We start from the raw sequence: 57,671 nt of genomic DNA on the forward strand, positions 1-57,671 counted from the left end.
ATCTGAATAGATATTCCATCAAACCGAGCGAACCTCACAACGAGCGAACCGCGCATTCTTAGCAATGAGATGATGAGAGGAAAATTATCTGAATAGATATTCCATCAAACCGAGCGAACCTCACAACGAGCGAACCGCGCATTCTTAGCAATGAGATGATGAGTCACACCAACTCCTTAAAAAACATACAAGCAGTGGTAGAAAAATCTACCACTGCTTTTTTTATCCTATTCTTCCAAAACTAATTACGTATAAAAAAGAAAAGTCGGTTATGTTTCTTAGTTATACGTTTAAAGTAATATCATTTTCAACATTGAATGTTATTTTTGCACCCAATGCTTGAAAAACCTTATGTAAAGTAAATAAACCTATATTTAACGTAGAACTTTCAATTCTCGAAATTTGCGCTTTTTTAACCCCTACTAGTTCACCTAATTGACTTTGGGTTAAGTTCTTCTCTTTTCTTAATTGTCTAATTGACATCGCTAATTTGTCAATGCTAATACTAGCGTCAAAATCCTCTCTTTCGCGAGTACCTACTTCACCGATAAAACGATCAATCATTTGTTCGTTAGATATAAGTTGTATTGGTTGTTTCTTGTCAAGTTTTTCCATAATTAATAAATCTTATTTAATACATGTTGTGTCTAATAATAATTAAAGGCTCATTTTTAAATATAGGCTGATATTACTTTTTTGTGTAATATTCTATATATTGCTTTCTTATCCGTTTAGCTTTCTCTAATTCTTAAGAAGGTGTCTTTTGCGTTTTTTTTATAAAGCCATTGGTCGCTATGATAAGAGAACCTGTAAAAGGACACCAAAAGGCAAGTAAACGATATTTAGTGTTATTGTAAAGAGTTCGAAACTCCCAAATTTCATCATCTAATTTTTTAAACAGACTACTATCCAAAAAATTAGCATTTAATACCTTTTGGATATTGTAAATAATTTTAGCACTGGCTTTACGGTCAATGCTCTCCAAAAAGGTCTATATCTCCGCGAGATACAAAATTTGTTTTTTACTCATAATTAAAGCCTATACTATTAGTGATACAAAAACACTAAAAGTATCCTAATATGTAAACTTCTACTATTTATTTTTATAGTTTTCTTTGAAAAATAATTACGTATAAAAAAGAAAAGTCTACCCCCAAAGTCATTCAAATTACAACTAAAATAAACGGTTACAAGTCAAGTTAATTGGTTTTGGAATAAAATGTGGTGTAGTACTAGTATTCCTATATATTAACGCACAAGCTTCTAAAAATATTTTGCCCGTTTGGCAAGGTGGTGGTATTGGAAACAACCATAACGTTGTTAATAGCGTAGGACACCTAACCTAAGCGGGCTTATTCCTAATTATTAACAATATGAGTATCAAACCCCACACCCAAGTACGATCAACTGATCAGTACAATGCAACGCTTCTACAAGAGCTCGTTGAACTCCACACCAACTTTACCTCTTATGCACAAAGCATTAATGAACTGTTTTACTACTATGTACAACATTGTACCGATAAAGGAGAAGATCTCTTTTTAGATGCATCAGATGTACACCGCATCCTACAAGTAGTCAACCTGTTGCAACAATTAAAAGAGCCTGTGCAGTAAAGTGATTAACTGATGGAATGCAAAAAAGCAGTAACGAATGCTTCGCTACTGCTTTTGTTTTTAGATACAAAATTAAATTCCTATTTGTTTTTATCTCATTTTCAGCAAGAGCATAGCCTTACTTATTGGTAGTACGAAAAAATCATATCTTCATTCTTCGTTAACACTCGATTGGAGTTTAGTACAAACTCCTCTCCTCTAAATTCAACCACATGCTCACTCTTCCTATACAGTAATTCACTGTTTATATCTTCAATGAAAAAATAGGGTAAAATAGCGTCGATGGTTACTGTGATCTTTTTGTTTTTTATTTTTTTTGTTTCAACAAACGACCGTTTAAAATAATAATCCCGAGTAGCTGGATTTGATTGAGCTGGAAAAGCTTTTATTGTAAAAGATGTAAAGGGAATATTGCCAGAAATAGGAAAAATCAACTTGTTTACTCCTAATTTTAATGTAATACAATTATCTCCATCACTAGTGTCATCATTGTTATACATTAATCGATCAGAACAAAGTAGAACATCATATAAAGGTAGCTTGTCTTTAGATCTAGGATAATTATCAAAGAAATCATAATCATCTATTCGCAAGTCGATCGTAGTATATGTACGACCTTTCGTTGTGTCATCCTCATATTGAACATTGAAATGTTCGGTTATCTCATCGAGCACCTGATCAGGTAGTTGACTCTTTAACTTGAGCACTGACGGACTTAAATTTTCAAATTTCCCTCATGAAACGATTCGACCGAGTACAATGGGCATGTGCGTATTGATGACCTCATCATTATTTGTATAATAAAACTCTTTCGTTTTTTCATTTAAAACGATAAATCCCTCATGGTCGTTTTCAAAAACTTTCACCTCACTATCATGTTGTGCTTGGATTAGTAAGGATGTAAAACAAAACAATATCACTAATAATCTATTCATAATTTTATGTTTAATAACCGAGACTTTTTAAGGAACGAATTACAACTCTCTTTACTTAAAAACTCTTTCATCCCTACCTATTTAGTTACAAAAGCGTTAGTATCCTACTTTACTACATAGGGGGGACTACTATTTCCTCCCATTATCACTACTTTGATTTACCTACTAAGTTACACAAAAAAAAACAGGGTAGCTATCCTTGCTGTCCCCTAACAATTACGTATAAAAAAGAAATGCGCACCCCAAAAGTCATTCAAATTACAACTAAAACAAGCCGTTACAAGTCAAGCTAGTTAGTTTTGGAATAAAATGTGGTGTAGTACTAGTATTCCTAAATTACAACAATCTATTGCTAAAAAGACTTTGCTCATATAATATGATGGCAGTATTGGAAACAACTGTAAATGCTGTTGTAAGCGTTAGGACATCTAAGTTGTATGAGCTTTATCCTTCCTAAATTACAACAATATGAGTATCAAACCCCACACCCGAGTACGATCAACTGATCAGTACAATGCGACGCTTTTACAAGAGCTCGTTGACCTCCACACCAACTTTACCTCTTATGCACAAAGCAGTAACCCAGATTAAGCATTAGCCAAATACTCCAAAGTATTTCTACTTCATATCTCTTTCATTAGCGCTAGAACCATACTATAGTATGCTTTTATTACTAATTCAGACCTATTTTGTATAATTACTTTTCGTTTATATATCTATCGCTTAATCTGGGATTAATGAACTGTTTTACTACTATGTGCAACACTGTACAGAAAAAGGAGAAGATCACTTTTTGGACACATCGGATGTACACCGCATCCTGCAAGTAATCAATCTGTTGCAACAATTGAAAGAACCTGTGCAATAAAGAGACTTACCTAATGAAATCAAAAAAGCAGTAACGAATGTTTCGCTACTGCTTTTGTTTTGTATGTATATTCCCTCTAATGAGAAAGATGCTCTACATCTTCGGGTTTGTGTTTGTATTTGAAAATAATGGCAAACAAAATGGTCACGACCAAAGAGAACAAGGCGAAAATAATCCACGAATGTCTCCATCCTTCTACCTGTAGTAATAGGTCTTCTTGGCTGTACACGTAGTGATTGACTACTGCTTGTGCTAAGAACATTCCGATAGTTGCACCAAAGCCGTTGGTCATCATCATGAATACGCCTTGAGCAGAAGAGCGAATATCTTCACTGGTTTCATTGTCTACATATAAAGAGCCTGATACGTTGAAGAAGTCGAAAGCAATTCCGTACACAATCATCGACAAGATAAACATCCAAACGCCATTACCTGGATCTCCTAAACCGAATAATCCGAAACGCAATACCCAAGCAATCATGGACATCATCATCACCACCTTAATTCCAAAGCGCTTCAAGAAGAACGGAATCAACAAAATACACAGGGTTTCTGAAATTTGTGAAAGGGAGATTAATGCATTGGCATTACTCGCGCCCCATGTGTGTGCATATTCTGGAATTTCCTTAAACGTCGTGATAAAGGGATTGGCATATCCGTTTGTAATTTGAAGGGAAACTCCCAATAACATAGAGAAAATAAAGAAAATTGCCATTTTCTTTTGCTTAAATAGCGCAAAGGCCTTTAGTCCAAAGGCATCGGCTAAGCTGCGTTTTTCCCCCGATTTATTCACAGGACAATTTGGCAAAGTGAAGCTGTATAAAAATAGGATCACCCCTAAAAATCCAGAAACGTAAAATTGGTGGTAATCTTGTTGAAAACTAACAAAATCAGGGCTACTACTGAAGTTAAAACCTAGGCTATCTCCCGTATAACCGAAGAAGTTTACAAACAGCATCGCAATGATAAAACCAATAGTTCCAAAAGTACGAATAGGCGGAAAGGCTTTAATCACATCGAGTTGATGTTGCTTTAATACCGTATAGGCCGTAGAATTGGATAGGGCTATCGTTGGCATGAAGAAGGCCACACTAATGGTATACAGTGTAAAGATGGTGGTAAAGTCGACATTACTTCCTGAAATATACCCGTAATATCCCGTAGCAAACATAAAAATGGCCGCTAATAAGTGGTTGATTCCCAATAAACGTTGAACGGGAATCCATCGATCTGCCACAATACCCATAATCGCTGGCATAAATATCGATACAATTCCTTGCATGGCATAAAACGAGCCAATCTTAGGTCCTAAACCAATAGAGCCTAAATAGTTTCCCATTGACGTTAGATACGCTCCCCAAACAGCAAATTCGAGGAAGTTCATACCCGTTAGTTTCAATTTTACATTCATAATTATATCTTGTAAGTGCTAGAAATAAGTCAATAGATACTGGGATCTAAGAGCAAATTTCCTTAGATCATATTAAATTCTTTCTTTTACTAATTGAAGGATTAAATCAAACTGTTCTTCTCGAGACAAGTTAGAATTGTCAATCTCGATGGCATCTGCAGCTTTAACTAAAGGGGAATCTTTTCTGGCGGTATCGATTTGATCGCGTTCAACCACATTGCGGAACACATCTTCATATACCACCTCGCTATTCTTTTCTTTTAATTCTTTGAAACGTCTTTCTGCGCGAATCTCAGGAGAGGCAGTCATAAATATTTTCAATTCCGCATCGGGAAAAACAACGGTTCCAATATCTCTACCGTCCATGACCACACCTTTCGCTTTACCGAGATTTTGCTGTTGCTCTACTAATTTTTTTCGCACTTCTGATACGGCTGCAATTTGGCTTACAAATTGAGAAACCTCCAAAGTGCGGATAAGTTCTTCTACATTTTCTTGGTTGAGATAGATATCGGCATACCCTTTGGCTACATTATATTCAAAATGCAGATCAAAGCTGTCCAACAGCTCTACTAGCCTTGCTTGATCAAAGTTTTTGACAGAGATTAGTCCTTTGCGCATGGCGAAAAGCGTCACGGCGCGGTACATGGCACCTGTGTCAATATAGATATAACCTAATGCCTTGGCTAGTGCTTTGGCTAATGTGCTTTTTCCTGTAGAGGAAAAACCGTCTATCGCTATAGTTATCTTTTTCAAATTTGAAAAATTTACAATTAATTCAGATCAAAACGAACACCAAACATACTCGTGTTTGCTGCTGTGGTTTGGCGTGCATAAGAATAGTCGAATTTAAGGCGTTTCAGTTGTAAACCCACGCCCGCAGTTATACCTGCGAAATGTCGATTGTCGACAATGCGCAGTTCCTCTCCTTTTCGGAAGTTATAGCCCAAACGGACTTGAAACTTCTTTTGCGGAAACAGTTCTACTCCAACAATGAAATGCCGTAGGGCATTGTTAAAGAAACTGACCTTTTCTTCTTTGAATTCTTCGTCCATAGACGTAGTCCCTCTATTAGGGTTTGAAAAGGACAAATCCCATTGTTGTAAATTATCTATTGTAATGTGCCAACGCAAAGGTACGTTTTCTAATTCTTTCGAAACAGAAATTGCGACATCTAATGGTAATTTTTCTCTATAATCGGCATAGGTCTTGATCTGAGCCCCCATATTTCGGATGGTGAAGGCAAAATCCCACTTTCCAATTTCATCTTTATACAGCACTCCTAAGTCAATCGCTGCTCCTATAGATTGATAGGATTCCATCGAAGAAAAGACAAATTTTACGTTTGCTCCTACATACCAATCAGATTGTTCAATTTGATAGGAAGACCCCGCAACTACTGCTACTTCATTACCGTGAAAACTTCCAGTATAGCTACCAAATTCATCATAGCCTTCCATATCGCCATAGTTGATAAAATTAACGCCTACGAATAGATTGCGCTTGGATCGAAAGGTTTTTGCATACCCCAAGGAACCGTAATTCGCTACACCATACACCCGACTAAAACTCGCATCAACCTGATTATTCATTGCTTCATTAACAACGGCTGGATTCCAAAATACTTGGCTGACTTTATCAGAGGAAGCAAAGTTCTTTCCACCCAAAGCCGCCTGCACAGGCGAAGAAGGTATATTCAAAAACTGATAGGTATAGTCAGCCCCCACTTGGCTATAGGTCTTATGCGATAGCAAGCAGAGTATGGTTATCCCCATCCACAATAATGAATTCCTCATGAGCAATTTATATTACGTCGCTAATATATTACATTTTCAAAAACAATTGTAAAAAAGGATACACGGGCTACTGACTTCCGCTTGTCTTTTTTTATGTTTTTTTTTGTGTTTGAGCAGGATGTATTGCTTTTACCCCATAAAAAAAAGCAGTAGTATGGTTTATTTTACTACTGCTTTTTCCTTTATTTTCGGTGAACAATTGTTCGTCTTATGCTTTTTCTACCATAAAATCTTTTGCCTTTTTTACTTTTTCATCTAGTAGGGCAATTTTCAACACTTCATCCATGCGATCAACAAAATGGAACGTCAATCCTTTGATATAGTCTTCTTTAATTTCTTCGATATCTTTTCTATTTTCTTTACACAAGATAATTTCTTTGATATTGGCGCGTTTTGCCGCAAGGATCTTCTCTTTGATTCCCCCTACAGGTAGGACTTTTCCTCTCAAGGTGATTTCACCTGTCATCGCTAAGTTTTTCTTGACTTTGCGTTGGGTAAAAGAAGATACCATAGAGGTTAACATGGTAATCCCCGCACTTGGTCCATCTTTAGGCGTAGCTCCTTCTGGTACGTGAATATGGATTTTATAGTGATCGAATACATCAGAGGGAATTCCCCATTCATCCGCATGTGCTTTGATATACTCTAACGCAATCGTAGCAGACTCTTTCATTACGGTACCTAAGTTACCCGTAATACTCAATCCACCTTTGCCTTTAGAGACAATGGATTCGATATACAAAATATCTCCCCCAACACTTGTCCAAGCTAATCCTGTTACCACACCTGCTACGTCATTATTTTCGTATTTATCAGCCTCAAATCGAGGGGTACCTAATATTTTACGTAGTTCTTCTTCGGTCACTTTTGGATTAAATTCTTCTTCCAACACAATACTTTTGGCAATACCTCTGGCTACATGTGCTAGTTGTTTATTCAATCCACGAACTCCAGATTCGCGCGTATAATGCGTGACAATGAACTCCATTTGCTTTTTGCCAATCACCAAGTCTTTGGTTGTCAGTCCGTGTTCTTCTAATTGTTTAGGCAATAAATGTTGTCTACCTATTTCGACTTTTTCTTCGATGGTATACCCTGTCATCTCGATGATTTCCATACGGTCTCTCAAGGCAGGTTGAATCGTCGACAAGCTATTTGAGGTAGCAATAAACATCACTTTAGACAAATCGTATCCCATCTCAAGGAAATTGTCATAGAAATCGTTGTTTTGTTCTGGATCAAGCACTTCTAGTAAAGCAGAAGACGGATCTCCATTGTTACTCACAGACAATTTATCAATCTCATCGAGTAAGAATACGGGGTTTGATGTTCCAGCTTTTTTCAAACTTTGAATGATACGTCCTGGCATAGCGCCAATGTATGTTTTTCTATGTCCTCTAATTTCTGCCTCATCGCGCAATCCCCCTAAAGAGATGCGTACATATTCTCTACCTAATGCTTTGGCAATAGACTTTCCAATGGATGTTTTCCCTACACCTGGAGGTCCATATAAACACAAGATTGGAGCTTTAAGATCATCGCGCAGTTTTAAAACCGCCATATGTTCAATTACTCTTTTCTTGACATCTTCAATGCCATAGTGATCCTTATCTAGGATCTTTTGAGAGCGTTTAAGATCAAATTTATCTTCCGAATACTTTTTCCAAGGTAGCTCTAATAAAAGCTCTAAATAATTGCGTTGAATACCAAATTCTGCTACTTGTGGATTCATGCGTTGCCATTTCATCAATTCTTTGTCGAAACGCTCACTTACTTCTTTAGACCACTTTTTCTCCTTGGCTTTTTTGCGCATGTCTTCAAACTCCTCTTCATTTGAAAATCCTCCCAATTCTTCTTGAATGGTTTTCATCTGTTGGTGTAAGAAATACTCCTTTTGTTGCTGATCTAAATCGATACGCACTTTGGATTGAATCGTGTTTTTCAGCTGTAACTTTTGAAGCTCTACATTCATTAAACGCAAGGTTTCATACGCACGAGCTTTTAAATCATTGATGCGTAACAATTGTTGTTTGTCTTCTACCGTTAAATTGAGGTTAGACGAAACAAAATTGATCAAAAATGAATTACTCTCTATATTCTTCACAGCAAAAGAAGCCTCTGAAGGGATATTTGGATTTTCTCTGATAATTTCGACTGCGAGTTCTTTGATTGAATCTACAACAGCTAAGAATTCTTGATCATCCGCTTCGGGACGTATTTCATCACATTCTTTTACTGTGGCAGTTAGGTATGGTTTTTCAGCAACCAATGCTGCAATCTCAAAACGCTTTTTCCCTTGTAGGATTACGGTAATATTTCCATCTGGTAGTTTCAATACCTTAATGATACGGGCTACAGTTCCTTGGTGGTGAATATCTTGTATTCCTGGGTCTTCCGTATCTTCGTTAATTTGAGCAACAACTCCTATACTTTTGCCTTTTTTATTGGCTGCTTCAATCAATTTGATTGACTTATCCCTTCCTGCTGTAATTGGAATAACAACACCTGGAAATAAAACCATATTGCGCAAAGGCAAAATCGCCAATTCTACGGGTAGTTCCTCATTATTCATTTCTTCTTCATCTTCTTGACTTAACAAAGGAATGAACTCAGAATCACCATCTAAGAAATCATCAAGCATCAAATTATCTAATGTTATTATTTTTTGGTTTGCCATATTATAAATATCACGTCATTTTGTCAGTAGCTTATATTCTATCATCGAGAACAAAAAACATAAGTTCTTAATAATCAACAAATAAAGCCACTTATTAGTTTCATACTACAGTAGTAGTTCAATCTTTATGCCATAAAAAAACCTTGCATAAAGCAAGGTCTTATGTCAGTTATTTATCGCTATTGTCTTACAATTCAATTGGTCCACTTCCATCCCCTGGTCCAGGTCCAGGTGTTACAACTTCTTTCAAAAGCAAATCAGCGCTAAAATCTCCGAACTCTAACGTAAGAACACGTCCTTCTTTCGATCTTAACTTAAATATAAATTTCCCTTTGTATGTCGCGCGTTCTGATAGTGGTAATTGGGTAATTCCTTCTATTTTTAACGCACTTCCTTCTAAGCTTTTATCTTCAACGTTTGAAAAGTATTTCACTCCATTTTCAGAGGTATACTCTACCGCTACTTGATCGTACTTATACGTTCCAGCAACTGCTTCTTTAGGAAAGCTAATTTTAATCGCTCTTTTGCGCATAGGTTGACTTTCTGCTGCAATAACAACTTTGCCGTCAACGATATCTCCTTTTTCATTAGAAACGACCATTAAATCATTGATATCCGTATCATTCAAACTCGCATATACAAATCCGTGTTTGCCACTTACCCCTATTCTTTTATACGGAATATTTTTAAACTCACCTGATAATTTAAATGTTCTCAATCCACTTTCATTTAATGGCGAAGGAACCATCGAACTATTGAAAGATCCACTTACTAGCATGGCTTCCTTGTCAATCTTTGAAATTTTGATCATCCCATTATTTCTTCTAGGATCATTCATATCTAAGGAACTAAAGGCATCAAAACTAAGTTCGCCTGTTCGCATTGTATACTCAATAAGATTTAAGTTGGTTGGAAAATTCCCCTCTTGAAACTTCAATAAGGAGAAGCTAAATTGTTGATCACCTCCATCCATTTCTTGCATTTCCAAACGAAATTCTCCATTAGCATCCAAAGTCGCTAAAAACTTTTCCGTTTCAATACGCGTAGTATCAGGTAAAGTTAGTGAAAAATAGGTAGGCCCTTTATACGAAGGATCGCTAGAAAATTCGTTATCATCTGAACTGTTGCAAGATGATACCAAGCCTCCTCCAATTGTCAACAAACTTACACCAATTAATATTGAATAAAATTTCTTCATGATTTTACATTCTAATTACAATTCCAAATATATATATTTTAATAGATTTTAAAACTTTTTTAACAAAAAAAAATTAACAATAATCCTTCTTTCTACTTCTTCTTCTCTTTTACACGTAATAATAGAAAAAATCCAACGATAAAAAATAAAATAAGAAACAAAATCGCATTTTGCATCTTACCTGTGAGGTCACTAATTAATCCATAGACAAACATACCTACGACAATTCCAATTTTTTCAGTTACGTCATAAAAGCTAAAGAACGAGGTTGTATCTGTTGTTTCGGGTAATAATTTAGCATAAGTTGATCGAGAAAGCGATTGTATTCCCCCCATGACTAATCCCACAAAAGCAGCTGCAACATAAAACTCATTGGGCGTAACAATGGTATACGCATAGATACAGATAAAAACCCAAAGCACATTTAATACACATAGGGTATAGATATTGCCAATGCGCTTAGACAAGCTTGAGGTAGCAAAGGCCCCTACGATGGCAATTAACTGGATCAACATAATACTTAAGATTAATCCCATACTGCGTTGTTGATCATCTGCCCAAGCAATTTCTTTTTCTCCGAAAAAGGCAGCGATAATCATCACCGTTTGCACCGCCATACTATAGACAAAAAAAGCAACCAAATAGCGTTTCAATACGGTTTGTTCTCGCAGCATGACGAGTACTTTCTTCAATTCTTTAAATCCTTTAAAAAATATACTGCCTGTCAGTTTGTTGTTATTTTTAAAATCTGGCAGTCGACGAAAGGTAACTTGGCTAAAAGCAAGCCACCAGATTCCAACCAATATAAAGGAAGCACGCATAGCTTGAGTCGCATCTTCAAAGCCCAACTGTTCGGCATTCATCACCAATCCAAGGTTGAGGATTAAGAGCAATACACTACCTACATAGCCTAAAGCATAGCCTTTGGCACTAATGCGATCTTGTTGTTCTTCGAATGCAATATCGGGTAGATATGAATTATAGAAGACCAGGCTACCCCAAAAGCCAATTAATCCCATCATGTAGATGAACAAGCTCCATCCGAAATAATCTAAACTAAAAAAGTACAACAGCATGCAAGAAACAGATCCAATGCCGCAGAAAAGTTTCATAAAAAACTTTTTTGTTCCTAAATAATCGGCAATACCCGATAGCAAAGGAGAAATAAAGGCAATAATCAAGAAACCGATAGCTGTAACGTAGCTGATAATACTCTCGCTATTCATTTCTATTCCAAAAAAAGAATAGCGATCAATTTCTTTTGCACGAAATAGCATTCCGTAATACAAAGGAAAGATAGAAGAGGATATAACTAAGGCATAGACCGAATTAGCCCAATCATAAAAAGCCCATGCATTTAATAGTTTGGGATTCCCTTTTTCAAAATTTTTCATGCTCTACTTTAAATAATCCACTAAAATAGAAAAAAGCAATCGGTGTCGATTGCTTTTTTCTGTTTATTTTAAAAGGTTACCCCAAATTTTGCTGCTTCCGCTTTTGCCGCTGGAATTAGTCTTTTCAAATCTTCAATACGCTGTTGATTTGAAGGGTGGGTACTAGTAAAAGAAGATCCTCCTCCACCTCCGCTATTGGCAGCCATACGGCTCCAAAAAGCAACAGCCTCTTCGGGATTATAACCCGCTATAGCCATTAAGGTAAGTCCGATTTTATCCGCTTCACTTTCATTACTTCTACTAAAAGGCAGCATCACACCATACTGACTTCCCAAACCAAACGCCATACCCAAGGCTTGTTTGGTTGATTCTTTACTACCTGAAGTGGCAACATCCAATCCCATGGCAGCTGCTTGTTGTAACATGGCAGCACTCACGCGTTGTTGACCGTGATTGGCTAAAGCGTGCGAGACTTCATGTCCCATTACGGTGGCAATTCCCGCATCTGTTTGACAAATCGGTAAAATTCCAGTAAAAAACACTATTTTACCCCCTGGCATACACCAAGCGTTAACTTCTTTATCGTCAACCAAATTATACTCCCAACGGTAATCATCCAAATATTTAGGATACCCATTTGCCGTTAACCATTTTTCTGCAGCTACGCGAATTTTATTTCCTATTTCTTCAATGCGCTTTGCATCTTTGGTCCCCTTGATCACTTTATGCTCGTTTAAAAACTCGCCATATTGTTGAAAAGACGACGGAAACAAAGAGGCATCTGACACAAATGCCATGGTACTTTTTCCACTAAAAGGATTTGTTTTACACCCGATTAACAAAAGAATTGCCCCCAAGGACAGCACTATTTTTTTCATAATTTTTTTTATTCAAAATTAAAATTATTCTTTTAGGATTTACCACAATTTACTTTTTGTTTTTTTTGGATAGTATTTTTTACTTATTTATTCTTTTCTATCTAGTATTCAAGTTTTTATAAGAAAAAACTACAATTTACACAGAAAGCCATTAAAAAACAAAAGTAAAAAACACCTAATCAACATCCGTTTGAAAAAACACCTCTCTAGAGCAAACAATATCTTTTATATATTTTGTACTTTTGTTTCAAATGCTTTTCAATAATGCAAGACAATTCTAAAAAGGTAAAACATTCATTAGAAATACCGAAATCAATCCTATGGACTGGAAAGTTTTTACAATTTTTCTCTCAATCCTTAGCTGCTAAGTTTGCGCAGAATCTCTTTATTACCCCAATTAAATTCAAAACCCCCAAGAGGGAAAAAGAGATGCTAACCAAAAGTAAAAGGACTAAATTATACGTACATGCAATTAAAAAAGACATTGTCGTTTACGAATATGGTATCAACAAAAAAGCCAATAAAAAAGCCTTGTTGATTCACGGGTGGAATGGACGAGGGACCCAATTGGTCACCATTGCCAACATACTGATTCGCCAAGGGTATGACATTGTCAGTTTTGACGCACCAGGACATGGTTTGGCACCGAAAACCAAAACAAACCTTACCGAATTTATTGCTTCAGCGTTTGAAATTGAAAAGCAATTTGGGCCTTTCGACCTTATTGTTGGGCATTCTTTAGGTGGTATGACAACGATGAATGCCTTGCGCGATGGATTAAAAGCAAAGCAGGCTGTCATTATTGGCAGTGGAGATGTAGTTCAGGACGTCATTGAAGATTTCGTCAAGCAAATTCAACTAAAACCACAAATTGCCAACATCATAAAAATGCGCTTTGAAAAGCAATTTAACCGTACAATGGACAGTTACTGTGTACACAAAGCAGCAGCAGAGATCCATATTCCAGTTTTGATTATCCACGATGAGGATGATATCGATGTTCCAATCAAAGCAGCTTATCAAATTAAGAAACACGCGCCCAACAGTCAATTGATGGTCACCAGTGGATTAGGACACCGCAAAGTATTAGGCGACAAAAAAGTAATTGAACGCATTCGCGATTTTACACAAGAAACGCATTAACACGATTAAAGTAATGAAAAAAGACAAAGATACCACAGCAGAAGAATGGAGAGAACTCCTCACACCTGAGCAGTTCTACGTACTAAGAGAAAAGGGAACTGAACGCCCGTTTACTGGAGAATACAATGATTTTTATGAAACAGGACACTACGCCTGTTCAGGTTGTGGACAGGTATTGTTTGACTCAACAACCAAATTTAATTCACATTGTGGTTGGCCTTCTTTTGATCAAGCCATAGAAGGAAGTGTGGCATATATTAAAGATGTATCACACGGTATGGTCCGCGTAGAAGTTGTTTGTTCCAACTGTCAAGGCCATTTAGGGCATGTTTTTCCTGATGGACCACAAGAGACAACAGGGCATCGCTATTGCATTAATTCCATCTCGATTAAACATCAAAAGTAAGCGATTACTTCCGTTCAAAATAAGGATTTTCCTTATTTTGAACTAATACAATAGCTGTACTTCTTTCAAGGCAAATTCTACCCTTGCTTCCTCTTCCGTTTCTACCACTAATTTCCCATAGCGCGTGACATCGCGAATAATACCGTTAAAACGTTTGCCCTGTGGAATTTCAAAGGCAGAAACTACATCTTTTCGAAACAAGTGCACTTTATACTGTTCCCACAGCGTATCTACTGCCCCACTTGCCCCATTTGTCAAGGTAGAGTATCCTACTGTCAATTCCTTTAGTATAGCTTGTAATAGCTCGTCTTTATTTATTTCCTTTCCGGTTAACAGGCTCAAGGAGCTTGCTTTGCTCATTTCGGGAAACTGCTTTTGATTGCCATTGATTCCTATTCCGACAATTGAGAACACTTCACCTTGCGACTTGAGAATATTTTCGATCAATATGCCACATATTTTCTTATTACAAGACAAAATGTCATTCGGCCATTTGATAAAAAATGGCAGATCGTATATTTTTTTTAAGGCAGATACTACTGCTAATGCAACCATAATATTGAGATCAAACACCCCTTGCACCGATCGAGGATTGCTCTTCAACAACACACTAAAGGTCAGGTTACTACCTGCTTCAGACACCCAACCCGATCCGCGTTGTCCCTTACCTGCAAATTGATTTTCAGTCACAATCGTCGTGAAATTTTCTAAATCACAAGTTGTTAACAAATTCTTTAAATAGGTATTAGTGGATGCAGTGGCATCGAGTTTGATAATATTCATATAAAATTATTGTAGTCTAATCAGAAGCGATTCACTATATTTGAACCCAAAATTAGGAAACATATTTTTGTTAACTTGAAGAAATTTAGATAAAATCAATAAATGACAAACAAAACTATCAACAACGACGAATTGATTGCTAATATTATCAAAGGAATTGAAGCTGTAAAAGGGGAAAACACAACAATTTTAGATTTACGAGAAATAGATAACACACCTTGTGATTACTTCATTATATGTGATGGGAACTCCAATACGCAGGTCAATGCGATCGCGGGTTCTGTTCAAAAAATTGTATCAAAAGAATTACACGACAAACCTTGGCATGTTGAAGGCGAAGTAAATGCTGAGTGGATACTCATGGACTACATCAATGTTGTAGTACACGTATTCCAAAAATCGATTCGCGAATTCTACAACTTAGAAAGCTTGTGGGGTGACGCAAAGATTACAAATATCAACAGCCAATATTAAACTTAAAATTTATTCTTCATGGCGGGAAACATAAAACCAAACCAAAACAAACCCAAATTTAGCCCGTGGATTTTGTATGCGAGCATTGTGGTTATCGTATTGGTTATAAACTTTTTATCGAACGGAAGTGGTGTTGGAGATTCCAAACAACTGAGTCTTTCTAAATTTTTCGATTACCTGAAAGAAGGTAAAGTGGAGAAAGTAGAATTTAATCGTTCTGTTGCTAAAGTATATTTGACAAAAGACGCTTTACAAAGCAAAGATTTTGAAGAATTACAACGAAAATCAATCTTAGGAAAAGAAAGCACAGGACCTCAGTTCGTAACTGAAATTGGAAACTCTGAAATTTTCCAAAAGAAATTAGATGAGGCTGCTGGAGAAGGCAAACTTCTGGAATATAAATCTGAAGCAGAAAGCAATTGGGGAGACTATTTTATTAGTTTCTTACCGATTATCATTATCATTGGATTCTGGTTATTCATGATGAGAAGAATGACTGGTGGCGGTGGTGCTGGCGGTGGCGGACAGATTTTCTCTATTGGAAAGTCCAAAGCAAAACTCTTCGATGAAAAGAATGACATTAAAGTAACCTTTAGTGATGTTGCTGGATTAGAAGGGGCTAAAGAAGAGATCGTTGAAATTGTTGAGTTCTTAAAGAACCCTGAAAAATACACCTCTATCGGAGGTAAAATACCAAAAGGTGCTCTCTTAGTAGGACCTCCAGGAACAGGTAAAACGCTATTGGCTAAAGCAGTAGCGGGTGAAGCAAAGGTACCTTTCTTTTCACTTTCTGGTTCTGATTTCGTAGAAATGTTCGTTGGAGTTGGAGCATCACGTGTACGTGACTTGTTTAAACAAGCCAAAGAGAAATCACCAGCGATTATCTTTATTGATGAGATTGATGCTGTGGGTAGAGCACGTGGAAAAAGCAATTTCTCTGGATCAAATGACGAAAGAGAAAACACCTTAAACCAGTTATTAACGGAAATGGATGGTTTTGGTTCTCATACGAACGTTATTGTATTAGCAGCAACAAACCGTGCGGAAATCTTAGATAAAGCACTTTTACGTGCTGGGCGTTTTGACAGACAGATTTATGTTGACCTTCCAGACGTGAAAGAAAGAGAAGCAATCTTCAAAGTACACTTGCGCAACATTAAAAAAGTAGACAATTTAGATATTGACTTCTTAGCGAAACAAACCCCTGGATTCTCCGGTGCAGATATCGCTAACGTTTGTAACGAAGCTGCTTTAACAGCGGCACGTAAAGACAAAAAAGAAGTGGATATGCAAGACTTCTTGGATGCTGTAGACCGAATTATTGGTGGTTTAGAAAAGAAAAACAAAATCATTACAGTTGAAGAGAAATACGCTATTGCAATACACGAAGCAGGTCATGCTACAGTAAGCTGGATGTGTGAACACGCGGCTCCACTAGTAAAAGTTACGATTGTTCCACGTGGACAAAGTTTAGGAGCAGCTTGGTACTTACCTGCAGAAAGACAAATCGTCCGCACAGAGCAAATGTTAGACGAAATGTGTGCTACTATGGGTGGACGTGCAGCAGAGAAAATTGTCTTTGACAAAATCTCTACAGGAGCGTTAAGCGACTTGGAAAAAGTAGCTAAACAAGCGAGAGCCATGGTTACGATTTACGGACTAAATGACAAACTCGGAAATATTACGTATTACGATTCGTCAGGGCAGAGTGAATACAATTTCAGCAAGCCTTATTCTGAGGATACAGCCAAAGTAATTGATGAAGAAATTTCAAAATTAATCGAAGGTCAGTATGAACGTGCACAAGCAATTTTGACTGAACACAAAGATAAATTGATTCAATTGGCAAATTTACTGTGCGAAAAAGAGGTGATTTTCCAACAAGATTTAGAAAATATCTTTGGCAAACGACCTTTTGACAAACCCGAAACAGTAGAAAACACAATTCAACCTCAATCGGATACAGAAGAAACAATCGCTTAATCAAGCAATTTATAGGAAACTATCTAAAAATCTTAACTTAAAGACTCATTTAAGTTAAGATTTTTTTTATCTTTGAACTTATTACAAACCATCATATTTCGACACTTAACCTATGAGCTTTCTAAAGAAGTTAATTAGCGGATTTATGTCAAAACAAAGTAACGAAGAGGCTAACGATCAAAGAAGTCAATATCTTCCTGATACTGTTATGCCTGTTGATGATTTATTTACTGTAAATTTCAAGAATAACGGTGGTAAGTTTTTATACTGTGACACACAGTCAGAATTGCACGAAACATTTGTCAATGTCTTGTTAGAAAATGATTGGTTTGAAAAAGAAGCACTAACGCATGAAAACCAATTTCATTCGCTTTTAAGAGACAACAACATACACTACATCAATTCCAAACAACCCGTCTTTTTTGTTTCGTCTTGTGAGAGTTTAATTGCAGACGATGGAGCGATCTTATTTTGCGAAAAGCAACTAAGGGATTACAAACCACACGAAATCCCCGATAACATCATTATTATTGCTGCAACTAGCCAAATCACCCGAACAAAGAGTGATGGACTGCGCGAAATCAAAAGAAAATACAGCAGCTCCTTGCCTACTAATATTACGGCAATTAATTGCTTTAAACCTTCTGCCAATCAAGATTTCTTAAGTTATGGCAGATCTCCTAAAAACTTATATTTACTTTTATTAGAAGATCTCTAAATTATGTCAGAAACCCTTAAAAGAACAATATCTGGAATTATCTATATTGTTCTGTTACTAAGTGCAACATTATATGATGTACTTACGTTCAAAATACTCTTTGGATTTTTTATGGTCGTAGCAGCATATGAATTTGCTCGATTAATTAATTTATCGAAATATCTTTGCGTTGGCATTAGTTTAGTTGCTGTATTGGCCATTTTTCAGTCTGCCATTGCACTACCTATACACCTACTCGTTATCCTAAGCTTCTTAATTCTCTTAGCGATAACAGCCGAATTATTTACTACACGCAAGCCCAATCGAAGCCTTCCCGTAAAAATTATTATTTTTCTCGGCTATGTTATTGGAACATTTCTTGCCTTTTTACATCTGCCTTATACAGCAACAGGATATGATCCACAAATCGTTATTGGTATTTTAATTCTAGTATGGACCAATGACACCTTTGCCTATATTGTAGGTAAAAAGTTTGGCAAGCACAAGTTGTTTGAACGCATCTCACCTAAAAAAACGATCGAAGGTCTAGTTGGTGGAATTGTCTTTGCAATTATAGCCTCTCTGGTATTAAATTACTTTTTTACTTCATTAAATGTGTATATTTGGATTGCAAGTGCTATTTTTGTAGGATTATTTGGGACACTTGGAGATCTTGTTGAATCACATTTCAAGCGAGAAGCTGGTGTAAAAGATAGTGGTGCTATCATGCCTGGACATGGAGGTATCTTAGATCGCTTAGACAGTATCTTATTTATCTCTCCCATTTTGTATATCATTTTTCAAATTTTATAAGTCATGTTTCATAAAGAAGGAACTAAAATTATTTTTTTCTCGTTAGTAGTCGCTGTAATCATTATTGTAGTTTTTGATTATTTCATAACGATTGATTGGTTAAGAATGACTTTGTCATCTATTATTCTAGCACTGCTAATCTTAGTGTTACAATTCTTTAGAAATCCAAACAGAACTATTGCTCCAAATGATCAAGTTATTGTAGCACCTGTGGATGGAAAAGTTGTTGTGATTGAAGAAGTTTATGAGCCTGAGTATTTTAAAGATAACCGTTTAATGGTTTCAATCTTTATGTCTCCGATCAACGTACACGTTACGCGTTATGGATTAAGCGGATTGATTAAATACAGCCAATACCACGCAGGAAAATATCTTGTAGCTTGGCATCCAAAAGCAAGTGAAGAAAACGAAAGAACAACTGTTGTGATAGAAAACAAGGTGTTTGGAGAAGTTATGTACCGTCAAATTGCAGGTGCATTAGCGAAGCGTATTATTAACTACGCAAAGCCAGGTATGCAAGCCATTCAAGGAACGGATGCTGGTTTTATAAAATTTGGATCTCGCGTAGATTTATACTTACCGCTTGGAACAAAAGTAGATGTGGTGTTAAACCAAAAAGCTATTGGTAACAAAACGGTAATTGCAAAAAAATAGGAATGAACGAGCAACTAGACAAAGACTTTTTAGAAGCTTACGAGAGAATTTCTAAAGAAGCCAGAAACTTAGCTCCTGATGTTATGCTGCGGATTTACGCCTATTACAAACAAGCGACTAATGGATTAAGTCATCAAGACTTTGAACATATGTCACATGATTTGAAAAAGGCATTCAAATTTAATGCATGGACTCAAGTGAGTCACTTGTCCACTGAAGAAGCTAAATCAGAATATATTAGACTTGCCAAAACAATTTTAGCGAAATAATGAAGAGAATCAAGTCGTTTAACCTTATCCTATACTTCTTTGTAGTTTTAGCAGCAGCATGTGGCAAGAAAAGTGAACGCACGGAAGTTGAAATTCCAAAAAGGGAAACTTTTATCGTGGAGAAAAAATCGGTATTAGGCCAAGAGAAAGTCAAAACCAAACAAGGACCTTTTGACATGCCTCCCCTTTCTTTTCAATACGAAGAGGTAGAAGATCTATTTAAACCTGAAGACTTGGCTTTTCACTATGGTGAATTTCATTTGAATTATGCCAATCGCTTAAATACAGCGATTCACAATAGCCCTTTTGTTACAGATAGTATTGTAGGTATTTTGACGAAAGTAACACCTGCACAAGCAGAAATAAGCAATCTAGCAGGGGCCTATTACAATCACAATTTCTTTTGGCAATCCATACACAAAAACACAACGACAAGTCCCAATGCGAATTTATCCGCTTTGATTACCTCTAATTTCGGTTCATATAATAATTTAAAAGCTGAGATATTGCGTATATCGGTTGAATTTGAAGGATCTGGTTGGTTGTGGTTACTCGTTGATCACCGCAATAATTTAACGTTAATCCCAACAGAAAACAATGCCAACCCTCTTACCTTGCGATTAGGGAAACCTTTATTGGTTATTGATTTATGGGAACACGCGTATTTGTCCTCCTATAAGAATGACAAAGAAAAATACATCAAAGCCTTACTTCCTCATTTAAATTGGGAGTTTGCTAATTTTCAATTGGAAAATAAATAACAAAAAAAGCGAAAGATGTAATCTTTCGCTTTTTTTGTTATTGTTTACAGTTCTCAGCTTACAGTTAACGGTACAACTAACTGTAAACCGTTAACCGTAAACTGTTAACCTCTAAAAAGGAACATCATCATCGTTAAATACATCACGAGCAGGTGGTAGATTTTGAGCCATATTTGCTCCTCCTCCGTTATTTAATGCAGAAGAAAATACGCCATCACTATCAATCAACCCTTCCGTACGAGCATCTTCATCTAAGTTGTCAAACTTACCGTACATCCCCAAGAATTTAAGGCGGATATTATCCAATCCTCCATTTCTGTGTTTGGCTACAATGAATTCGGCTTGACCAGCGGTTGGTGATCGGAATTCATCATCCCACTCTTCGATTTTATAGTACTCTGGACGATAGATAAACGAAACGATATCCGCATCTTGCTCAATCGCTCCAGACTCCCTTAAATCGGACAATAAGGGGCGTTTTGACGTACCACGTGTTTCCACGGCACGCGATAGCTGTGATAAGGCAATTACGGGAATATCCAATTCTTTTGCCAAGGCTTTTAAGTTACGAGAAATCGTCGAAATTTCTTGTTCACGGTTTCCTCCTCCTTTTTGGCTTCCTCCAGCCGTCATAAGCTGTAAGTAGTCAATCACAATCAACTTAATCCCGTATTGAGAGGCTAAACGCCTTGCTTTTGCGCGTAAATCGAAAATAGACAAGGAAGGTGTATCATCAATAAACAAAGGCGCACGTTCCAAGTCTTTTACCTTTACGTTCAGCTGTTCCCATTCGTGTTTTTCCAACTTACCTGTACGCAGTTTTTCCGATGAAAGTCCCGTTTCGGATGAAATCAAACGCGTGATCAACTGAACAGAAGACATCTCCAGCGAGAAAAAAGCTACCCCTGCTCCTGAAGCAATGGCAATATTACGTGCCATGGAAAGTACGAAGGCCGTTTTCCCCATTCCGGGACGTGCTGCAATAATAATCAAATCACTGGGCTGCCATCCAGAAGTCAATTCATCTAATTTATGGAAGCCTGTAGGCAATCCACTTAATCCTTCTTTGGTACTAATTTCTTCGATTCGCTTTTTGGCTTGCGCAACTAAACTTTGTGCAGTTTCCGAACTCTTCTTGATGTTTCCTTGTGTAACCTCGTACAATTTTGCTTCCGCTTTGTCGAGTAGATCGAAAACATCCGTTGTTTCATCGTAAGCGTCTTCGATAATTTCATTTGAAATTCGAATCAAACTGCGTTGAATAAACTTTTGAAGGATGACACGCGAGTGGAATTCAATATGTGCAGAAGAGCTAATTTTTTGGGTTAGACTAACCAAATACGCATCTCCGCCAGCAATATCCAACTTTGCATTTTTTCTCAATTGAGCCGATACGGTCAATAAATCAATGGGTTGGTTACCAACAAACAATTGATCTATCGCCTCAAAAATATACTTATGCCCCTCCTTGTAAAAAGCTTCTGGCTGAAGTATATCAATTACTTCGTCAATCCCCTTTTTATCAATCATCATTGCACCCAAAACAGCCTCCTCAAAATCAGTAACCTGAGGTGGTAACTTCCCTTTTTCCAAAGCAATTACATCTTTAGTAAAAGTGCTGGGATAGGTACGTATATCTTTTGCTTTATCCATAGTGCGAAAATAACTCTTTTTTTTGAACTGCTGTCCGTCTATCGTTCTTTACTATCTATAAAAATAATCTTTTTTTACTTGATTAGAGAACGATTAAAACATAAAAAAATCCGAGTGTAGACTCGGATTTTTTTTATACTTAATCACTTTGTATTAGCTTTTGTATTCTCCCATTTCGAAATACTTTTCCATACGTTGGTCAAGTAATTTATCTAATGGTGTTTTAGCCAATTCTTTGTGTGTTTTTACAATATAGTTACGTACAGATTCGAACGTAGCTTCGCGATCTGAATGCGCACCCCCTAGTGGTTCTGCAATAATATCGTCTACTAACTTATTCTTTTTCATGTCGTAAGAAGTCAGTTTTAAGGCTTCTGCAGCTTGTTCTTTGTATTCCCAGCTTCTCCATAAGATAGAAGAACACGATTCTGGTGAAATTACAGAGTACCATGTATTTTCTAACATCGTTACACGGTCACCTACACCAATACCTAAAGCTCCACCTGAAGCACCCTCACCGATAATAATACAGATGATTGGGACTTTGATACGGAACATTTCGTAAATATTACGTGCAATAGCTTCACCTTGTCCTCTTTCTTCTGCTTCTAACCCTGGGTATGCCCCTGGCGTATCGATTAGCGTTACAATTGGAATATTGAATTTTTCAGCCATTTGCATTAAACGCAACGCTTTTCTGTACCCTTCTGGATTTGCCATCCCGAAGTTTCTATACTGTCTAGTCTTTGTGTTGAATCCTTTTTGCTGCCCTACAAACATAAAACTTTGATCTCCGATTTTACCTAATCCACCGATCATGGCTTTATCGTCTTTTACATTTCTATCTCCGAATAATTCTAAAAATGTATCACCACAAAGCGCTTTAATATAGTCAACCGTATAAGGTCTATTTGGGTGTCTTGACAATTGAACACGTTGCCAAGGACTCAAATTTTTATATATGTCTTTCTTTGTCTCTTCTAATTTTTTCTCGATTTGTGAGCAAGTTGTCGATACATCAACATCAGATTCTTCCCCGATTAACGTACATTTTTTTAACTGCTCCTCAAGTTCTTTAATAGGAAGCTCAAAATCTAAATATTCCATTTATGAATAATTTTTAGTTTCAATTACTAATGACAAAGATAAAATTTTCCTCTATATAGACCTCTATATTTTGGCAACTTTTATCTTTTTCCTGTTTTTAACAATCGCGTTTAACACGACTGTACTCAATATTAACAAAGCACCGATATAAAATTCGGTACTCATTTTCTCACTATCTCGGAATACGAGAATCGCTAAGAGGATCCCATATACTGGTTCTAAATTAACGGTAAGCATCACAGTAAAAGGGGTGATGTATTTCATTACATAAACAGACCCAATAAAGGCAAATGCGGTACAAAACGTTCCTAACACTAACAGCCAGAGCCAGTCCGATGTTGTTACATCAAAGAATTCTGCTGTAAATCCGCCGCTAAAAAACAAATAGATAGACAAGATAAGTAATCCACCGACCATTTCATAAAAGGTAATCACTGAAGCGGATGAATGGTGTGCTAATTTGCCATTTATAATAGAAAATATTGCAGACAAGCAAGCGGCTATCAAGGCTAAAATAATTCCTTCTACATATTCCGTACTCACGCTAAAAATAAGTGCTAAAGCACATACGACAATAAATCCGAAGAATACTTCGTATCCAATTATCTTGCGTTTATAAAAAATAGGTTCCAGAATAGAGGTGAAAAAGGCACCTGTTGATAGACAAGCTAACGTAACAGATACGTTTGACACTTTAATTGCCCAAAAAAAAGTAAGCCAATGCAAGGCAATTACTACCCCTGCGGCTAAAAAAATGGCAATATTGCCTTTACTTTCTTTTATTGTTTGACGTTTAAAAGCAAACAATAAAATTAAGGTAATTACTGCAATTACAATGCGATACCAAACCAAGGGCAACGCTTCTAATGTAATTAAATTACCTAAAATAGCTGTAAAACCCCAAACAAAAACAATAAGGTGTAACAGCAAATGACTCTTAAAATTATCTCCGAGCATTTCGCAATAAAAATATGGCTAAAATTGAAAATGTAACATTGGGAATCCACACGGCCACCAAAGGCGACATACTAGAAGCTTCCGCTAATACACTAAATATTTTATCAAAGAAAACGTATATAAAAGCTAAGGCAATACCGATAGCTAAGTTAATTCCCATACCCCCTCTTCGCTTCATGGAAGAAACTGATACGGCAATAATAGTCAAAATAAAGGCTGATACGGGCACGCTGTACTTCTTATACAAGACCACCAAGTGCACATTGATATTTGATGAACCGCGCATGCGTTCTTTCTCAATAAATCGCTTTAATTGACCTAAGGTCATCGTCTCCGCAGCATAAACCACAGGACTCAAATCGTCAATATCAAATTCCAGTTGTAATTCTTTAGCATCGGCGAATTCTAAAATATCATTCGCATCCCCAACCTCGCGTTTCACGTAATCATAGAGCGTGTACATTTTAGTTTCTGCATTCCATTCAATACGCTTGGCTTCTATCTTAGAAACTAGTCGATTACCGTCAAAATCTTCTAATGTAAAATTATATCCTGTATTGGATCCATAATTAAAATTACTCACGAAAATAAATTCGTTAGCATTAATCTGTTTGAATACATTTTGACTTTCCCGAACCTCGTCTCTTTTTAAGTATTTATAGCGATAATCATTGTATCCTGCACTTGCTTTAGGCACGATATACATCGACATAGCAAGTGACAGAAGTGAAATTAGGGTTGCTCCGATTAAATAGGGGCGCAAGAATCGAGTAAAAGAGATTCCTGAGCTCAAAATAGCAACAATTTCTGTGTTATTTGCTAATTTGGAAGTAAACCAAATGATCGAAATAAACAGAAATATTGGAAATAGCATATTGGCAAAATACACCGTAAAATCCAAGTAATACAGTACCGTTGCTTGTAAAGGCACTTTGTTCTCGAGGATTTTATTAATCTTTTCTGAGACGTCAATAACAATACCAATAGGTACAAACAGCAAGAGCATCACAAAAAAAGTGGCTAAATATCGCTTTAAAATATACCAATCTATAATTTTCATCTGTAAACTACTTTTGCTATTTGACGTTAGTTGATTTTACAATCTTTCTCCCAGTTGCTTCACCATTTTATTTTTCCAAGTCGTGAAAGTTCCCGCCAAAATTTGTTGACGTGCCTCACGTACTAACCACATATAAAAACCTAAATTGTGAATCGATGCAATTTGTTTTCCCAAAGATTCATTAGCTGCAAATAAATGGCGTAAATACGCTTTTGAGTAAGCAGTATCAACCCATGTATGCCCCATTTCATCAATGGGTGAGAAATCATTTTCCCACTTTTTATTTTTCATATTCATGATCCCATTAGCGGTAAATAACATTCCGTTTCTTGCGTTACGCGTAGGCATGACACAGTCAAACATATCTACACCAAGGGCAATATTCTCCAAAATATTGATAGGTGTTCCCACTCCCATCAAATAACGAGGTTTATCTTCTGGTAAGATCGAAGTAACCACATCGGTCATGGCGTACATTTCTTCTGCAGGTTCTCCAACAGACAGTCCTCCAATAGCATTTCCTTCTGCCCCAACATTGGCGATATACTCTGCTGATTGTTGACGTAAATCTTTATACGTACTTCCTTGAACGATTGGGAATAAGGCTTGTGAATACCCGTATAATTCAGGAGTTTTATTAAAATGAGTCACACAGCGATCCAGCCAACGATGTGTCATGTGCATAGAACGCTTTGCATAGCGATAGTCACAAGGATAAGGCGTACATTCATCAAAAGCCATGATAATATCCGCCCCAATCGCACGCTGTATTTCCATTACGTTTTCGGGGGAAAAGAAGTGATAAGAACCATCAATATGCGATTTAAACTTTACGCCTTCTTCCTTAATTTTTCTATTTGCAGATAGGGAATACACTTGGAATCCCCCACTATCAGTCAAAATATTGCGGTCCCAATTCATGAATTTATGCAAACCACCTGCTTGCTTTAAAATTTCTACCTTTGGTCGTAAGTATAAATGATAGGTATTCCCTAAAATAATATCGGGGTTAATTTCTTCTTTCAACTCACTTTGGTGTACCCCTTTTACTGTTGCTACTGTTCCAACAGGCATAAAGATAGGTGTTTCAATTACACCGTGATCCGTAGTAATTTTTCCAGCACGCGCACGTGACTGTACATCAGTATGTAATAATTCGAACTTCATATTATCTATTTACAGCTTGCAAAGATAATTTAAAACTAGTCATCAACCTTAGTTTTAATTTTTTTTTCTACTTTCTAAAAAATGCGGTATTTGAATACAAGCACGATTACAATAGGTGCACCGAAAATTGCCGTAATGGCGTTAATTGGCAATAAAACATTCCCATTGACTTGCGTGATGATATCGCAGAGTAGCATCAAGACACTCCCCATCAACATACAGGTAAACAACAAACTGCGGTGGGTATTTTTTTTGCTTATCATGCGGGCCATATGAGGGACGGCCAATCCGATAAAGGCAATTGGTCCCACAAAGGCCGTTGCTCCACCAGCTAATAAGCTTGTGGTAATGATAATTATATTTCGCGTTTGCTTGACCTTAATTCCCAACGAAGCAGCATAGGCATCTCCTAACAACAGCGCATCTAGTTGGCGAATTAAAAAGAACGCCATTCCTATACCTATAATGACAACAAGTCCAAAGAGCAGTAACATCTCTTGTGTGAGATTGCCTAAACTTCCCGATAGCCAAACTACGTATTTTTTCAATTGATCTGCTTCGCTAAAATAGCTCAATAAGGCAATCACTGCATTGGCAAAACTACCAAACATCAGCCCTACAATTAGCACTGTAATGGAGTTTTTCACTCGTTGCGAAACAGCTAGTACAAGAAGTAACAACAGCAGGCTTCCCAATATAGCCGTAAGAAGTAAAGTATAAGAAGATGTCAAATAAGGCACCATAAAAACGGGCAAAAGCGTTCCGCCCAGTAAAACAAGAGCCACACCAAGTCCAGCACCTGCACTAACACCTAAAACATAAGCTTCGGCCATGGGGTTTCGGAAGAGCGTTTGCATCAACAACCCACTAACAGACAAGGCCATTCCCACGAGAATAGCAACAAGCGCTTTGGGCAGACGGTAGTGCAAAACAATATAGTTCCACGAGGGTTTTATTCCCTCTTGTCCTGTGAGAATATCCCAGACCGAAGCCAAGGGAATTTTGACACTTCCCCATGAGAGATTCAACGCGAAAAAAAAGAGAAGCAAGAGTATCCCAACTCCCCAACCTAACTTTTGCCTCATAACTCCAGCATATTTTAGTGTAGTTGTTGATAAAAATGAGGCTGATATCCCGGTACTAATTCAGGATGTAAGACGTGAATTAAATCTTTGAGTACCCAATCAGGTCGCAATACTCCTATTTCATAAAATAGCGATCCTCCCGTAAGTCCTTTTGCTGGTGCAAAAGAATATATTTTTTTACTTTTAAAAGCCTCAAATTCTTTGTAATGTGGATTGGCAGCTGCTAATTCGGCAAGGGATTCATAGTGTCCTGGATTGATCCAGAATTCTGCTTGTTGTGCTTTTTCTAGCACTTGTTCAAAGGACAACGCTAAACTACCTACTCCTTGTGTATCTTTCCACAAATAATCCGTTTGTGCGTCTTTAAAGTAAACAGCGGCCCAACTCTTGCCTTCTGGTAAATACCAAACATCGGAATACATCGCTCCACTCATCACCGTTGGTCGTTGCTGTACGCCTTGAACTAGTTGAATTGTAGCTAGATAATCTGCTGCTATTTGATCAAAAAATTGCGTAGCTTCTTTTTCTTTGTCGTATAAAAGGCCGATAAGCTTTATCCACTCAGCTTTCCCCAAGGGTGTTTGCTCCGTCCAATCTCCATTGTATAAAATAGGAATACCTGCATTGGCAATTGTTAGCAGGCTTTTATCTTCCTTATCCAGGGCAAAGGCCATTAATACATCCGGTTGTAAATCTAAAATTACCTCAACATTGAGTGCCTCATTTTGACCTACTTCTTTGATTTTACCTAAGTCGATTTGTTGTCTTACAGCTGCTGTTGAAACATAATCCAAACCTGCAAAGCCAATCAAAGAAGGGACTTCATTCAGTACATCCAGAGCGGGAATATGTGTGGTAGCCGTTGATACAAGCCTTTGAATTGGAATTTGAATCTGTGGATATTTTTGAAGAGAATCAGGAACCTGTGCACTTGCTCTTTTCAATACATAAGTAAAATGCATTGGAGCATTTACCCAAGGCTGTGTGACGTTTACTACATAAACATCATCATAGCGAGCAAATGTAAAACCTTTGGCATAGGTTACGGTAGCTTGTGTTGCTTGCTGTACAATCGGTTCTTTTACTTTTTCCTTGCAATTGGAAAACAACAAAAATAACGTACACCCCAAAAAATAAAAAGCTAATTTTTTCATGTATTCAACTGTTTGTTTACAAAAATAAACTTATTTCTTCGATTGAAGGGTAAGTAGTTTGTTCTTTGCGCGCTTTGTGAGCTTGGTTTACAGCTAATGGTAATCCGTTTAGCGTTTACCCCTAAAAAAACTATCCTTCCAAAGTAGAAGGATAGTTTCACTCAAAAATCATTAATTAAAATAAAGCCGTTTAATTTTACATTTTATATCTTTCTTTTTATAAAATCTAAATTGAAACTTAATAGTTTCTAACCATAAGCGGATAAAAACTTCTTTGGAATTTCTTCCAATTAATTGAGCATAATGCTCTGCCATTTTTTCAATATCTTGGATATTCGTAGTCAAATGGGCTAAATTTTTCATTCGAAGCGAAAAAGACATCGCTTGATTAAATTTCATTCGATTTAAGTCGACCAAATAAAATTTATAGGTTCCATCCTGTTGTTTTTCGATTAGCGTATTCCCGGGGGAATGATCCAAAAACATAATTCCCTTTTCGTGCAATCCATAAGAAAATCGAACAAATTCTTCCAAAATTACCTCTCGGTCGGGATAATTCTTTTGTGTAATTAAATCGCGGTATGTTATTTCGGTATCCACAAATTCGGAAATATAATAGGTGTTTCGAATAGTTGTGGCAGTACTGTATTCAAAATACGCGACTGCTTGTGGATTAGCTACTTCTAGTGCTTTTAATTTTTCTGCATGTTCAAAGGATCGCAATCCTTTGGGTTTTCTAAAAAATCTATACACGCGTTTATTAAATGCATTGGGTATTTTAAAGGCTTTAATCGCTACGCGTTGTCCGGTTGATAAGGTGACCAGCTTAATGGAGTTTCGACTGCCTTTAAAAAGATAAGTAGTTAATTCCTCATAGTTTTCAATTAGTTTTGTTAATTCTTCTTCTTGCTTTTGATATAAGGGATGTATTTCTTTTTTTACCCTTAGTTGAGTCATAATTATATTACTTTTTATTAACAGCCAAGTTACCTCTTTCCAAGGAAACTCCTTTTCGCTTGTTAAAAAACACAACTAACTAAAGAACAACATATTACAAATCAAAAAAGAATACAAAAACGAACAATATCCATTTTCATCTAGTCTAAATTAATTAAGGAAATCGTTGTAATTTCTCTCCTTAATCTCCAATAAAATTTCACTAAAGATACTTTCCCACTCCTCTTAGTACATCTTTTTAAATTACTGTAACTGGGAGTCTTACCGATTTTAGTTTTTTTCATTTTTATCGAATTGATGTTCTTTGTCCTTGAAAGAATCATTTTTATCGATAAAAGGAGGTATTCGATACATTTTAACCATCTTTAGTTCTAAACATTCCGAACCAACAAGTGTGTTTTAATTTTATTTATTTACTTTTCCCCTTTTAGTTCTTAGACCGTTTAAAATGTTAATATATGTTAACTCCTCTGTTTTTTTTGCGTTCTTTCGCTTATTTCTCCTGGTTTACCTATACGATAGGAGTCATTTTTTCGTTCCTATACTAGGCGTTCACGAAGTTAAGTGTGGTATAAATAGGTTGAAAATTAGCTTGTCATCACAGATTTTGCGGATATCATAAGGTATCATATCTACATTTATGTGTTAATTGCGTGTACAGCTTGTAAATTTTATTGTTTAGTTCTTGTTTATTTCAGAATAAAAACTAATTTTGAGAAAGATAAAAATTAACATTTTATTAAACTTTCACTTTCGTGTAATACTAATACTATGCAACTAAATATGAAAAAACTTTTATTTCTAGCACTATCATTATCAATCCTTTCAACATCTTGTAGTACATCGGATGATCCTTTTGTAGAAGTACCACAAGGTCCAAATCTTGACAACGGATTAATTATATTAAATGAGGGAGGTTTTCAATTAAATGATGCATCCATTGGATTTTCGGCTTTTACTTACGATAAATACTTCGAAGACCTAGCTAAAACGCCTGAAAAAGTATTAGGAGACCTTGCGCATAGTATTGCTTTTAAAGAGAACAAAGCATATGTAGTAGTAAAAGGATCAAATACAATTGAAATTTTTGATCGTTATACGTTTAAGCACCTAGAAACAATTACAGACGGATTGAGCAAACCACTTTATATTGCGTTTGCCAATAATAAAATGTACGTAACCAACGAAGAAGCACAATCGGTTTCAGCTTACGATGCAAACAACAAATTCATCAATGAAATGGCTATGGATGCTCCAGTAGGACAAATCTTAGCTTGGAACACTAAATTGTATGTACAAAAAAATATTTCTGAAACCAAAAGTGAGATTGTTGTTTTAAATGCTGACTTTGCGGTTACTACAAAAATAGCGATTGACAACGAATTGAAAGGAATATCCACACTGGGTGATTTCGTTTATGCGATTTCTTCTACGACAGACAAATCTTTCTTCTATAAGATTGATGCGCATAGGGATCAAAAAGTTACTGAATTCTTTTCAACGAGAAATATCAAAGCAACCAACCTACGTTTAGACAACAACGATCTGTACTATACGAGTATGAATAATGTTTACAACTGGAAACCCAATGACAAAAATGTACAGACAATACCTGTGCTAAGTATTCCTGAAGATAAATTCAACGAGGCTTCAACCTTTTACGGATTTAACGTTATTAACGGTTTTGTTTACATCGGAGATGCAGGAGATATGAACGAGGAAAGTACAGTAACCGTTTATCAAAAAGATAAAAAAGTAAATAGCTTTAAAGCGGGAATTTTAACCAACAACTTCTACGCTAATTTTAAAAGATAAAAAAAGAGTCCGAATGGACTCTTTTTTTATGCTTTACCTTTCACACTATCTTCCCAAAACATGACAATAATTCCATTATATTTTATATTTTTACGATATTATTAATTTAGTTCGCAAGAATAATGAAGAACAAAAAAAATTTCACCTACTTCATTGGTGGTATATTGGTTGTTAGTTTACTTGTGTTGATTGTACAAACGCAATACCTGAAAACAACACAATCAACAGCTACAGAAACCAACCTTGGTACATTTACCAATCCGGAAGTGGCTTATCAGGAATGCAAGTCCATTTTATCCGATGTTTCTAAAGCCTTAAACACTAGCGATACAACTAATTAGAAAAGTATGAAACGAATGATATCTTATGTCTTGATTTGCTTTGCTTTTTTCTCAGTAAATCTCGCTTTCGGGCAAGACAGTTTTTCAAAATTTGAGAAGAACAAAAACATCAACAATGTCGTCGTAAACAAAAAGATGTTTGAAATGATGGCAAATGTCAAGGTTGAAGCGACCAATGCCGAAGAAAAACGCTATTTTGATCTGATCAAAAAACTAACGAGTTTACGCGTTTTCAACACCAAATCGACGGAGGATAAAAAAGCAATGACCTCCACAGTTCAAGAGTATATACAAGCCAAAGGTTTAAAAGAGCTTGTAAATAAAAAGGATAACGACGCAAAAATCACCATCTATATTGATCAAGCGGGAACGAATCAAAATATTTCGGAACTAGTCATGCTCAACGACAGTGTGGATCCCTCAAAAGAAACAGTTTTGGTACTGATTACGGGAAGTTTTAGTTTAAGCGAACTGTCTTCCTTAACCAAAAAAATGAATCTCCCTTTAGGAAATACCTTAGATAAACTATAAAATAACAGCGCCTCTTTTAAAAAAAAGAGGCGTTTTTTATTATTCATCATAATATGATGACATTTATCATTCTATATTATTATTATTTTTCATAAATTAGTACAGAATAACATAAATAAACACGTATTATGAACTTAATGAATTTACCACTGTACAATTTTGCTAATGGCACATTTATGATCATTATCTTTGGATTAGTATGTGTAGGCCTTGTTGTGGCGATCTTCTTATTTATGGGAGGAGGCTCTAAAAACAACGATGAAGATCAACAAGAGTAAAAGATAACAGCGATACCAAACAAATGAGAAAAATTGTGATGAGCGACCATCACAATTTCTTCTTTTTGCTCTGCGTAGGGCTAATTTTTTTGTGCTTTATATGGAAGGCATTGCCGTACACAATTCAATTAAAAAACCATTGCAATCAGTCACATAGGCAACGGTTTGCCCCCATGGCTTTACTTTAGTTGCCTCATACAAAGTCCCGCCTGCTTCCAAAACTCGCTCCACCGCGTGTTCTACCTCTTCTACCACAAACCCAAGTTCAATACCAAAGGCTTTTTCTTTATTCACACGGACATATCCTTTTGATAGATTCGATGCTGCTAGCGCTTCAGCGGCAAAAGCCAAGGTAGTCTCTCCAGATTGTAATTCCGCATAATCCCCTTCTGGTGTACAAAATCGACGTTGAAAACCAAAGGCCTTTTCATAAAATTGCAAGGTTGCTTCAACTTCTGCTACATATAAAATGGTATAACGATACTGTATCATCTCTCCTTTTTTACTCAAAGATACAACTTGATTTTCGCATTAAAATCTACGAAATAGTGATTTTTTATCATTCTTATCGTTTTCTAACCTACCATTAAATTTCTTTAATGTTAATTTTCAATTACTTATAAGTTTTATTTTTGTAAAAAAAATCTGCTTATGAATATTCTACTAGTTGAAGATGAAACCAATGTATCGAATTTTATCCGCAAAGGATTAGAAGAAAGTCAGCATAAAGTTACCTTAGCGTATGAAGGTTTTATGGGATTAAAACTTGCTATGGAACACGAATTTGACCTCATCATACTTGATGTCATTCTCCCTAACATCAATGGTTTCGAAATTTGTCAGGAAATAAAAAAAAACAAATCTGATATACCGGTTTTAATGCTCAGCGCTTTATCGACCTTACACGATAAAATCAAAGGCTTTAATATGGGTGCAGATGATTACTTAACCAAGCCCTTTCACTACGAAGAACTCCTGTTACGCATCAATGCCTTAACGCGCAGAAGTAAAATGACTATGCCTAGTTTACTGTATAAAGTAGATGATTTGGTTATGAATTGCTTCAAGAAAAAAGTATACCGCAAAGAAATCGAAATTAACCTTACCCAAAAAGAGTACCACTTATTGGAATATTTTTTACTAAACAAAAACCGAGTTTTAAGTCGAGCGCAAATTGCAGAGGCTGTTTGGGGTATTGATTTTGACAGAGGAACGAACCTCATCGATGTATACATCAATTACTTGAGACGAAAAATAAATAAAAACCACGAGACACCCTTGATTCAAACCGTCATCGGTATGGGCTATATATTAAAAGATGAACAATGAAGATAAGAACCCGTCTATCCCTTCAATTTATTGGTTTGTTCGCTATTTTGTTATTGAGCGTCTTAACGTCTATCTACTTTGTTGTTGCTACGCAGTGGAAAAAGAATTTCTTTCGTCAACTAGAGGATCGCGCAGTAACAGTGGGACACAATTATCTAGCCGAAGACAACTTTACGGAAGCCGAATACAAAGAAGTACTGCGTAAATTTCCGCGTACGCTGCCCAAAGAGCAAATCAGAATCTACACCTCTGCTTTTGAACCAACCTATATTGCGGAACAAGAGCTACGATGGGACAAAGCCCTCTTACACCAAATTTACCTTCATAAAAAAGTACAATTCAAACAAAAAGGCGATTATATCGTTGGTGTTTTTTATGAGGACAATTCTGGTGATTACATTATTGTCGCCAAGGCTACCAATGAAAATGGAGAAAAAGCCCTGCAACAATTGCGTACCATTATGCTGTTTAGTCTTTTCATTGCCTTGATCATTACTTTTATTCTTTCTCGCATTTTTTCTAACTCCTTATTGAATCCCATTAAGAGTATCATCAATCACATTCAGAATAAAGACGTAGAGAATTTGGTACAACCGATTCCTGTGGAGCATATGTCTAACGATGAAATTAAGATCTTGAGCCATACAATCAATACGCTATTTTTACGCCTTCACGATTCTTTTGACCATCAACAATCGTTTGTTTCTCATGCCTCACACGAATTAAAAACGCCAATCGCTTCCATGATGGGCAATGCGGAAATTACCTTGCGTAGTCCGCGTTCTACCACAGAATATAGAGAAGTACTAGAAGGCATTGTCAAAGATGCCAGTCATATTGATCGCATTATCAACAATCTTCTTACCCTTTCTCAGCTAAACAATGCTCGTTACTCTTTGGAAGAAACGTCTTTTGAAACTTTTTGGTGGACTGTTATTGATCATCTCATAGCTAAACAGAAGGAGTTAAATCTTCATCTGGAGTTGGAAACACAGGAAGAATTATATGCCTTATACTTCATTGGAAATTCACATTTACTCGAATTAGCCATTTCAAACATTATTCTCAATGCGCATAAATTCTCTCATCATGCTCCGATTGAACTAATCCTATCCACTGATGAACAATCTATTATTATTGCAATTGTCGATCAGGGCATCGGTATTCAAAAGGAGGATTTGGACAAGCTATTTCTTCCGTTCTTTCGATCGCCAAATGCTCTGGGGATTAAAGGAACAGGCTTGGGATTGTCTTTAGCCTATAAAATTGTTGAATTACACAAGGGAACACTAACGGTTCAATCAGTCCTAAATGAGGGAACGACAGTAACCTTCCGACTTCCCAAGCGCATTAAACACCGAGATTAATTTTTTTTAATCGCTTTTTAATCGCTTCTTTATCTCGATTTAAAGCGCTTTTAATCTGAGCGAAATAGGTTTGTATCATCAATTAATACAAACTGCAATGCATAAAACGAAAAGACTCTTAGCTACATTCATTTGTTGTTTTGGTTTATTAAGTGCTCAGGCTGACGATAAAAAAGCGCCTATAGTAGTACGAGATGCTGAAACCCACCTCCCCTTACCTGGGGTAACAATTGAAAATATAAGCAAAAAAGAATATAGCTTTACTTTAGAAGATGGCTCATTTGATTTGACTATAGAAGAGGAGGAAACAATAGAATTAAGATTATCCTATTTGGGGTATAAAGAACTAATTTTAAGCTTTCCTACGAGTGAAATTCCCGATACGATTGACTTACTCATTGAGGAAAATGTATTAGATGGGATTGTCATAACGGGCTATACCAAACAATCCAAATCACGCACAACGGGGGCTATTGGAAAAATTGAAGCGAAGGCATTGAATCAATTGCAGGTGAGTTCGATGGATCAGGCCCTACAAGGCCAAGTACCGGGCTTGTATGTGGCCTCTCCCTCTGGTCAACCAGGAACACCAGGACGGGTAACCATTCGCGGTATTGGTTCTTTACAAGATGAAAACACCAATCCACTATACATCTTAAATGGCCTCCCTATTTCACCCGAAACCTTTACTGCTTTACCTGCTGATGATTTTGAAGACATCACCGTTTTAAAGGATGCTGCCGCAACCGCACAATATGGTTCACGAGGAGCCAATGGGGTTATTGTTATTACATCCAAGAGAGGCATTCCACAATCTCCATTACGTGTGACCTATCAAACCCACTATGGTTTTGCACAAGCCAACAACCGCAAATGGGACATGATGAATACCAATCAACGGTTGCAATTTGAAGAAATGCTAGAAGATCCCAACCTACCTGGTTGGGCCTATTCATCAAAAAACCCGTATAAATTGGTTGATGGAGCTGCAGTAGCTAAAACGGAGGAAGACTATGTACACGATGCCCAACGCCTAGAGCAAATTAGACAAACGAACATCGACTGGCGCAAGAAAATCTTACGCAAGGGAATCATTCAATCCCATGCCTTGAGCTTAAGCAGTGGAAGTGAAAAAACACAACACTATACTTCATTTAATTACTATAATCAAGAAGGCGTTTTATACAACTCTGGTTTAGAACGTTTTACTATTAACTCCAATATTCACCACCAGAGTAAACGCTTGAAGGCTGATTTCTTCATCAACCTGGCACATAGCAACAGTAAAGAGTCTGAATCGGACTTTGACGTCAGCGAAACCAATCCAGTAGCTTCTCTTTACTTTGCTTTGCCCTATGAGAATCCCTATGACGAACACGGGCAACTGCAACCTGGTGCCAATCGATTTGGAACAAATGCACTGGCCATGTATCAGGATGTCAACCGCAAATCAACCAGCGTAAAAGGTGTCGTTTCTGGAAATTTCTCCTATGCCATTACTGATGAGTTGAAGCTAACTTCTACCTTAGGGGTTGATTATGCTAAGTACTCCAATACACATCGCATCAAACCCGATACCTATTTTGGGTCTTTAGTAGAAGAAGGCGGTCAAGGCATGTACAGCCAAGGTGATCAGAACAAAATTAGCACCATGACGAACTTGGGGTTCAATTACCGAACACAATGGGATCAGCATGAATTGGAAGCTATTGGATTAGTAGAGATTAACCGCTATACATACGACTATCACGGTTTTACAGGCTTTGGTCTTATTTCGGGCTTCGATCAAACTCCCTCAGGAATTACACCTGGAACGGCAGAAAATGACTTTATCCCCAAAGTAGAAGGCGGCGCTTCTGAAAATGTCTTACTCTCACAGGTTGCCTTATTGCGCTATTCTTATGAGAATAAATATACGGTAAGTGGAAGTTTGAGAAGAGATGGTTCTTCACGCGTTCCTTCAGACAATCGCTATAAATACTTCTATGCGCTTGGTGGGAATTGGAATATGAAATATGAGGATTTTCTCCTAGACAATGAGGTAATCTCTACAGCAAGAATGCGTATAAGCTATGGATTAACAGGAAATGCCAATGGGTTTGCTAGTGATTTCGGTTACCGCCGTTTGTATGGCCCTGGACAATACAATGGGCAAACAGGATTGGTGCCTACGACTCCTGGAAATACAAATTACACTTGGGAAATGAATCGCATTTTTGACCTGGGTGTTGAAATGGGATTCTTTCACAATCGCCTAGTGACTGAAATTGATTTCTACAACCGCATCACCAATGATTTATTTATTGACCGTACCTTATCCATGACCTCAGGTTTTGAATCGTTACCTGCTAATTTAGGAAAGATTCGCAACCGTGGAATTGAATTCAGAATTTCTGGAGACCTAATTCGCCAAGGGGACTTTACTTGGAACATGGGACTCAACCTCGCGTTTAACAAAAATAAAATCTTGAGTTTGGGAGAAGAAGACGATATTGTAACCGAAGATTATTCCATCCATCAAGTAGGAAAATCACTTGGACACTTCTATATGGTTCGTTGGGCTGGTGTAAATACACAAACAGGTGCTCCTCAATACTTGGATAAGGAAGGAAATATCACAGCAGAATACGATCCTGAAAATGCCGTACTCGTAAAAGGCAGTTTTGATCCATCTTGGAAAGGAGGAATCACCACCAGTTTTCGTTACAAAAACCTAGAAGTTAGTGCTTTATTCTCTTTTATCAAGGGAATGTATCGCCTAAATACGGGTGAATTTTACCGCACAGCAGCAGATCCTAATTACCGCATTTACAACCAATCAACTAGTATGTTAGACCTGTGGCAAAAGCCTGGAGATGAAAGTAGCAATCCACATCCTAGCTATACGCGATACTTAACCGATCGAGAGCTACAACGCGCCGATTATATCAAGCTGAGAAATTTGAATGTCAATTACAAATTTACAGGCTTGGGAAGAGCGAATAAGTTGATCAAAGAGGTATATGTCTTCGCTCAAGGATCAAACTTAATCACTTGGACCAAGTGGAAAGGGCAAGATCCAGAAGATGACAACAATTGGTACCAATATGAATACCCTCTTCCTCGTACCATCACCGCTGGGTTAAAAGTAATTTTTTAAAATAATACACCACATGAATAAAGCAATATATACGATAAAAAGATTCTTACTCACCGTGATTACTGTAGGTGTTTGTAGCAGTTGTGATCACTTGTTAGACCTTGATCCCAAAGAAAATATTGACTCCGATCAGCTGTACAAATCAGTGCAATACTTCGAATATGGCGTTGTAGGCGTGTACAATAATTTACATGTAGAATACTCTACTTTATTAGGGGCTGTACTGGCAGACGAGTGTAAATTGAGCCACGAAAATACGGGGGTAGATGGTTATGCGGTTCAACTTAACCGTTGGACCTATAGCTCAGATGACGACCTGTTACACGAAACATGGAAGGACTACTACCATGCGTTGTATAAGATCAATACGCTACTAGAGAATATGCACCGTGTTCCTCAGGAAACAACAGCTGACCAAGAGGCTTTGAACATACTAGCAGGCGAGTTAAAAGGACTACGTGCCTTTGTTCACTTTGAACTGCACCGCATTTTTGGCGAATCGGATGACCTAGGCAAGCAAGCCTTGACTATTCCGTATGTAACCGATACGGATCTATTTAAAAAACCAGGCAAAATGACACAGGCTGATTTTTATACCCTGTTGTGGAAGGATATTCAAGTTGCAGCAGAAAACCTCAACAATAAGCAGGCACCCGCTCGTTTTTCTGTTGATGCAACACAAGCTCTAGCCGCTCGTGTCTCCCTTTATCAAAAGAATTACGCTCAAGCGATTGCCTATACCTCCCAAATTATCAATGCTTATCCCTTGGCAACTACAAACCAATACGCTGCAATGTGGAGGCAAAATCAAACAGAAGAAGTAATCTTTAAACTAGCGAGAAACAATGATGATGAACTTCGCCCTAATACACTGTGGTATAATTTTAATACGGGGAAAACACTTTTTTATGCCGCTAGTAAACTAAATCAGCTATACACAAAAGACGATATTCGCGCTACCCTTTTCTTTGGAACATCAGACCCTAATCAAATTGCCAAATACGCTGGAGAAAATCACGAAAATAGAATTAGCGATTTACCGGTTTTCCGTTCATCAGAGCTGTACTTAATTCGCGCAGAAGCCTATCTAAAAACAGGGGCTACCACACTAGCACTGGAAGACCTACAAACCCTTCAACAAGCGCGATCAACAGCTACAATCAAACCAACACAAATCGATGAAGCGATGATCTTAAAAGAACGCTACAAGGAGTTAGCTTTTGAAGGACACCGTTATTTTGATTTAAAACGATTGGGAAAACCTTTGGAAAGAAACAAAGAAGACCTAGCAGCCCCTAGCGACTTACCTCTGCTCGCTTTTGGAAGTCCACAGTATCAATTGCCTATTCCTCTAAAAGAAATACAAAGCAATCCGAATTTGGGGAATGGTGAATGGTGAGTGGTGAAGAGTAGAGATGGGAGATGGGAGATGGGTGAAGGGAGAAATCGTAGCGAAGTAAAAATCGGAACGAAGTGAAAATCGGAACGCAGTGTAGATTCATCGAACACCGAAACAAATATAAAATCAGTGAGATATATTCATCGAACACCGAAACAAATATAAACTAGATGAGATATATTCATCGAACAAAAAAAACTGTTTTTCGGCTTTTGGTTCATTACATCTAGTTGAAAAAAAAATCTCTTATGAAGAGAAAAGCAAACAAAGAACAAATCGAAGCGTAGCGTAGATTCATTGAACACCAAAACAAAATATCAACTAAGTGAAATAAAAAACAAAAAACAAAATCCAAAAAACAAAGAGCAAAGAACAATAAAAAAAAGGGATGAGTTTGTCAACAACTCATCCCTTTTTTTATTTGTCTACTCTAGTATAATCGAAAATTTACCCTTCTCTCATTTCTCATCACCCATTTCCCTTCTCCCTTCTCCCATTTCCCTTCTCCAATAAATCTATCCTTCAAAATCGCCGCAATCGTGTATTTCAAATGTCTCCAATAAGCTTCGTACTGTATAAAATGACGCTTCTCTAAACATCGATTCGTCAATTTCCTCTCCTATTACTTTCAGACTGTACACTGGATAATCCTCCACTTGCTCAAAAACGAAGGTATGAGTTTGTGTGCGAATACTAATTTGCTTGTCTTTTTCTTCTACTGATTCAATGGTATACGAAATCTGACTATTTAGATCACAGGCATTCATTAAAGTAATCATTTCTCCATCAATCAAGAGATTAGCCACATCACAAGCGTAGCAATTCCCTCCGAATTCCAATCCGTATTTGGTTGTTACTGCTTTGGCACTAGGCTCTACAATTTCCATGGGAATGAGCAATTCACTGCTTATTTTTTTTAGCGCTTCGCTATTGCCAAAGGCTTGAGCAACGGCGATTCCCTTATTCTCTTCTTTTGCAGGAGATTCTTGTTGCGTGCCTTGTTTACACGCTAAGCTCAGTACCCCTACTAGGGCTAATGTAAGTAGTTTTTTCATACGATTGATGGTTTCATACAAAGGTAGTATTTCTTCTACATAAATAGATTATTCCCCTACATTTATCGATTGAAGTAATGATATAAAGCTTCCATATCTGTTTGTAAAAGTATAGCACTAAACGCATTAAAATGATAGACGTTCTACTAAACCAAGTTGTACCTCCTTTCAATTCGGTTATTTTCAAGATTTATACCGTATATCCCCCCAAGCCCCCTCTACTCCTCTCCAAGACTTCTTCAACTCACCTTCGAGTATACTTGGAAAAACGCCCTTTTTGTCGAAGCAGAGTCGAAGTGCACTCGAAGCATTCTCCATCCAAGTTTCAACTAGCTCCTAACCAACCCTCACCTAAATCAAAAACAAAAACACGCCATCTCTTCTTCTTCACTACCGAAAAAGGTGATTAGATTCCTTTATCTCCTCTACGAAAAGAAACACAATTACCTGAAAAATAATTAGTTACAACTACAACCCTACTTTGAATACTACACGTTTTTTGGTATTCTTCTTCCTATCTTAGAAAGTAAAAAACAGCAACAATGGCAGAAATAAAAGACGGTATTTTAGGTGGGGTTTCAGGAAAAATTGGCAATATGGTAGGGTATCAATGGAGAGGGAGAAACTTATTGCGCATCAATCCGCAACTCAATAAGCGAAAAGCCTCAACGGCTCAACAACTACAGCGTGAGAAATTCGGTTTGGTTTCCAGTTTTGTAAACAAAGTTCGGGATGTTGTGAAGTTGTATTCCATCGAACGTCAAATCAACAACAAACGCCTATCAGGAAAAGAGCAACTCATATCGCTGCTCATGAAACAGTGTATCACCATATTGGAAGGTACACCTTACCTTGTTCTCGATCGGATTTTACTCGCTATAGGCACCTTACCCGCTGCAACGGAAGAGCAATTTCAACAACATGACCAACACACCTTTTTATTCACTTGGAACACTCGATTGACTAACATCCTCAGTCAACCGGAAGATTCAGTCACCCTACTTGTGTATCACGATAAATGGGATGAGTTTTACATTCTTCAACGAGGAGGAACACGACAAGAGGGGCAACTGCTTTTTACACTGCCTTCTCATTGGGAAATAGAACGGCTCCACTTTTGGAGTATTTGGGAATCTGCCGAGGAGAAAAGAAATAGCACAAGTCAATACCACCTCTTTGTGGCAGAACATGAGCGTACTACGTAGGTGTTTTCTCTCGCATTTTACTTGCTATGCGAGAATTGATGCTCCAACTTACCAGCCCAAATACCACCAGTCCTAACCCCAACCAAGCACTACACCTCAACGTGCTGTATAAAGACTCCACCGTTGTATACGTACTCCAACCCGCTTCTCGATCTTGAAAAACACCCCAATTGATCCAGAACCACAACAGGCCTACTAGGAGCAAGTGTAGGGCGAATTCTACTTTAGGTTGCTGCAGGCGATTGAGCAAAAGGCGCAGCAGGAGATAGAGCACACTTGTCAAGGCTACAATCCAGAACACATCCGTATAAAAAGCATACGATAGATTACTGGATGGTTGATCTTTAAAGGGTGCCATGGATAAGATAGTTTGCAAGTACCCCAAGCCCATAAAGAGTATAAGGTGAAAAAAGGCGGTAGTCCAGCGTGTTTTTGTAATCGAGTGACGATTCATCTTGAAGTAAAACTTATTATCTTTATTTTTTTATTTTAATTGGTAACGAATGTACGATAAAACCATGGATATCATCCGCTTTGAAGCGGCCAAACAGCAATACTATCCCCTTTCTTTGGGTAGAAAAAATTGGATGAGGGAACGCGATGTTCCCCATAGTGAAGTTGAAATTCCCTTAGGGCATTCTCGCTATGGAGGTCCCGTTATTGATCTACCTCCTGGAGTGGTGCATCCCGAAGGATTGCGCTTTGCAGGTCAATTAGACCTCGCTCAATTTGCTCCTTTTGACTCCTATGAATTACTACCGAAAACAGGACAACTTCTCTTTTTTGTGGATATTATGACGGAGGAAGGTCAAGTGATTTATGCAGATGTAAAAAATGAAGATTTAGTTCGAATCATTGTTGAACATGAAGATAACTTTTTCTACGGGGTATTAATCGATCGCATCTATGCAGATGTTGACCAATGGAGTGATCGCTACTACCTGCCCGAAGAAGATTACGAGGAAGACGATGCAGATGAACACGGATACTACTGGGATTATTTTGGCGGTACTTTGCGCTCCAAAATCTTTGGCTTTTTTACCCATTGCCAATTAGGGAAAGAGCAAATTGAAGAAGTAATGGCTTCTAATCAAGTGGTTCTCTTTCAAGTAGGCGAAAATGAATTCAATGATGAGGGTGTTTTCTCTGTACACATTGACAAAGACGATTTAAAAAATGGCCATTTTGACCGTTGTACCTTTTATTGGGCACAGTCGTAATAAAAAAGATTCCTTTTGATTAGCATCATGGGTACTAATCAAAAGGAATCTTTGCGATCATAATCACCACAAATGCGCTTCTTTGTTAACCGTAGTATTTCTTCTTTAGCGCCAAACTCGCACGCACCAATAGAATCAATACAGGCACCTCAACCAAAAGACCTATAACGCCTACAAAAGCTTGAGGCGAATGAATACCAAATACGGCAATAGCAACCGCAATGGCCAATTCAAAATTATTTCCCGTCGCAGTAAAGGCAATCGCTGCATTTTGATCATAAGGCACTCCCAACGATTTATTGAGGAAGAAACTGATAAAAAACATCAGTACAAAATAAATCACCAACGGAAGGGCTACTTGAAAAACTTGTCCAGGTAGTTGTACAATTTGCTCGCCTTTAAGACTAAACATAAATACAATAGTAAACAACAAGGCATACAAGGTAAAAGGTGATATAAAGGGAATAAATGTACGTTGATACCAATTTTCTCCTTTGTATTGTATCAAGTACTTTCGACTTAAAAAGCCCGCTACAAAAGGAACGCCTAAATAAATCGCTACACTTTGTACGACATCGGTCATCGCAATAGAAACAGCATAGGCTTCAAAACCAAAATAGGGAGGTAAAACGTTGATAAAAAACCAAACGAATACGCTGTAGAATAGGATTTGAAAAATACTATTCAACGCAATGAGCAAAGCAGCATATTCGCGATTTCCCTTGGCTAAATCGTTCCACACAATGACCATAGCAATGCAACGCGCTAAACCAATGAGAATGACTCCCACCATTAAATCGGGTTGATTCCGCAGAAATAAAAGCGCTAATACAAACATGAGTATAGGACCAATAACCCAATTTAACAGCAAGGAAAGACTCAAAACCTTCTTATCTTGAAATGCCTTGGGTAGCAAAGCATAATCCACTTTTGCTAAGGGAGGATACATCATAATAATCAATCCAATTGCCAAGGGAATATTAGTCGTTCCAATACTTAATTTATTCAACACAATTGGAAGTTGAGGAAAGAGATTTCCCAAAGCTACACCGATCCCCATGGCAAGAAAAATCCACAGGGTCAAGTAGCGATCTAAAAACTTCATTCTAGTTTGCATAAGTGAATCCCATTAACAACATCCCGATCCCGGTGCACAAGTAGCAGGTGGTAAATCTTCTGGTTGAATGCCGCAAGCATCTTCTGCCAAACAAGCTGTCAAAGTATTAACCAAAATAAAATGCTGTCCATTAAATGATAAATTATACTTGCCAATAGTTGTTTTTCCTTGAAACTCAACTTCTACTTCCCCATCCTCAATGCCCAATTTATTTTCAGACAATCGGATGATGTTTAACAATTTCCCAGCTTTTAAACGATGCTCAACATCATTGGCATTCCACAACTGAAAACTAACCTTCTTTTCGGAACGGATTACCCCGCCACAGTCGATGTATTTTTTCTCCACTTGTCCTACTTCGGTGACGTGAAAATGTTCGGGAACAAAACTCCCCTCTTCCAATTGGAAATCTACTTTTTCCAATTGGGCTAATACTTGCTTTACTTCAGATAATTTCATCTTTCTCTCCTTTTATATTACATCGCAATATTACGATACGTTACAGTAAAAAAATGCCTTAACAGCATTTGTCAATTTCAATAGACTGCGCAAAGAACAGCTGAAACTCGCTGGCAAACGCTTGCCAAACCACCTCATCAATGCAATAGCATACTGACTTGCCTTCTACAGTTCCCTGTAGTAGTCCAATCGTTTTTAATTCTTTTAGATGTTGAGAAATCGTTGCTTGTGCCAAACCTAGCTCTTCTACCAAATCACTGCAAATACAAGCTTTTTGATTGATGATATACTGTAGAATGGCCAATCGAGCTGGATGTCCCAATACTTTAAACATAGCAGATAAACGGTTTTTCTTCTCACTAAATAATGCTGATTTGGTCACGCCCATATGAATGATCTTTTTAATATCGCAATATTGCGATGTAAAGATATTTATTTCTTTTTATTCTCCAAACAATTAATTCTGTTTTAAAAAAAGAGGGGGAAGGCCCTTCTTCACAATCCAAAAAACTCCCTGGTTTTACCTTCACTATTCGCATAAAAAAAAGACTTTTCTTCGTTGTGTATCTTCAAAAACAGTTAAATATCGTATATTCGAAAAAAAATAAAACTATGGGAATTTTTATTGGAATCGGAATCGTTGTACTACTTATTCTTTGGTACATCGTTACAAACAACAAATTAGTTGCATTAAAAAACAACAGAGAGAATGCTTTTGCGGATATTGACGTACAATTAAAACAGCGTCATGACTTAATTCCTCAACTAGTTTCGTCTGTAAAAGGGTATATGGAACATGAAGCGACTACGTTAGAGAAACTAACACAAGCGCGTACGGCAGCTTTACAAGCGGGTGACATTAATTCAAAAATTCAGGCCGAACAACAAGTTTCTTCTGCTCTTGCTGGATTGCGTGTTGCTGTTGAGGCTTATCCTGATTTAAAAGCCAATACGAACTTCTTACAACTGCAAAATGAAATCTCAGACATTGAGAATAAATTAGCTGCTGTTCGTCGTTATTTCAATTCGGCAACCAAAGAGTTAAATACGGCTATCGAATCAATTCCATCGAACATCATTGCTGGAATAAAAAATATGAAAACTCAGCCGTTCTTTGAGTTAGGTGTTGAACAAAGAGCCCAACTTGATGTAGCTCCTGAGATTAAATTTTAATGGCTTACGTAGGATTACACACGCAAATTAGGCGTAACAACACCAAATCTATTCTTCTGTTATTTGCCTTCCCCTTACTAATTTTATTGGGGGTTGTGCTTATTATCACCTATCTTGCCGGCTGGAATTGGGACAAATCAGTGGAGCCCATTATACAAGTGACTCCAATTGTTTTTGTTGTTGTCGGAATTTGGTTTGTCATTTCCTATTTCTTTCACAATCAAATGATTCAACGGGCAACGCATGCCAAGCCTTTGGAACGAAAGGACAATATGCGAGTATATAACCTAACTGAGAATCTTTGTATGTCAGTAGGTATGCCTATGCCTAAACTCTTTATTATTGAAACAGAAGCCTTGAATGCCTTTGCATCGGGCATCAATCAAAAATCCCATTCGGTAACCTTAACCCGTGGGATTATAAATACGCTAGACGATAAAGAACTCGAGGGTGTAATTGCACATGAACTGATGCACATCCGAAATAACGATGTGCGCTTGTTGATTGTAACCATCGTATTTGTGGGCATCCTAGGAGTTATTCTCGATTTATTACTCCGCGGATTATTTCACGGTTTAGGGCGAAGAAGAGGTGGAAAAGACAATGGAGGAGCGATTATTATCGTGATTTTAGTCGTGACGGTAGTGATTTACTTTTTTTCCATGGTTTTTAAGTTTGCCCTGTCGAGAAGTCGAGAGTATATGGCAGATGCAGGAGCAGTTAGCATGACCAAAGACGCTCACGCCTTAGCAAGTGCCTTGCGTAAAATCAGTGGAAATTCTAAGATTGAGACGAAAAACGATGAAGTAAAAGAATTGTTTATCGACAATGGAACGGATGAAAATAGCAAAGGATTTATGGGGAGTATTGGCGCTATCTTCAGCACCCATCCACCGATTGAAAAACGCATTGAGTTCTTAGAAAAAATGTAAGACTTACATGATTGAAAGCGCTCCCTGTTTAAATAGGATAACGCTGAACCAATCATTTAAAAAAACAAAAAGAGGGTGGTCTAAAAGGCCACCCTCTTGATTAATCCTCTCTACTCCCATCATCGGCCATTCGGACTATTTTTGGGGTAAACATTGCTACCACATCAACCAAATCCCCTTGGGCCGCCATCACTTGGTGAATATCTTTATACGCCATCGGTGCTTCATCTTTTCCGGCTCCGATTAATTCAACCCCATGATCCTGTAAAACTGCTTGAATATCCTTTGTTTTTAGGGTTTTAATGGCTTGTGTTCGACTCATTTGTCGTCCTGCTCCATGGGAAGCAGAGTTTAACGCTTCTTCTTCTCCTTTTCCGCGGACCAAAAATCCCGGTGCAGTCATCGATCCTGGGATAATTCCCATCACACCTTTACGCGCTGGAGTTGCTCCTTTTCGGTGCACAATCACTTCTTTCCCTTCGTACATTTCCTTCCAAGCAAAGTTATGGTGGTTTTCAATCTTCGCTACTACCTCAGCGCCAATCGCCTTGGTCAATTTATCGTGAATTACCTCGTGACAAGCGGAAGCATAATCTCCGGCTAAATTCATCAACGCCCAATATTCTTGACCCGCTTCTGAATTCATATCCAAATACGCTAAATTCTTCGCCTCATACGGCAGTTTACACTGTTCTTTGGCAATCTGCGTATATCGACCCGCAATCATCGCTCCCATTCCGCGAGACCCCGAATGTGTCAACAAAGCCAAATAACTTCCTTTATCAATATTCAACACCTCATCGCGTTGCGAAAACTCCATGATTCCCCATTCTACAAAGTGGTTTCCTCCACCTGAAGATCCCAATTGAGCCCAGGCTTTATCCTGTAGATTCTTGATGAAGGGATTCAAGTTAAATTCCCCTCGATCCAAGATAGCATGTTGCGCTTTATACTGTCCTAAGAAACCATGTCCCGCACCAAATTTGGTATGCTTCACCAATTGCTCTTTCAACAAAGCTTCCATTCCATAGAATTCCATTCCCTTAATATCAAAGATCGACAGCGCCATTCGACATCCAATATCCACACCTACACCATAGGGAATCACCGCATGTTCTGTGGCTAAAACCCCACCAATAGGCAGTCCATATCCTTGATGGGCATCAGGCATTAAAGCCCCTGCAACAGCCACAGGTAATTTCACTGCAACTTCCATCTGTTTAATCGCTCCTGCTTCAATCTGATCCGAACCGTAAATACTGTAAGAGACAGCCGTTTCTTTTAACGGAATTGTCACTTCGTCTTCTTTTGGCTGTCCTACCCCTTCGATAATTGCAGTGGCTAATTTTCCAAATAGCTTATGGTTTACATAATCCTCTGCGTTATCCAAAACCATTTTATAGTGCGCTAACATTTCTACACGCGTTAGCCCTGTTCGCTTTTTATTTGCCTTTAACGCAATCCCCAACAACTCGGTTTGTGGATATCCTAAGGCGAGTAAATCGCTTCCGTTTATTTGTTTATGTTCTTTCATTTTTTTGTTCTTTGTTGTTTGCTCTTTGCGCGGTTTATCTCACCTAGTTTATATTGGTTTTGGTGTTCGATGAATATATCTCACTGATTTTATATTTTGTTTTAGTGTTCGATGAATCTTCATTTCGTTATGATTTTCACTGCGTTACGATTTTCACTGCGTTACGATTTGTAAACCGTTAACTGATTACTGTTAATTGATTACTGATTACTGCTACCCAAACAGCGCTTTCATTTGTTTCAACACATTACCGCCACCAGACAAGCTAATTTCGCCTACTTTATCCGCAATTTTCTCCATGTATTCCATCTCTTTCAATCGCATCAACATTTCGTTTTCTTCCATCAATTTGGCGGTATTCAACAAGCTGCGTGTAGCAGCTGTCTCTTCTCTTCGCGTAATCATATTCGCTTGTGCCTTTTTCTCGGCAATCAAGACCTGGTTCATAATCTCACGAATATCCCCTGGCAAGATAATATCTTTGATTCCACAAGCTTTTAAGTCGATTCCCAATACAGCAACTGCTTCTTTCACATCCTCCAAAATAGCTTGGGATACATTCTCTTTATTCTCCATGAGCTCATCAAAAGACAGTCGTCCTACCTTTTCTCTCAACATCAATTGAATACTATTGTACATTTGTTTTTCTACTTCTTTGTTTTCGATATAAGCCGTTAACAAATCACAAAGCTGATAGACTATATTGAAATTGATTCGCAACTGCACTTTGTCTTTGGTCAAGATTTCTTGTCCATTCATATCCATCGTTTGTTGGCGCACATCGACAACGAGCATTTGAACTTTGACTTCATTCTTCCAATAGCAATAATCTCCTGCATTCAGGAATCCTTGAAACTGTTCATCGACAAACAACAAACCTTTCTCATTTGCTCCAACCGTATACATACGCAGGAAGTTGAGCATATTTCCTTTGTTTCTAATGTTTCGAGCAATCGTTGAGGGTACTTCTAAACCATCCATTGTAAAACGCTCAAAAGTGTAGATTTTTGCTTCTTTCCAATATACATATCTTCCAGCACCTAAGGCTGTAAAGAACACTTTGTTTTTATAGACCAGTACTACTTCGTTATCCAGTACATCAACAACTGTTACAAGGGAAGCAAATGGCTTATTTTCCAACAAAGCATCCATATCTCTACGCATAGGAAACATTTCCGCCTGATTAAATTCCATCACTTCTTTTTGTCCCCACAACCAGTATTGACCAGCGGTGTACACTTTTTGCAATTCGCCTTGGTTAAACACTAAGGCCACATGATTGGTTTTTACTTGTAACTTCTTCATACCTATATTTTTTATTTTTTTATATCATTTTTACGAAGAACAATCCAAATAGGTTTCCCCTCACTAGGCGGAAAAAGAAGTACGTTTTGAAGTTAAACCTTTTGTGTATAACCTAGAATCACTCAGCTAGCAAGTTCTTCTTTCTATATCATCCCTGATTCTCCTTTCGCACCGTTACTTGTTTTTACAAGCGTTGATCGGGTGTATTTAGCCATGTCCTCCGAAGATTTCAAACCTAAAAACTGAAACACTATTTGACTGAACTTTTTTATGGAGGAGATTTTTATTGAAGTTCTCCAGCTTCTCCAAAAATTGCTTTTAAGGCAATGGTATTCTACTCTAACCAGCTGAGTTACATTGCAGTTGCAATGGTAGGATTCGAACCTACGACCCAAATACATACTAAACCACTAGTCATCCATCTAAAGGAAGTGAGGAGTCGAACCTCAATATGCTACTCGATCAAACAGGATAAGGGAAACGATTGTTCCTTACTTCCGCGCTATACTGAAACGCTTCCAAGGTTTGTATCTTTCGAACAGTACAAAGATGCACTCCATACTACGCAAAGCAAATGCGCAGTTAAATCTTTTTTTAAAACAAATCGCAAAACTCTATAAAACAACTAGTTAAAACTTAATGTAAAAATAAAATAAACAATCTACGCAACTCTATTGCGTACATAAAACAACAATCCGTAAAAAGAAAAGTAAAAAAAGATGAGAAAAGCGTTGTTTTAAAAAAGTAACGATCAAAAAAAGAGGTTTCTCTTTCGAAAAACCTCTTCTATATTGTAGGAATAAATCCAATCTTTACTTCAATTCCATTTGCATGATTTGATTCGTATAATATTTACCCTTTACTTTGATAAAGGCAGGCATAGATCCTTTGGTTTCAAAACCGTGTTTGCGGTATAGGGCAACACCAGCTTTGTTTTCTTCATACACTTGGAGCCATAGGAGTTCTAGTTGACTTGTCATTCTTGCCCAATCTAGAACGCCTTGTACCAACAACGTTCCTATACCACATCCTCTCCAAGATGCTAAAAGTCCCATACCTAAAATAGCGGTATGTTGCAATGCTTTTCTTGGATTTCCTGTTACATCGATATTTCCGATTAGTTGTCCTTCATGCGTAACAACGAGTAGAATCGAATTTGGACTCTCTTGCATAGCAGTGATCCACTGCTGAGTTTCTGCTTGCGTTTTGGTAAATTCTTCTACTTCCAAGGGAATATAAGCGCTGTCTTTTAAATATGCGCGAATCAATTGATTTAAAGCCGCTGCATCTTCTACTTGAGCTTCTCGTATCACAACAGTAGATCCTTGCTTTAAAAGGTGCGTTTGAGGGGAAAATGAAAGAGGTATAGTCATCTTAGTCAAATTGAATCCTAAAGATACTATTTTAATCCATGTGATATGCTTTTATACTAGTAACTGCGCAATCATTCCGCGCAATCAAGAGGTTCAATCCTTTGATTTTTGTTATTTTTGAATTTGTATTTCAAAATCAATCCCATGGCAACAAATAAACTTGCGCTATTGCGTTATCGCATCCTCGATGAATGTTTACAAAATCGCTTCCGAAAGTGGACTTTAGCCGATCTTATTGAGAAGGTCTCCGACGGACTTTATGAATATGAAGGAATTGATTCGGGAGTCAGCAAACGCACCATTCAATTGGATATTCAGACTATGCGCAGTGATAGTTTGGGGTATAATGCCCCTATTGTGGTCGTGGATCGAAAATACTACACCTATGAGGATGCACAGTATAGTATCAAAAACTCGCCGATCAATGATTCGGATATGGAGAAGCTCAAGGAAGTTGTCGCTATCTTAAAGCATTTAAACGGATTTAGTCAGGTTGATGAAATGAGTGAAGTCATCGCCAAATTGGACAACAGTTTATTGACGCGAAGTACAAAAGCACCCAACTACATTCAAATGGAGGGCAATCCACTATTGAAAGGGATTAAATTTATCAGTCCGTTATATGAGGCCATCAAGAACAAACAGACGTTGTTAATCGAATATCAATCGTTCAAATCAAAAACCGCTACGAAGGACTTTTATTACCCCTATCTTTTAAAAGAATACCGCAATCGTTGGTTTCTAATTACGCGCAGCAGTAAGGGAAAACACCTATTAACCCTAGCCTTGGATCGCATCACCAATGTATATGCATTGGCTAATCAACCCTATAAAGAATACCACGGTGTTGATTTCGATCGCTACTTTGAAGATGTGTTAGGTGTAACGAAAACAGAACAAGATCGCGCCCAGAAAATTATTTTATGGGTGAATCAATACCACGCCCCTTATGTGAAAACCAAACCAATTCACAGTTCCCAGCAGCTGTTAGATGAAAATGAAAAAGGAATCAAGATACGCTTAGATGTCGTGCTGAATTTTGAATTAGAACGCGAAATATTGGGGTTTGGCGAAGCAATTAAAGTACTCTCCCCTCGCCATCTACAACGACAGATTGCCAAACGCGTGGAAAAAATGCATCAACAGTATTTAAAAGAGGAAGTATAACCATCTTCCAAATCAAAACACTTCTTAAGAGACTTTTTAATTTAATTAAAACATAATTTAATTTTATTATATTCGTATTTAACTTTATTAAAAAACATTCTCTTATGGCTAAACAACCGATCATAAATCTACGCCCTACTCCTTTAGATCGATGTCTCGATGGCATCAGTTTTTTGCTCTTACTCGCGCTATTAGGAACTACGTTATATTACTACAAGCTGCTACCAGAAACAATTCCCACGCATTTCAATGCGTCAGGAGAACCTGATGCCTTTGGTGATAAATCATCTATATTCTTATTTGCAGGAATAGCGGTATTGATTTATGTTTTACTCTACATTTACAAAGGCAAACCCCACCTCTACAACTACCCAACAACGATAACTGAAGATAATGCACCAGAATACTACAGCAAAGCAAGTAAAATGATGCGGTTTTTAAACCTAGTAAATATCCTAATTTTCTTTTATCTCCAATACCAAACCATCCAAACAGCCTTGGGTAGTAGTGACGGATTGGGCTCCTATTTTTTGGTGATCACTTTGGCGGTATCTCTATTGCCTTTACTTTTTTTACTCCCGTCCAAAAAGAAACAAATTACAGCCAAATAAAACAAATTACATCCAAAAAAAGGGGTTATCTTATACAAGATAACCCCTACTATTTTACTACATATACCGTTAACTGTAAAGCGTTAACTGTAAACTAAATTAAATTTCTCTATTGATATCCCAAGCTTCTAAGATATCCGCTACGCGTTTCACGAATGATCCTCCTAAAGCACCATCTACCACACGGTGGTCATAACTGTGCGATAAGAACATTTTTTGGCGGATACCGATGAAGTCACCTTCTGGAGTTTCAATAACTGCAGGTACTTTGCGGATTGCTCCTAAAGCTAAGATACCTACTTGTGGTTGGTTGATAATTGGCGTACCAAATACACTTCCAAATGTACCCACGTTTGTTACCGTATACGTTCCACCTTGTGTATCATCTGGTTTTAATTTTCCAGCTTTTGCGCGGTTTCCTAAATCATTCACCGCTTTTGCCATACCCACTAAATTCAATTGATCTGCATTTTTAATTACAGGTACAATTAAGTTTCCGTTTGGCAATGCTGCAGCCATACCTAAGTTGATATTCTTTTTCTTGATGATAAAATCACCATCAACTGAAATATTCATTCCAGGGAAGTCTTTTAATGCTTTCGCCACTGCCTCCATGAAGATTGGTGTGAACGTTAATTTCTCACCTTCTCTTTTCTCGAATGTATTTTTTACTTTATTTCTCCAGTTTACGATATTCGTAACGTCTACTTCAATAAATGATTGTACGTGAGCTGACGTTTGAACCGATTGTACCATATACCCTGAAATCAGTTTACGCATACGATCCATTTCAACGATTTCGTCTCCTCCGTTTACAGATACTGGCACTGCTTTAGTTGCTGTTGCTGGAGCCGCAGCAGGTTTTGCTACTGCTGCTGGAGCCGCTGCCACTTGTGGTTGCGTTCCTCTAGTCTCAACATAAGCTAAAATATCGTTTTTCGTCACTCGACCTTCTTTTCCTGTTCCTTGGATAGCCTCCAACTCACTCAAAGAGATGCCTTCTTCTTTTGCGATATTTTTAACTAAAGGTGAAAAGAATTTCTCCGATGCTGAAAAATCTACTGGTGCAGCAACATCTTGTGCTACTTGTACTGTTTGTTCTACTGCTGCAGCTGTTGGTGTTGCGCTTGCAGCTGGAGTTGAAGCAACTTCGCCTCCTTCTGTTTCAATAATAGCGATTGTTTGTCCCACTTGAACAACATCATCTACTTGAAATAATATTTCAACCAAAGTTCCTTCTACTTCTGATGGAACTTCACTGTCAACTTTATCCGTTGCGATTTCTAATACTGTCTCATCAGCCTCAATGCGATCCCCTACATTCTTCAACCAGTTTGTAATGGTTGCTTCCGCAACACTTTCTCCCATTTTGGGTAATTTCAATTCGAACTTTGCCATATTTATAACCTAAGGTTGTGTTTCTTAATTCAGATTACAAATTTAATAATATTTCGGACTTTTTCCACGTAAAGATAAAATTATCATTCTTCTAAAATTATCACGGATCCTTTACTATTACTATCATTACTACCAATCAAAAACAAAGAATTCACAGGTTTAATTTTATAAATTATTTCTGATCTATAATTTTTATGCATAAAGGTAATGATCTCTTTATTAGTTAAATAATCGCCATCAAAGACAATTTCCACTAAATCGCCATTTCCTATGGCCTTTTGATCAATCATTTCTTGAAGTTTTTCCAAGTACTTGACTTGAACAATGGAACGTTGCAAAGTATGAGCGACCTGATTTTTCAATCGCTCATTTGGACTAACGACAATCGTATGGGAAACAACATCTAATTTGGGGCTTTTTTTCTTTTGCTTAAACAACAGAAAAACAAACGTAATCAAACGCATTGCAATTTCAAAAACATAGGATTTTCGAAAGTGTTTTTCATAAAAGATCTGGGTGCCGTGATGGAATCGCTTAACGTATTCCAAATCCTTTACTGTGCTTTCTCCTTTGTAATGAATAATTGTGGTGTCGGCAAAGTAATAGTTCTCATACCCTGCCTTTAAACTCGAATAGGACAGGTCCGTATCTTCCACATACATAAAAAAACGCTCGTCAAATCCTCCTAAGGTTACATAAAGTTGCTTAGGCATAAACATAAAAGCGCCTACTAAGATCTCTACTGCTCCACTTGTGTGTTGAGGTAAATGGGCTGCATAATACCCATTGACAACCGAACTAGAACGAGACAACTTATATAGTCCCGTTACTTTCATCAAAGACCGCCAATAGGTTGGAATGCCTCTTTTTGATTCTGGTAAAAAGCCTCCTCGTCCATCTATCATTTGACAACCGACAATACCGAGTTTGGCTTTGGTCTCAAATAAATTTAGGAGATTCAAAAAGGTGTCTTCTGCTACCACTGTATCGGGATTAAGAATGCAAATATATTTGCCATTCGCCTGTTTGACCCCAATATTATTCCCTTTGGGAAATCCCAAGTTTTCCTTATTTTCAATGTATAAAACCTCGGGAAACAGCTGCCGCATCATCACAGCACTATCATCTTGAGAATTATTGTCAACTACGATAATCTCTGCATCAATTGCCTGAATAGCCGCTTGCACAGACTTAATACATTGCTCCAAAAAGAAACGAACGTTATAGTTTAAAATAATTATAGATAATTGCATGTGGCAAATATAATAGGATTAGGAAAACTACAATAGAAATCCCACAAAAAAAGGCTAATTACGTGATGTAATTAGCCTTTTGTAGTTGTATAACTATTTTTATTTACCGATTGCTTCAATCGTTTTCTTAGCAAAACTATTTGTAGGATCTAAGTTTAATACTTTTTTGAACTCCTCAACAGCTTCTTTATTTCTGTCTTTGTTTGCATAGTACGTTGCAATTGATGTATGTGCTTCGATTACTTGTTCTTTATTCGAAGGATCATTCAATTCGTTTTTCTCTGCTAATACTTTTAAGAATCCTTGGTATGATTCAAACATTCTATCGTAAGCATCTACGTGATCGATGTAGCGATTTGCACGCGCTCTATAGAAATAAGCCTCTTGTGTTAAAGGAGAAGCCTCAATCGTTTTAGCTAAATACTCATCTGCTTTTTTCAATAGTTCTTCGTTATCTGAGCGATCTTCTGATCCTAATAAGTAGTAAGAGTATCCTACGTAGTAGTTATCGTAAATATAGCCACTTGATTCTTTAAAATCAGCAGAAATACCTAAGATGTCAATTACGTTTTGGTATTTTTTTTGTCTAAATAACTCCAATCCGAAACGGTTAAATTCACCAGCGATGGCCAATTCAACATTGATTGCATCTTTTAAATGATTCAATCCTTTGTGGTACATTTCTTTGTTTTCTCCATAGTTTGATTGTCCTATTTCAGATAATCCCAAGTATAAGTAATCTCTACCAATCGCATTTAAGCTTTTTGATTCTTTTAAATACACTTTTAAGAACTTATCTAAAGCATCCGCACTTACGTCATAGTTTTTATTTTCGTAAGCCGCATACCCTAAATAACGGTGAATACGAGGATTTACTCCTTTGATATCTTTCATTTGAGTAGCCACGCGTTCTAATTCAGGATAGTTTTCCGTCATTACTAAGAAATCGGCATAACGCATTTGAGAATCGATAGAGTTATCTGTTGCTTTGATAAACTTTTTATAGTTCTCTCCTGCTTGTGTGATTAATTCCTTTTCTTGTTTTGCGTTTACTTTTGACCACATATAAGAAATTTCTGCAATTTCTCTATAAGCAGGTGCATAATTTGGCGTTGTAGCTAAAATTTCTTCACAAGCTTTAATTGCATCCGCATAAGCACGTGCGCGTTTTGTAATCATAGCCATTTGTAATTTAGCCTCAACTAAAGTATTGTCTAAGTCATACGCATTTCTAAATGAAGAATACGCATCGTTTAAATTCTTTTGTTCTAAGAAAGCACGTCCTAAAAGCAAATGCCCCATTGGATTGCTATAATCCTTTGCCACTACATCTGCTGCAATCTTTTGTGCTGCTTTTGCATCTGGCATTTTCGAATTCAAATAAGCAGCTGCAACTAACAATTGCTCATCGTAATCCTTTTTCTTCATCTCTTTTTCAGCCTTAGAGAAATTAGCAACAGCTTCAGCTGTGCGATTGTTGTCTAATTCAATCTGCCCTAAACCTACGTAGTTTAAAGATCCCTTAGTCTTAGCAAGAACTCCTTGATCAAAATAATAACGGGCTGAATCCGATTGATCTTCTCTTAAGAACACATCTCCTAAATAATAGTAATTGATTCCTTCTGCTGGTTTCTTACTAATTAAATCTTTTAAAATCTCTTTAGCCTTATCAAATTGCTCTGCATTGATTGCTGTTTTTGCTTCATTAATACTTTGAGCAAAAGCAAAAGAACTACTTAAAGCTAAAGTCAACAATGAAATAGAATACTTTTTA

The 57,671-nt window shown here is 37.3% G+C and carries 57 protein-coding genes (1 of these 57 running past the window's edge); 25 read left to right on the plus strand and 32 right to left on the minus strand.

Going from position 1 to position 57,671, the window contains the following annotated elements; all coding sequences use genetic code 11:
- Positions 1–282 precede the first annotated feature (282 nt).
- Positions 283–615 (minus strand): helix-turn-helix domain-containing protein, encoded by a 333-nt coding sequence (locus tag ACPDHL_RS05515; protein WP_430531794.1) that lies wholly within the window; start codon positions 613–615, stop codon positions 283–285.
- Positions 616–748: 133 nt separating this feature from the next.
- Positions 749–985, minus strand: a complete 237-nt coding sequence (locus ACPDHL_RS05520; RefSeq protein WP_430531795.1) for a type II toxin-antitoxin system RelE/ParE family toxin — start codon at positions 983–985, stop codon at positions 749–751.
- 388 nt (positions 986–1,373) lie between these two features.
- Between ACPDHL_RS05520 and ACPDHL_RS05525 the strand changes: the two genes are divergently transcribed.
- A complete protein-coding gene (locus ACPDHL_RS05525) occupies positions 1,374–1,616 on the plus strand; it encodes a hypothetical protein (RefSeq protein WP_430531796.1) in 243 nt (80 codons plus the stop codon).
- 122 nt (positions 1,617–1,738) lie between these two features.
- Here ACPDHL_RS05525 and ACPDHL_RS05530 read toward each other — a convergent pair whose 3' ends face one another.
- Positions 1,739–2,323, minus strand: a complete 585-nt coding sequence (locus tag ACPDHL_RS05530; protein WP_430531797.1) for a hypothetical protein — start codon at positions 2,321–2,323, stop codon at positions 1,739–1,741.
- 27 nt (positions 2,324–2,350) lie between these two features.
- Positions 2,351–2,551 (minus strand): hypothetical protein, encoded by a 201-nt coding sequence (locus ACPDHL_RS05535; protein WP_430531798.1) that lies wholly within the window; start codon positions 2,549–2,551, stop codon positions 2,351–2,353.
- Positions 2,552–3,019: 468 nt separating this feature from the next.
- Between ACPDHL_RS05535 and ACPDHL_RS05540 the strand changes: the two genes are divergently transcribed.
- Positions 3,020–3,142, plus strand: coding sequence for a hypothetical protein (locus ACPDHL_RS05540; protein WP_430531799.1), 123 nt, complete (start codon positions 3,020–3,022; stop codon positions 3,140–3,142).
- 353 nt (positions 3,143–3,495) lie between these two features.
- Here the strand turns inward: ACPDHL_RS05540 and ACPDHL_RS05545 are convergent, their stop codons facing one another.
- From ACPDHL_RS05545 to ACPDHL_RS05575, 7 genes are all read right to left on the minus strand, one after another.
- A complete protein-coding gene (locus tag ACPDHL_RS05545) occupies positions 3,496–4,830 on the minus strand; it encodes an MFS transporter (protein ID WP_430531800.1) in 1,335 nt (444 codons plus the stop codon).
- Positions 4,831–4,902: 72 nt separating this feature from the next.
- Entirely contained in the window at positions 4,903–5,586 is a 684-nt protein-coding gene (gene cmk, locus ACPDHL_RS05550; protein ID WP_430531801.1) for a (d)CMP kinase, read from the minus strand.
- A gap of 17 nt (positions 5,587–5,603) precedes the next feature.
- Positions 5,604–6,626, minus strand: coding sequence for a type IX secretion system protein PorQ (gene porQ / locus ACPDHL_RS05555; protein ID WP_430531802.1), 1,023 nt, complete (start codon positions 6,624–6,626; stop codon positions 5,604–5,606).
- A gap of 208 nt (positions 6,627–6,834) precedes the next feature.
- Positions 6,835–9,303, minus strand: a complete 2,469-nt coding sequence (lon, locus tag ACPDHL_RS05560; RefSeq protein WP_430531803.1) for an endopeptidase La — start codon at positions 9,301–9,303, stop codon at positions 6,835–6,837.
- A gap of 187 nt (positions 9,304–9,490) precedes the next feature.
- Complete coding sequence (locus ACPDHL_RS05565; RefSeq protein ID WP_430531804.1) at positions 9,491–10,501, minus strand: hypothetical protein; 1,011 nt, start codon at positions 10,499–10,501, stop codon at positions 9,491–9,493.
- Between the two features lie 92 nt (positions 10,502–10,593).
- Positions 10,594–11,895, minus strand: coding sequence for an MFS transporter (locus tag ACPDHL_RS05570; protein WP_430531805.1), 1,302 nt, complete (start codon positions 11,893–11,895; stop codon positions 10,594–10,596).
- A 68-nt stretch (positions 11,896–11,963) separates the two neighbouring features.
- Complete coding sequence (locus ACPDHL_RS05575) at positions 11,964–12,773, minus strand: M48 family metallopeptidase (protein WP_430531806.1); 810 nt, start codon at positions 12,771–12,773, stop codon at positions 11,964–11,966.
- 264 nt (positions 12,774–13,037) lie between these two features.
- Between ACPDHL_RS05575 and ACPDHL_RS05580 the strand changes: the two genes are divergently transcribed.
- Positions 13,038–13,916: an alpha/beta hydrolase gene (locus ACPDHL_RS05580; protein ID WP_430531807.1), complete on the plus strand. Its 879-nt coding sequence runs from the start codon at positions 13,038–13,040 to the stop codon at positions 13,914–13,916.
- A 13-nt stretch (positions 13,917–13,929) separates the two neighbouring features.
- The gene (gene msrB, locus ACPDHL_RS05585) at positions 13,930–14,322 is read left to right on the plus strand and encodes a peptide-methionine (R)-S-oxide reductase MsrB (RefSeq protein WP_430531808.1); all 393 of its coding nucleotides are present in this window, start codon (positions 13,930–13,932) and stop codon (positions 14,320–14,322) included.
- Between the two features lie 42 nt (positions 14,323–14,364).
- Here msrB and ACPDHL_RS05590 read toward each other — a convergent pair whose 3' ends face one another.
- A complete protein-coding gene (locus ACPDHL_RS05590; RefSeq protein ID WP_430531809.1) occupies positions 14,365–15,105 on the minus strand; it encodes a biotin--[acetyl-CoA-carboxylase] ligase in 741 nt (246 codons plus the stop codon).
- Positions 15,106–15,207: 102 nt separating this feature from the next.
- Between ACPDHL_RS05590 and rsfS the strand changes: the two genes are divergently transcribed.
- The 7 genes from rsfS (at position 15,208) to ACPDHL_RS05625 (ending at position 20,756) form a co-directional block, all read left to right on the plus strand.
- The gene (gene rsfS / locus ACPDHL_RS05595; RefSeq protein ID WP_430531810.1) at positions 15,208–15,579 is read left to right on the plus strand and encodes a ribosome silencing factor; all 372 of its coding nucleotides are present in this window, start codon (positions 15,208–15,210) and stop codon (positions 15,577–15,579) included.
- Positions 15,580–15,597: 18 nt separating this feature from the next.
- On the plus strand, positions 15,598–17,562 hold the full coding sequence (gene ftsH, locus ACPDHL_RS05600; RefSeq protein ID WP_430531811.1) for an ATP-dependent zinc metalloprotease FtsH: 1,965 nt from the start codon (positions 15,598–15,600) through the stop codon (positions 17,560–17,562).
- Between the two features lie 145 nt (positions 17,563–17,707).
- A complete protein-coding gene (locus tag ACPDHL_RS05605) occupies positions 17,708–18,280 on the plus strand; it encodes an LUD domain-containing protein (protein WP_430531812.1) in 573 nt (190 codons plus the stop codon).
- A 3-nt stretch (positions 18,281–18,283) separates the two neighbouring features.
- Positions 18,284–19,072, plus strand: a complete 789-nt coding sequence (locus ACPDHL_RS05610) for a phosphatidate cytidylyltransferase (protein ID WP_430531813.1) — start codon at positions 18,284–18,286, stop codon at positions 19,070–19,072.
- A 3-nt stretch (positions 19,073–19,075) separates the two neighbouring features.
- The gene (locus tag ACPDHL_RS05615) at positions 19,076–19,726 is read left to right on the plus strand and encodes a phosphatidylserine decarboxylase family protein (RefSeq protein WP_430531814.1); all 651 of its coding nucleotides are present in this window, start codon (positions 19,076–19,078) and stop codon (positions 19,724–19,726) included.
- A gap of 2 nt (positions 19,727–19,728) precedes the next feature.
- Entirely contained in the window at positions 19,729–19,995 is a 267-nt protein-coding gene (locus tag ACPDHL_RS05620; protein WP_430531815.1) for an acyl-CoA-binding protein, read from the plus strand.
- Positions 19,995–20,756 (plus strand): superoxide dismutase, encoded by a 762-nt coding sequence (locus tag ACPDHL_RS05625; RefSeq protein WP_430531816.1) that lies wholly within the window; start codon positions 19,995–19,997, stop codon positions 20,754–20,756. Before ACPDHL_RS05620 ends, ACPDHL_RS05625 begins: the two co-directional genes overlap by 1 nt.
- Before the next feature lie 111 nt (positions 20,757–20,867).
- Here the strand turns inward: ACPDHL_RS05625 and dnaB are convergent, their stop codons facing one another.
- From dnaB to ACPDHL_RS05665, 8 genes are all read right to left on the minus strand, one after another.
- On the minus strand, positions 20,868–22,409 hold the full coding sequence (gene dnaB, locus ACPDHL_RS05630; RefSeq protein WP_430531817.1) for a replicative DNA helicase: 1,542 nt from the start codon (positions 22,407–22,409) through the stop codon (positions 20,868–20,870).
- 153 nt (positions 22,410–22,562) lie between these two features.
- On the minus strand, positions 22,563–23,516 hold the full coding sequence (locus tag ACPDHL_RS05635) for an acetyl-CoA carboxylase carboxyltransferase subunit alpha (RefSeq protein WP_182647040.1): 954 nt from the start codon (positions 23,514–23,516) through the stop codon (positions 22,563–22,565).
- Positions 23,517–23,579: 63 nt separating this feature from the next.
- The gene (locus ACPDHL_RS05640; protein WP_430531818.1) at positions 23,580–24,473 is read right to left on the minus strand and encodes a DMT family transporter; all 894 of its coding nucleotides are present in this window, start codon (positions 24,471–24,473) and stop codon (positions 23,580–23,582) included.
- Positions 24,460–25,533, minus strand: coding sequence for an LptF/LptG family permease (locus tag ACPDHL_RS05645; protein WP_430531819.1), 1,074 nt, complete (start codon positions 25,531–25,533; stop codon positions 24,460–24,462). Before ACPDHL_RS05645 ends, ACPDHL_RS05640 begins: the two co-directional genes overlap by 14 nt.
- A 36-nt stretch (positions 25,534–25,569) precedes the next feature.
- Complete coding sequence (tgt, locus tag ACPDHL_RS05650) at positions 25,570–26,700, minus strand: tRNA guanosine(34) transglycosylase Tgt (RefSeq protein ID WP_430531820.1); 1,131 nt, start codon at positions 26,698–26,700, stop codon at positions 25,570–25,572.
- A gap of 74 nt (positions 26,701–26,774) precedes the next feature.
- On the minus strand, positions 26,775–27,785 hold the full coding sequence (locus ACPDHL_RS05655) for a FecCD family ABC transporter permease (RefSeq protein WP_430531821.1): 1,011 nt from the start codon (positions 27,783–27,785) through the stop codon (positions 26,775–26,777).
- 14 nt (positions 27,786–27,799) lie between these two features.
- Positions 27,800–28,939, minus strand: a complete 1,140-nt coding sequence (locus ACPDHL_RS05660; RefSeq protein WP_430531822.1) for an ABC transporter substrate-binding protein — start codon at positions 28,937–28,939, stop codon at positions 27,800–27,802.
- Positions 28,940–29,110: 171 nt separating this feature from the next.
- Positions 29,111–29,896: a lipopolysaccharide kinase InaA family protein gene (locus ACPDHL_RS05665; RefSeq protein ID WP_430531823.1), complete on the minus strand. Its 786-nt coding sequence runs from the start codon at positions 29,894–29,896 to the stop codon at positions 29,111–29,113.
- A gap of 783 nt (positions 29,897–30,679) precedes the next feature.
- On the opposite strand from ACPDHL_RS05665, the gene ACPDHL_RS05670 reads away from it, so the two are divergent.
- From ACPDHL_RS05670 to ACPDHL_RS05685, 4 genes are all read left to right on the plus strand, one after another.
- On the plus strand, positions 30,680–31,711 hold the full coding sequence (locus tag ACPDHL_RS05670; RefSeq protein WP_430531824.1) for a YncE family protein: 1,032 nt from the start codon (positions 30,680–30,682) through the stop codon (positions 31,709–31,711).
- Positions 31,712–31,833: 122 nt separating this feature from the next.
- Entirely contained in the window at positions 31,834–32,052 is a 219-nt protein-coding gene (locus ACPDHL_RS05675; protein WP_430531825.1) for a hypothetical protein, read from the plus strand.
- A gap of 6 nt (positions 32,053–32,058) precedes the next feature.
- Positions 32,059–32,583, plus strand: a complete 525-nt coding sequence (locus ACPDHL_RS05680; protein ID WP_430531826.1) for a DUF4252 domain-containing protein — start codon at positions 32,059–32,061, stop codon at positions 32,581–32,583.
- Between the two features lie 128 nt (positions 32,584–32,711).
- On the plus strand, positions 32,712–32,861 hold the full coding sequence (locus ACPDHL_RS05685) for a hypothetical protein (RefSeq protein WP_430531827.1): 150 nt from the start codon (positions 32,712–32,714) through the stop codon (positions 32,859–32,861).
- A gap of 96 nt (positions 32,862–32,957) precedes the next feature.
- Here ACPDHL_RS05685 and ACPDHL_RS05690 read toward each other — a convergent pair whose 3' ends face one another.
- Positions 32,958–33,353 (minus strand): VOC family protein, encoded by a 396-nt coding sequence (locus ACPDHL_RS05690; protein WP_430531828.1) that lies wholly within the window; start codon positions 33,351–33,353, stop codon positions 32,958–32,960.
- Positions 33,354–33,512: 159 nt separating this feature from the next.
- Here ACPDHL_RS05690 and ACPDHL_RS05695 point away from each other — a divergent pair, with 159 nt between their 5' ends.
- The 4 genes from ACPDHL_RS05695 to ACPDHL_RS05710 all read left to right on the plus strand — a co-directional run bounded on the left by ACPDHL_RS05695 (position 33,513) and on the right by ACPDHL_RS05710 (position 40,095).
- Positions 33,513–34,190 (plus strand): response regulator transcription factor, encoded by a 678-nt coding sequence (locus ACPDHL_RS05695; protein WP_430531829.1) that lies wholly within the window; start codon positions 33,513–33,515, stop codon positions 34,188–34,190.
- A complete protein-coding gene (locus tag ACPDHL_RS05700; protein ID WP_430531830.1) occupies positions 34,187–35,557 on the plus strand; it encodes a HAMP domain-containing sensor histidine kinase in 1,371 nt (456 codons plus the stop codon). Before ACPDHL_RS05695 ends, ACPDHL_RS05700 begins: the two co-directional genes overlap by 4 nt.
- A gap of 97 nt (positions 35,558–35,654) precedes the next feature.
- Complete coding sequence (locus ACPDHL_RS05705) at positions 35,655–38,696, plus strand: SusC/RagA family TonB-linked outer membrane protein (RefSeq protein WP_430531831.1); 3,042 nt, start codon at positions 35,655–35,657, stop codon at positions 38,694–38,696.
- Between the two features lie 13 nt (positions 38,697–38,709).
- Positions 38,710–40,095 carry a RagB/SusD family nutrient uptake outer membrane protein gene (locus ACPDHL_RS05710; protein WP_430531832.1) on the plus strand — a complete coding sequence of 462 codons (1,386 nt, stop codon included), beginning with the start codon at positions 38,710–38,712 and terminating at the stop codon, positions 40,093–40,095.
- A gap of 515 nt (positions 40,096–40,610) precedes the next feature.
- On the opposite strand, the gene ACPDHL_RS05715 is transcribed toward ACPDHL_RS05710, so the two are convergent.
- Positions 40,611–41,150 (minus strand): hypothetical protein, encoded by a 540-nt coding sequence (locus ACPDHL_RS05715; protein ID WP_430531833.1) that lies wholly within the window; start codon positions 41,148–41,150, stop codon positions 40,611–40,613.
- Between the two features lie 542 nt (positions 41,151–41,692).
- Between ACPDHL_RS05715 and ACPDHL_RS05720 the strand changes: the two genes are divergently transcribed.
- Positions 41,693–42,355, plus strand: coding sequence for a DUF6266 family protein (locus ACPDHL_RS05720; protein ID WP_430531834.1), 663 nt, complete (start codon positions 41,693–41,695; stop codon positions 42,353–42,355).
- Here ACPDHL_RS05720 and ACPDHL_RS05725 read toward each other — a convergent pair.
- A complete protein-coding gene (locus tag ACPDHL_RS05725; protein WP_430531835.1) occupies positions 42,348–42,713 on the minus strand; it encodes a hypothetical protein in 366 nt (121 codons plus the stop codon). The two genes, ACPDHL_RS05720 and ACPDHL_RS05725, sit on opposite strands and share 8 nt — an antisense overlap.
- 145 nt (positions 42,714–42,858) lie before the next feature.
- Here ACPDHL_RS05725 and ACPDHL_RS05730 point away from each other — a divergent pair, with 145 nt between their 5' ends.
- Positions 42,859–43,575: a DUF1963 domain-containing protein gene (locus tag ACPDHL_RS05730; RefSeq protein WP_430531836.1), complete on the plus strand. Its 717-nt coding sequence runs from the start codon at positions 42,859–42,861 to the stop codon at positions 43,573–43,575.
- A gap of 85 nt (positions 43,576–43,660) precedes the next feature.
- On the opposite strand, the gene arsB is transcribed toward ACPDHL_RS05730, so the two are convergent.
- Genes arsB through ACPDHL_RS05745 form a run of 3 tightly spaced genes read right to left on the minus strand, consistent with a single transcriptional unit; the run spans position 43,661 to position 45,539 of the window.
- Positions 43,661–44,692 carry an ACR3 family arsenite efflux transporter gene (gene arsB / locus ACPDHL_RS05735; RefSeq protein ID WP_430531837.1) on the minus strand — a complete coding sequence of 344 codons (1,032 nt, stop codon included), beginning with the start codon at positions 44,690–44,692 and terminating at the stop codon, positions 43,661–43,663.
- 12 nt (positions 44,693–44,704) lie between these two features.
- A complete protein-coding gene (locus ACPDHL_RS05740; protein WP_430531838.1) occupies positions 44,705–45,151 on the minus strand; it encodes a DUF6428 family protein in 447 nt (148 codons plus the stop codon).
- Between the two features lie 58 nt (positions 45,152–45,209).
- Positions 45,210–45,539: an ArsR/SmtB family transcription factor gene (locus ACPDHL_RS05745; protein ID WP_430531839.1), complete on the minus strand. Its 330-nt coding sequence runs from the start codon at positions 45,537–45,539 to the stop codon at positions 45,210–45,212.
- A gap of 224 nt (positions 45,540–45,763) precedes the next feature.
- Between ACPDHL_RS05745 and ACPDHL_RS05750 the strand changes: the two genes are divergently transcribed.
- On the plus strand, positions 45,764–46,324 hold the full coding sequence (locus tag ACPDHL_RS05750) for a LemA family protein (RefSeq protein WP_430531840.1): 561 nt from the start codon (positions 45,764–45,766) through the stop codon (positions 46,322–46,324).
- Positions 46,324–47,256, plus strand: a complete 933-nt coding sequence (locus tag ACPDHL_RS05755) for a M48 family metallopeptidase (protein WP_430531841.1) — start codon at positions 46,324–46,326, stop codon at positions 47,254–47,256. Before ACPDHL_RS05750 ends, ACPDHL_RS05755 begins: the two co-directional genes overlap by 1 nt.
- A 100-nt stretch (positions 47,257–47,356) precedes the next feature.
- Here ACPDHL_RS05755 and ACPDHL_RS05760 read toward each other — a convergent pair whose 3' ends face one another.
- The 3 genes from ACPDHL_RS05760 to ACPDHL_RS05770 form a co-directional block, all read right to left on the minus strand.
- A complete protein-coding gene (locus ACPDHL_RS05760; RefSeq protein WP_430531842.1) occupies positions 47,357–48,790 on the minus strand; it encodes an RtcB family protein in 1,434 nt (477 codons plus the stop codon).
- 213 nt (positions 48,791–49,003) lie between these two features.
- Entirely contained in the window at positions 49,004–50,095 is a 1,092-nt protein-coding gene (locus ACPDHL_RS05765) for a slipin family protein (protein ID WP_430531843.1), read from the minus strand.
- Between the two features lie 812 nt (positions 50,096–50,907).
- Entirely contained in the window at positions 50,908–51,468 is a 561-nt protein-coding gene (locus tag ACPDHL_RS05770) for an N-acetyltransferase family protein (RefSeq protein WP_430531844.1), read from the minus strand.
- Between the two features lie 144 nt (positions 51,469–51,612).
- On the opposite strand from ACPDHL_RS05770, the gene ACPDHL_RS05775 reads away from it, so the two are divergent.
- Entirely contained in the window at positions 51,613–52,635 is a 1,023-nt protein-coding gene (locus tag ACPDHL_RS05775) for a helix-turn-helix transcriptional regulator (protein ID WP_430531845.1), read from the plus strand.
- Positions 52,636–52,739: 104 nt separating this feature from the next.
- Positions 52,740–53,246, plus strand: a complete 507-nt coding sequence (locus ACPDHL_RS05780; protein WP_430531846.1) for a DUF1648 domain-containing protein — start codon at positions 52,740–52,742, stop codon at positions 53,244–53,246.
- A 99-nt stretch (positions 53,247–53,345) separates the two neighbouring features.
- Here ACPDHL_RS05780 and ACPDHL_RS05785 read toward each other — a convergent pair whose 3' ends face one another.
- The 3 genes from ACPDHL_RS05785 to ACPDHL_RS05795 all read right to left on the minus strand — a co-directional run.
- Positions 53,346–54,644 carry a dihydrolipoamide acetyltransferase family protein gene (locus ACPDHL_RS05785; RefSeq protein WP_430531847.1) on the minus strand — a complete coding sequence of 433 codons (1,299 nt, stop codon included), beginning with the start codon at positions 54,642–54,644 and terminating at the stop codon, positions 53,346–53,348.
- Positions 54,645–54,727: 83 nt separating this feature from the next.
- Positions 54,728–55,897, minus strand: coding sequence for a glycosyltransferase family 2 protein (locus tag ACPDHL_RS05790; protein ID WP_430531848.1), 1,170 nt, complete (start codon positions 55,895–55,897; stop codon positions 54,728–54,730).
- 99 nt (positions 55,898–55,996) lie between these two features.
- Positions 55,997–57,671: the 3' portion of a tetratricopeptide repeat protein gene (locus tag ACPDHL_RS05795; protein ID WP_430531849.1), read on the minus strand. 5 nt of this gene lie beyond the right edge of the window; the window shows 1,675 of its 1,680 coding nt (coding positions 6–1,680); the start codon falls outside the window, past its right edge — the gene reads right to left on this strand; it ends in the stop codon at positions 55,997–55,999.

Source organism: Myroides sp. C15-4, assembly GCF_050522745.1.
In the GTDB taxonomy this organism is placed as follows: Bacteria; Bacteroidota; Bacteroidia; order Flavobacteriales; family Flavobacteriaceae; genus Flavobacterium.

Coding starts and splice junctions, on each gene's coding strand:
- ACPDHL_RS05655 (WP_430531821.1), bottom strand. CDS start 27,785: ATGAGGCAAAAGTTAGGTTGGGGAGTTGGGATACTCTTGCTTCTCTTT.
- ACPDHL_RS05690 (WP_430531828.1), bottom strand. CDS start 33,353: ATGATACAGTATCGTTATACCATTTTATATGTAGCAGAAGTTGAAGCA.
- ACPDHL_RS05665 (WP_430531823.1), bottom strand. CDS start 29,896: ATGACTCAACTAAGGGTAAAAAAAGAAATACATCCCTTATATCAAAAG.
- ACPDHL_RS05775 (WP_430531845.1), top strand. CDS start 51,613: ATGGCAACAAATAAACTTGCGCTATTGCGTTATCGCATCCTCGATGAA.
- ACPDHL_RS05535 (WP_430531798.1), bottom strand. CDS start 2,551: ATGAATAGATTATTAGTGATATTGTTTTGTTTTACATCCTTACTAATC.
- ACPDHL_RS05715 (WP_430531833.1), bottom strand. CDS start 41,150: ATGAAAAAACTACTTACATTAGCCCTAGTAGGGGTACTGAGCTTAGCG.
- ACPDHL_RS05575 (WP_430531806.1), bottom strand. CDS start 12,773: ATGAAAAAAATAGTGCTGTCCTTGGGGGCAATTCTTTTGTTAATCGGG.
- ACPDHL_RS05730 (WP_430531836.1), top strand. CDS start 42,859: ATGTACGATAAAACCATGGATATCATCCGCTTTGAAGCGGCCAAACAG.
- ACPDHL_RS05765 (WP_430531843.1), bottom strand. CDS start 50,095: ATGAAGAAGTTACAAGTAAAAACCAATCATGTGGCCTTAGTGTTTAAC.
- msrB (WP_430531808.1), top strand. CDS start 13,930: ATGAAAAAAGACAAAGATACCACAGCAGAAGAATGGAGAGAACTCCTC.
- ACPDHL_RS05725 (WP_430531835.1), bottom strand. CDS start 42,713: ATGGCACCCTTTAAAGATCAACCATCCAGTAATCTATCGTATGCTTTT.
- ACPDHL_RS05700 (WP_430531830.1), top strand. CDS start 34,187: ATGAAGATAAGAACCCGTCTATCCCTTCAATTTATTGGTTTGTTCGCT.
- arsB (WP_430531837.1), bottom strand. CDS start 44,692: ATGCAAACTAGAATGAAGTTTTTAGATCGCTACTTGACCCTGTGGATT.
- ACPDHL_RS05620 (WP_430531815.1), top strand. CDS start 19,729: ATGAACGAGCAACTAGACAAAGACTTTTTAGAAGCTTACGAGAGAATT.
- porQ (WP_430531802.1), bottom strand. CDS start 6,626: ATGAGGAATTCATTATTGTGGATGGGGATAACCATACTCTGCTTGCTA.
- ACPDHL_RS05610 (WP_430531813.1), top strand. CDS start 18,284: ATGTCAGAAACCCTTAAAAGAACAATATCTGGAATTATCTATATTGTT.
- ACPDHL_RS05790 (WP_430531848.1), bottom strand. CDS start 55,897: ATGCAATTATCTATAATTATTTTAAACTATAACGTTCGTTTCTTTTTG.
- ACPDHL_RS05605 (WP_430531812.1), top strand. CDS start 17,708: ATGTCAAAACAAAGTAACGAAGAGGCTAACGATCAAAGAAGTCAATAT.
- ACPDHL_RS05740 (WP_430531838.1), bottom strand. CDS start 45,151: ATGAAATTATCTGAAGTAAAGCAAGTATTAGCCCAATTGGAAAAAGTA.
- ACPDHL_RS05680 (WP_430531826.1), top strand. CDS start 32,059: ATGAAACGAATGATATCTTATGTCTTGATTTGCTTTGCTTTTTTCTCA.
- ACPDHL_RS05670 (WP_430531824.1), top strand. CDS start 30,680: ATGAAAAAACTTTTATTTCTAGCACTATCATTATCAATCCTTTCAACA.
- ACPDHL_RS05755 (WP_430531841.1), top strand. CDS start 46,324: ATGGCTTACGTAGGATTACACACGCAAATTAGGCGTAACAACACCAAA.
- rsfS (WP_430531810.1), top strand. CDS start 15,208: ATGACAAACAAAACTATCAACAACGACGAATTGATTGCTAATATTATC.
- ACPDHL_RS05770 (WP_430531844.1), bottom strand. CDS start 51,468: ATGACTATACCTCTTTCATTTTCCCCTCAAACGCACCTTTTAAAGCAA.
- ACPDHL_RS05580 (WP_430531807.1), top strand. CDS start 13,038: ATGCAAGACAATTCTAAAAAGGTAAAACATTCATTAGAAATACCGAAA.
- ACPDHL_RS05750 (WP_430531840.1), top strand. CDS start 45,764: ATGGGAATTTTTATTGGAATCGGAATCGTTGTACTACTTATTCTTTGG.
- ACPDHL_RS05515 (WP_430531794.1), bottom strand. CDS start 615: ATGGAAAAACTTGACAAGAAACAACCAATACAACTTATATCTAACGAA.
- ftsH (WP_430531811.1), top strand. CDS start 15,598: ATGGCGGGAAACATAAAACCAAACCAAAACAAACCCAAATTTAGCCCG.
- ACPDHL_RS05525 (WP_430531796.1), top strand. CDS start 1,374: ATGAGTATCAAACCCCACACCCAAGTACGATCAACTGATCAGTACAAT.
- ACPDHL_RS05785 (WP_430531847.1), bottom strand. CDS start 54,644: ATGGCAAAGTTCGAATTGAAATTACCCAAAATGGGAGAAAGTGTTGCG.
- ACPDHL_RS05565 (WP_430531804.1), bottom strand. CDS start 10,501: ATGAAGAAATTTTATTCAATATTAATTGGTGTAAGTTTGTTGACAATT.
- ACPDHL_RS05780 (WP_430531846.1), top strand. CDS start 52,740: ATGGCTAAACAACCGATCATAAATCTACGCCCTACTCCTTTAGATCGA.
- dnaB (WP_430531817.1), bottom strand. CDS start 22,409: ATGGATAAAGCAAAAGATATACGTACCTATCCCAGCACTTTTACTAAA.
- ACPDHL_RS05545 (WP_430531800.1), bottom strand. CDS start 4,830: ATGAATGTAAAATTGAAACTAACGGGTATGAACTTCCTCGAATTTGCT.
- ACPDHL_RS05625 (WP_430531816.1), top strand. CDS start 19,995: ATGAAGAGAATCAAGTCGTTTAACCTTATCCTATACTTCTTTGTAGTT.
- ACPDHL_RS05590 (WP_430531809.1), bottom strand. CDS start 15,105: ATGAATATTATCAAACTCGATGCCACTGCATCCACTAATACCTATTTA.
- lon (WP_430531803.1), bottom strand. CDS start 9,303: ATGGCAAACCAAAAAATAATAACATTAGATAATTTGATGCTTGATGAT.
- ACPDHL_RS05645 (WP_430531819.1), bottom strand. CDS start 25,533: ATGAAAATTATAGATTGGTATATTTTAAAGCGATATTTAGCCACTTTT.
- ACPDHL_RS05540 (WP_430531799.1), top strand. CDS start 3,020: ATGAGTATCAAACCCCACACCCGAGTACGATCAACTGATCAGTACAAT.
- ACPDHL_RS05640 (WP_430531818.1), bottom strand. CDS start 24,473: ATGCTCGGAGATAATTTTAAGAGTCATTTGCTGTTACACCTTATTGTT.
- ACPDHL_RS05760 (WP_430531842.1), bottom strand. CDS start 48,790: ATGAAAGAACATAAACAAATAAACGGAAGCGATTTACTCGCCTTAGGA.
- ACPDHL_RS05675 (WP_430531825.1), top strand. CDS start 31,834: ATGAAGAACAAAAAAAATTTCACCTACTTCATTGGTGGTATATTGGTT.
- ACPDHL_RS05615 (WP_430531814.1), top strand. CDS start 19,076: ATGTTTCATAAAGAAGGAACTAAAATTATTTTTTTCTCGTTAGTAGTC.
- ACPDHL_RS05720 (WP_430531834.1), top strand. CDS start 41,693: ATGGCAGAAATAAAAGACGGTATTTTAGGTGGGGTTTCAGGAAAAATT.
- ACPDHL_RS05570 (WP_430531805.1), bottom strand. CDS start 11,895: ATGAAAAATTTTGAAAAAGGGAATCCCAAACTATTAAATGCATGGGCT.
- ACPDHL_RS05635 (WP_182647040.1), bottom strand. CDS start 23,516: ATGGAATATTTAGATTTTGAGCTTCCTATTAAAGAACTTGAGGAGCAG.
- tgt (WP_430531820.1), bottom strand. CDS start 26,700: ATGAAGTTCGAATTATTACATACTGATGTACAGTCACGTGCGCGTGCT.
- ACPDHL_RS05685 (WP_430531827.1), top strand. CDS start 32,712: ATGAACTTAATGAATTTACCACTGTACAATTTTGCTAATGGCACATTT.
- ACPDHL_RS05695 (WP_430531829.1), top strand. CDS start 33,513: ATGAATATTCTACTAGTTGAAGATGAAACCAATGTATCGAATTTTATC.
- ACPDHL_RS05660 (WP_430531822.1), bottom strand. CDS start 28,939: ATGAAAAAATTAGCTTTTTATTTTTTGGGGTGTACGTTATTTTTGTTG.
- ACPDHL_RS05745 (WP_430531839.1), bottom strand. CDS start 45,539: ATGGGCGTGACCAAATCAGCATTATTTAGTGAGAAGAAAAACCGTTTA.
- ACPDHL_RS05710 (WP_430531832.1), top strand. CDS start 38,710: ATGAATAAAGCAATATATACGATAAAAAGATTCTTACTCACCGTGATT.
- ACPDHL_RS05705 (WP_430531831.1), top strand. CDS start 35,655: ATGCATAAAACGAAAAGACTCTTAGCTACATTCATTTGTTGTTTTGGT.